The 42398-nt window shown below is 51.3% G+C and carries 38 protein-coding genes (1 of these 38 only partly in view); 20 read left to right on the forward strand and 18 right to left on the reverse strand.

What is annotated here, in order from left to right; genetic code table 11:
- Window positions 1–613, forward strand: the 3' portion of a protein-coding gene (gene ttcA / locus ACJY2G_RS16295) for a tRNA 2-thiocytidine(32) synthetase TtcA (protein ID WP_430320556.1). It extends 323 nt beyond the left edge of the window; the window shows 613 of its 936 coding nt (coding positions 324–936); the start codon falls outside the window, past its left edge; it ends in the stop codon at window positions 611–613.
- A gap of 86 nt (window positions 614–699) precedes the next feature.
- On the opposite strand, the gene ACJY2G_RS16300 is transcribed toward ttcA, so the two are convergent.
- The 3 genes from ACJY2G_RS16300 to ACJY2G_RS16310 all read right to left on the reverse strand — a co-directional run bounded on the left by ACJY2G_RS16300 (window position 700) and on the right by ACJY2G_RS16310 (window position 3768).
- Window positions 700–1377: a hypothetical protein gene (locus ACJY2G_RS16300; protein ID WP_430320557.1), complete on the reverse strand. Its 678-nt coding sequence runs from the start codon at window positions 1375–1377 to the stop codon at window positions 700–702.
- A gap of 283 nt (window positions 1378–1660) precedes the next feature.
- Window positions 1661–2644, reverse strand: coding sequence for a zinc transporter ZntB (gene zntB / locus ACJY2G_RS16305; protein WP_120162866.1), 984 nt, complete (start codon window positions 2642–2644; stop codon window positions 1661–1663).
- A gap of 176 nt (window positions 2645–2820) precedes the next feature.
- Window positions 2821–3768: a LysR family transcriptional regulator gene (locus ACJY2G_RS16310; protein ID WP_430320558.1), complete on the reverse strand. Its 948-nt coding sequence runs from the start codon at window positions 3766–3768 to the stop codon at window positions 2821–2823.
- A 114-nt stretch (window positions 3769–3882) separates the two neighbouring features.
- Between ACJY2G_RS16310 and ACJY2G_RS16315 the strand changes: the two genes are divergently transcribed.
- The gene (locus tag ACJY2G_RS16315; RefSeq protein WP_120162864.1) at window positions 3883–5085 is read left to right on the forward strand and encodes an MFS transporter; all 1203 of its coding nucleotides are present in this window, start codon (window positions 3883–3885) and stop codon (window positions 5083–5085) included.
- A 102-nt stretch (window positions 5086–5187) separates the two neighbouring features.
- Here ACJY2G_RS16315 and ACJY2G_RS16320 read toward each other — a convergent pair whose 3' ends face one another.
- On the reverse strand, window positions 5188–6822 hold the full coding sequence (locus ACJY2G_RS16320) for an ABC transporter substrate-binding protein (protein WP_430320559.1): 1635 nt from the start codon (window positions 6820–6822) through the stop codon (window positions 5188–5190).
- A gap of 133 nt (window positions 6823–6955) precedes the next feature.
- Window positions 6956–7933 (reverse strand): L-Ala-D/L-Glu epimerase, encoded by a 978-nt coding sequence (gene ycjG, locus ACJY2G_RS16325; protein ID WP_112288480.1) that lies wholly within the window; start codon window positions 7931–7933, stop codon window positions 6956–6958.
- Between the two features lie 136 nt (window positions 7934–8069).
- On the opposite strand from ycjG, the gene tpx reads away from it, so the two are divergent.
- Complete coding sequence (gene tpx, locus ACJY2G_RS16330; protein WP_430320560.1) at window positions 8070–8573, forward strand: thiol peroxidase; 504 nt, start codon at window positions 8070–8072, stop codon at window positions 8571–8573.
- A gap of 85 nt (window positions 8574–8658) precedes the next feature.
- Here the strand turns inward: tpx and tyrR are convergent, their stop codons facing one another.
- The gene (gene tyrR, locus ACJY2G_RS16335) at window positions 8659–10233 is read right to left on the reverse strand and encodes a transcriptional regulator TyrR (RefSeq protein ID WP_430320561.1); all 1575 of its coding nucleotides are present in this window, start codon (window positions 10231–10233) and stop codon (window positions 8659–8661) included.
- A 266-nt stretch (window positions 10234–10499) separates the two neighbouring features.
- On the opposite strand from tyrR, the gene xthA reads away from it, so the two are divergent.
- Both xthA and ACJY2G_RS16345 read left to right on the forward strand, forming a co-directional pair.
- Window positions 10500–11309 carry an exodeoxyribonuclease III gene (gene xthA, locus ACJY2G_RS16340; protein ID WP_120162860.1) on the forward strand — a complete coding sequence of 270 codons (810 nt, stop codon included), beginning with the start codon at window positions 10500–10502 and terminating at the stop codon, window positions 11307–11309.
- Window positions 11309–11710, forward strand: a complete 402-nt coding sequence (locus tag ACJY2G_RS16345) for a pyrimidine (deoxy)nucleoside triphosphate diphosphatase (RefSeq protein WP_430320562.1) — start codon at window positions 11309–11311, stop codon at window positions 11708–11710. Before xthA ends, ACJY2G_RS16345 begins: the two co-directional genes overlap by 1 nt.
- A gap of 133 nt (window positions 11711–11843) precedes the next feature.
- Here ACJY2G_RS16345 and ACJY2G_RS16350 read toward each other — a convergent pair whose 3' ends face one another.
- The 3 genes from ACJY2G_RS16350 to ACJY2G_RS16360 form a co-directional block, all read right to left on the reverse strand.
- Window positions 11844–12161 (reverse strand): DUF1496 domain-containing protein, encoded by a 318-nt coding sequence (locus tag ACJY2G_RS16350; protein WP_120162858.1) that lies wholly within the window; start codon window positions 12159–12161, stop codon window positions 11844–11846.
- On the reverse strand, window positions 12154–14103 hold the full coding sequence (locus ACJY2G_RS16355) for a DNA topoisomerase III (RefSeq protein WP_430320563.1): 1950 nt from the start codon (window positions 14101–14103) through the stop codon (window positions 12154–12156). The genes ACJY2G_RS16350 and ACJY2G_RS16355 overlap by 8 nt, the downstream gene beginning before the upstream one ends.
- A 224-nt stretch (window positions 14104–14327) precedes the next feature.
- Complete coding sequence (locus tag ACJY2G_RS16360) at window positions 14328–14879, reverse strand: NAD(P)H nitroreductase (protein WP_120162857.1); 552 nt, start codon at window positions 14877–14879, stop codon at window positions 14328–14330.
- 179 nt (window positions 14880–15058) lie between these two features.
- Between ACJY2G_RS16360 and sppA the strand changes: the two genes are divergently transcribed.
- The 3 genes from sppA to pncA all read left to right on the forward strand — a co-directional run bounded on the left by sppA (window position 15059) and on the right by pncA (window position 18734).
- A complete protein-coding gene (gene sppA / locus ACJY2G_RS16365) occupies window positions 15059–16912 on the forward strand; it encodes a signal peptide peptidase SppA (RefSeq protein ID WP_439291935.1) in 1854 nt (617 codons plus the stop codon).
- Between the two features lie 166 nt (window positions 16913–17078).
- Complete coding sequence (ansA, locus tag ACJY2G_RS16370) at window positions 17079–18092, forward strand: asparaginase (protein ID WP_120162855.1); 1014 nt, start codon at window positions 17079–17081, stop codon at window positions 18090–18092.
- Window positions 18093–18104: 12 nt separating this feature from the next.
- Window positions 18105–18734, forward strand: a complete 630-nt coding sequence (gene pncA / locus ACJY2G_RS16375; protein ID WP_120162854.1) for a bifunctional nicotinamidase/pyrazinamidase — start codon at window positions 18105–18107, stop codon at window positions 18732–18734.
- A gap of 69 nt (window positions 18735–18803) precedes the next feature.
- Here the strand turns inward: pncA and ACJY2G_RS16380 are convergent, their stop codons facing one another.
- From ACJY2G_RS16380 to msrB, 3 genes are all read right to left on the reverse strand, one after another.
- Window positions 18804–19406 (reverse strand): LysE family translocator, encoded by a 603-nt coding sequence (locus ACJY2G_RS16380; RefSeq protein ID WP_430320565.1) that lies wholly within the window; start codon window positions 19404–19406, stop codon window positions 18804–18806.
- Between the two features lie 99 nt (window positions 19407–19505).
- On the reverse strand, window positions 19506–19778 hold the full coding sequence (locus ACJY2G_RS16385; protein ID WP_430320566.1) for a YeaC family protein: 273 nt from the start codon (window positions 19776–19778) through the stop codon (window positions 19506–19508).
- A 97-nt stretch (window positions 19779–19875) separates the two neighbouring features.
- Window positions 19876–20289, reverse strand: coding sequence for a peptide-methionine (R)-S-oxide reductase MsrB (msrB, locus tag ACJY2G_RS16390; RefSeq protein WP_112288467.1), 414 nt, complete (start codon window positions 20287–20289; stop codon window positions 19876–19878).
- 350 nt (window positions 20290–20639) lie between these two features.
- On the opposite strand from msrB, the gene gapA reads away from it, so the two are divergent.
- Window positions 20640–21638 (forward strand): glyceraldehyde-3-phosphate dehydrogenase, encoded by a 999-nt coding sequence (gapA, locus tag ACJY2G_RS16395; protein ID WP_165353128.1) that lies wholly within the window; start codon window positions 20640–20642, stop codon window positions 21636–21638.
- Window positions 21639–21805: 167 nt separating this feature from the next.
- Window positions 21806–22675, forward strand: a complete 870-nt coding sequence (locus ACJY2G_RS16400) for a D-hexose-6-phosphate mutarotase (RefSeq protein ID WP_439291936.1) — start codon at window positions 21806–21808, stop codon at window positions 22673–22675.
- Between the two features lie 85 nt (window positions 22676–22760).
- Here the strand turns inward: ACJY2G_RS16400 and ACJY2G_RS16405 are convergent, their stop codons facing one another.
- Both ACJY2G_RS16405 and ACJY2G_RS16410 read right to left on the reverse strand, forming a co-directional pair.
- Window positions 22761–23615, reverse strand: a complete 855-nt coding sequence (locus ACJY2G_RS16405; protein WP_430320568.1) for an aldo/keto reductase — start codon at window positions 23613–23615, stop codon at window positions 22761–22763.
- A 119-nt stretch (window positions 23616–23734) separates the two neighbouring features.
- Window positions 23735–24484, reverse strand: coding sequence for a MipA/OmpV family protein (locus ACJY2G_RS16410; RefSeq protein WP_112288463.1), 750 nt, complete (start codon window positions 24482–24484; stop codon window positions 23735–23737).
- 544 nt (window positions 24485–25028) lie between these two features.
- Here ACJY2G_RS16410 and yeaG point away from each other — a divergent pair.
- The 3 genes from yeaG (at window position 25029) to ACJY2G_RS16425 (ending at window position 28724) form a co-directional block, all read left to right on the forward strand.
- Window positions 25029–26963: a protein kinase YeaG gene (gene yeaG / locus ACJY2G_RS16415; RefSeq protein WP_015697208.1), complete on the forward strand. Its 1935-nt coding sequence runs from the start codon at window positions 25029–25031 to the stop codon at window positions 26961–26963.
- Between the two features lie 34 nt (window positions 26964–26997).
- A complete protein-coding gene (locus ACJY2G_RS16420; protein WP_120162849.1) occupies window positions 26998–28272 on the forward strand; it encodes a YeaH/YhbH family protein in 1275 nt (424 codons plus the stop codon).
- 152 nt (window positions 28273–28424) lie between these two features.
- A complete protein-coding gene (locus ACJY2G_RS16425) occupies window positions 28425–28724 on the forward strand; it encodes a DUF1471 domain-containing protein (protein ID WP_120162848.1) in 300 nt (99 codons plus the stop codon).
- Window positions 28725–28868: 144 nt separating this feature from the next.
- Here the strand turns inward: ACJY2G_RS16425 and ACJY2G_RS16430 are convergent, their stop codons facing one another.
- On the reverse strand, window positions 28869–29633 hold the full coding sequence (locus ACJY2G_RS16430; RefSeq protein WP_112288460.1) for a DUF481 domain-containing protein: 765 nt from the start codon (window positions 29631–29633) through the stop codon (window positions 28869–28871).
- Window positions 29634–30102: 469 nt separating this feature from the next.
- Here ACJY2G_RS16430 and nadE point away from each other — a divergent pair, with 469 nt between their 5' ends.
- On the forward strand, window positions 30103–30933 hold the full coding sequence (nadE, locus tag ACJY2G_RS16435; protein WP_112288459.1) for an ammonia-dependent NAD(+) synthetase: 831 nt from the start codon (window positions 30103–30105) through the stop codon (window positions 30931–30933).
- Window positions 30934–31083: 150 nt separating this feature from the next.
- The gene (locus tag ACJY2G_RS16440; protein WP_430320569.1) at window positions 31084–32280 is read left to right on the forward strand and encodes a multidrug effflux MFS transporter; all 1197 of its coding nucleotides are present in this window, start codon (window positions 31084–31086) and stop codon (window positions 32278–32280) included.
- A gap of 9 nt (window positions 32281–32289) precedes the next feature.
- Here ACJY2G_RS16440 and dadX read toward each other — a convergent pair whose 3' ends face one another.
- Both dadX and ACJY2G_RS16450 read right to left on the reverse strand, forming a co-directional pair.
- Window positions 32290–33363 carry a catabolic alanine racemase DadX gene (dadX, locus tag ACJY2G_RS16445; RefSeq protein ID WP_430320570.1) on the reverse strand — a complete coding sequence of 358 codons (1074 nt, stop codon included), beginning with the start codon at window positions 33361–33363 and terminating at the stop codon, window positions 32290–32292.
- Window positions 33364–33435: 72 nt separating this feature from the next.
- The gene (locus ACJY2G_RS16450; protein ID WP_430320571.1) at window positions 33436–34737 is read right to left on the reverse strand and encodes a D-amino acid dehydrogenase; all 1302 of its coding nucleotides are present in this window, start codon (window positions 34735–34737) and stop codon (window positions 33436–33438) included.
- Between the two features lie 646 nt (window positions 34738–35383).
- On the opposite strand from ACJY2G_RS16450, the gene ACJY2G_RS16455 reads away from it, so the two are divergent.
- The gene (locus ACJY2G_RS16455) at window positions 35384–36919 is read left to right on the forward strand and encodes a SpoVR family protein (protein WP_112288456.1); all 1536 of its coding nucleotides are present in this window, start codon (window positions 35384–35386) and stop codon (window positions 36917–36919) included.
- A gap of 179 nt (window positions 36920–37098) precedes the next feature.
- Here ACJY2G_RS16455 and fadR read toward each other — a convergent pair whose 3' ends face one another.
- Window positions 37099–37821: a fatty acid metabolism transcriptional regulator FadR gene (fadR, locus tag ACJY2G_RS16460; protein WP_120162844.1), complete on the reverse strand. Its 723-nt coding sequence runs from the start codon at window positions 37819–37821 to the stop codon at window positions 37099–37101.
- Window positions 37822–38065: 244 nt separating this feature from the next.
- On the opposite strand from fadR, the gene nhaB reads away from it, so the two are divergent.
- From nhaB to iraP, 4 genes are all read left to right on the forward strand, one after another.
- Window positions 38066–39643 carry a sodium/proton antiporter NhaB gene (gene nhaB / locus ACJY2G_RS16465; protein ID WP_430320572.1) on the forward strand — a complete coding sequence of 526 codons (1578 nt, stop codon included), beginning with the start codon at window positions 38066–38068 and terminating at the stop codon, window positions 39641–39643.
- A 179-nt stretch (window positions 39644–39822) separates the two neighbouring features.
- Window positions 39823–40353, forward strand: a complete 531-nt coding sequence (gene dsbB, locus ACJY2G_RS16470; RefSeq protein WP_120162842.1) for a disulfide bond formation protein DsbB — start codon at window positions 39823–39825, stop codon at window positions 40351–40353.
- A gap of 362 nt (window positions 40354–40715) precedes the next feature.
- On the forward strand, window positions 40716–41825 hold the full coding sequence (locus tag ACJY2G_RS16475; RefSeq protein WP_112288452.1) for an AI-2E family transporter: 1110 nt from the start codon (window positions 40716–40718) through the stop codon (window positions 41823–41825).
- A 170-nt stretch (window positions 41826–41995) separates the two neighbouring features.
- Window positions 41996–42337, forward strand: coding sequence for an anti-adapter protein IraP (gene iraP / locus ACJY2G_RS16480; protein ID WP_112288451.1), 342 nt, complete (start codon window positions 41996–41998; stop codon window positions 42335–42337).
- Window positions 42338–42398: the final 61 nt, after the last annotated feature.

Genomic DNA, 42398 nt, shown 5'->3' on the forward strand with positions numbered 1-42398 from the left:
TTCCATCGTTAAGGATAAAATTCCGGAAGGCAAAACGACCTGTTCTCTGTGCTCACGTCTGCGTCGCGGGATTTTGTACCGCACCGCCACCGAACTGGGCTGTACCAAAATTGCACTCGGCCATCACCGCGATGACATTCTGCAAACCCTGTTCCTCAATATGTTCTATGGCGGCAAGCTGAAAGGCATGCCACCAAAACTGATGAGTGATGACGGCAAACACATCGTGATCCGCCCGCTGTCGTACTGCCGCGAGAAAGATATCGAGCGTTTCGCGATTGCGCGCGAGTACCCGATCATCCCATGTAACTTGTGCGGTTCGCAGCCAAACCTGCAACGTCAGGTTATCGGCGACATGCTCAAAGACTGGGATAAAAAATATCCGGGACGCATCGAAACCATGTTCAGCGCGATGCAAAACGTGGTGCCTTCCCATCTTAATGACATGAATCTTTTTGATTTCAAAGGAATTAAACACGGTGGTGAAGTGATTTACGGCGGGGATCTGGCCTTTGATCGCGAAGATATTCCGATGCAGCCTGTCGGCTGGCAGCCGGAGGACGATGAAACCGTTGCGCCGGTTGAACGTCTGAATGTGTTAGAAATTAAATAATTTCCTCGTCTGCGCTTTGCATCTCGTAAGCCCGCTTAAAAGCGGGCTTTTCTATTTTCAGGTTCTAAGACCAGAGCTTCAGGTTTTCAGGCCAGCGTAAAAGTATCAGTCCAGTTGTAGTTGGTCATGACCAGTTTCACCGGCAGACTGAGTGAACCAAAGTTTTTGTTCTGGTTCTGCAGGAAGAATTCCCGCAAAGACGACGGTAAATATTGCGCACCGTATCGCATCAGCGTGCTGTGCCAGAAGATTTGGGGGATCTCGGTATTTGGGAACCGCTCACGTATTTTACCCGCCCATTGCGTGCTGAGAAGGTGTTCCACCAGTGCCAGACGGACTCGCAAACTTTCCTCATCCGGAAATCCCGCCAGCAGCAACTGATCCGGCAATGCAATCAGTCGCAAATCGCTGATACGCATAATATGTCCACGACAATACTGATTGAAAATCTCAGTCAGTTCGCCAGCATTTTCCGCATCTTCAGGGCGGTCGTACAGCGCCTGCGTCACAGCAAAGAAAGTAAAATGCATACCGTCCGGCGGTGCAACATCCGCCAACACATCGCCCTGCGCCGCCGCTGTGATATCCGCCAGTAATCCGCTCATCGACGGGCCTGAGCGGTTGCCGCTGGTGATAGCCAGACGGTGCGGATGATAAAAAGGTTTCGTTCTCACCGCGCCCGTTTCCGGATGCTCGCTCCATATAGTCAGCGTTTTACTGTTGGTATTTTGATATGCCTGATGGATCATTTCCCGGGTATGCAAAGCAAATTCCTGTTTTGTCCCAAAGTGAGCGCAATACGGCGAAAGTGCCTGATGATGCCCTTCACAGAGGAGAAACCTCAAAAAGATTGAGCGAAATCAACATTAGAATCGCGGAATCGGTGCAATATCTATTTCGCAGGTGAATGCAACGTCAAGCGATGGGCGTTGTGCTCCATATTGTCTTATTTCCAAATTTTTAGAATTAATGCATAGCACAATTTAATTCGAACGACGCCGGTCTTATGACCGGCTTTTTTTTGCTTTTTTTCAGCCAGTTAGCGCTTTATAACCAGCGACTTTTCTTCATCCACAACGCTACGCCACCGCCCAATGCCACCAGACAGGCGCAGAAAATCCCGAAACCAAAGGGTGACGTGTTTCCCGGAATGCCGCCTAAGTTAACGCCAAACAGGCCGGTCAGGAATGTCGCGGGCAGGAAAACCATCGCCAGCAAAGACATGGTGTAGGTGCGGCGGTTCAGGGAGTCAGCCATCAGTGAGCTGATTTCATCCGACAACACCGCCGTGCGCGCAATGCTGGCATCAAGATCATCCAGCCCGCGCCCCAGACGGTCGGAGATTTCCTGCATCAGACGGCGGTCATCGTCATTCATCCACGGCAGACGTTCACTGGCAAGACGGGAAAACACATCGCGTTGCGGCGCCATATAGCGTCGCAAAACGATCAGTTGTTTACGCAGCAGCGCCATCTGACCGCGCTCCGGCACCTGCTGTTCCATCAGGTCATCTTCGATATCGATGATTTTATCGTGCAAATCTTCGATAAAATTACTGGTCTGATCGGTCAGCGCATCGCAAATCTCAACCAGCCAGCGTCCGGTATTCTTAGGCCCGCTGCCGGATTTCATATCACCAATCATTTCCTCCATCGAAAACACCTTACGGTGACGGGTGGAGACGATCATTTTATCGGTGAGATAAACGCGAATAGTGACCAGCTGATCGGGGCGCGAATCCGCATTGAGATTGATGCTGCGCAAGGTGATTAGCGTCCCTTCGCCCACGCGCACTACTTTTGGACGCACGCTGTCACCGGCCAGCGCCTGACGGACGGTATCGGGCAGCACCGGCGTGTTATTAATCCACTGTTCACTGGCGGGCAGCGTGTAATCCAGATGCAGCCAGCAGGGTTTTTCTTCGCTGGCGACGCACTGCGGGCTGATATTATTCACCCCGCCCTGACCGTCCATCTGCAAAGCGTAGACCGCATCTGAAACCTGTAATTCTTTTCCCTTAATAACTTCCACGACATTCCTCGCTTTTTCTGCGTTATCTTTTTAAGTCTAGCGTTAAGTGACTGAAATTCAAAAAGTCAGTTCAGGTGAAATTCACTCTCCTGAAACATTGCAAGATCATGCCACCGGATTTGGAAAAAAGTGTTAAGGCTAATAGGTTTAGTGTTTCGTGATATAGCAGAATATTTCTATCCGCCCGGCGCCTGCATTTCTGCCAGTTCCGGCATCACACTGCGCATCATTTCAAGAAATTTACGTAACCGGGCCGGATAATAGCTGGAATACGGATACACCAGATACACAGGCAATGGCAATGCGTTCCAGCCGGGCAATACGCGCTGCAAACGCCCTGCTTCAAGGTCTTCTTTCACCACCCATGCGGAGACAATACCCGCCCCCAGTCCGGATAGCGCGGCCTTACGCACCGCGTATAAACTGTCCGTCGCCAGACGCGGCACGATGGGACAACTTTCCATATGTCCGTCATTATCACGACGCAGCGTAACGTCGTTACGATAAAAAGTACTCAGGGAAATCCAGGGTAAGTCTTTTAGCTCACTGAACTGTCTGACCGGATGTTGCTGCAATAATTCCGGAGTCGCGACCACAATGCGCGGAACTTCCGCCAGCAGGATGGCCACCATAGAAGGATCCGGCACATTCCCGACCTGGATCGCACAATCAATATCTTCAGCGATAAAATCCGGCGTGCGGTCGTTGAGCATCCAGTCCACCGAAAGATTCGGATAACGCTGCAAATAACGGGTTAACGGTGCGATAAGCTGATCCTGTCCGAACGCGTGCGGCGCACGTACCCGCAAAATGCCGACCGGTTCATCCCCTGCACCGCTCAGTTGATCTTCCAGCGCTGCCCAGCGCTCCAGCACGAGTTTTGCCTGTTCATAGCAGCGCTCACCGTCGTCGGTAAGTTTCATGGCGTGCGTGGTGCGCAGAATAAGCTTCGCGCCAAGCAGGCGTTCGAGTGATTGCAAACGGCGGCTGACCGTCGGCTGGCTGGTGCTCAGTTGTACGGCGGCGGCGGAAAGGCTGCCGCTTTCGACAATGCGCACAAAAGTTTGCATCAGGTCGATACGATCAATGCCGCTGGTGACGGTCGCCGGAATAGATGTGTTCATACGCCTCACGTATAACTGTTTTACCTTTATGCAGGCTACCACTTATAACCAGTTCCGTGAAGAATGCTTTCAGCGCGCACCACCTCACAAACTCATTCATCAGGAAATTACGTTATGTCAGAACTCACCAGTACATCAGACGTTAGCGGCTCAGCACTTTCCGGCAAGATCATATTTACTCTGGCTGCCGGTGCCGGACTGAGCGTCGCTTCGATTTATTACAGTCAGCCGATGCTGGGGATCATGGGTGGCAATCTGAACGCCAGCACCACATCAGTCGGTTTGATCCCGACGCTGACACAGGCCGGTTATGCGCTGGGCATTTTGTTTCTCATTCCCCTGGGCGACCGTCATGACCGCCGCACGATTATCCTGCTGAAAAGTATTTTACTGGCTGTCGCCCTGCTGCTTTGCGGGTTTGTGCCGGGTATTCACGGGCTGCTGGTGGCGAGTCTGGTCACCGGCATTGGCGCAACCATGGCGCAGGATATCGTCCCCGCCTCAGCGCACCTTGCGCCACCCGCGCAGCGCGGTAAAACCGTCGGTACGGTGATGACCGGTCTGCTGGTCGGGATCCTGCTCTCGCGGGTATTGAGCGGTTTTGTCGCCGAGTATTTTGGCTGGCGGGTGATGTATCAGCTGGCGGCACTCAGCGTGGCACTGATTGGCGTGGCACTGTGGCGGGTTCTGCCGCGTTTCACACCGGATACGCGCATCAGTTATGCCGGTCTGTTGCATTCGATGTTTGGCCTGTGGAAGAACTACAAAACGCTGCGCCATGCGGCACTGGCTCAGGGTTTGCTATCGGTGGCATTCAGTGCCTTCTGGTCCACGCTGGCGATTATGCTGAATGAACAGTTCCATCTGGGCAGCGCAGTAGCCGGTGCGTTCGGACTGGCGGGCGCTGCCGGTGCATTAGCGGCGCCACTGGCCGGTGCGTTAGCTGATAAGAAAGGCCCTGCACGTGTGACTCAGATGGGTTCCGCGCTGGTGATGATGTCTTTCGCAGCGATGTTCCTGCTGCCACTGTTGTCGCCACACGCTCAGCTGGCGCTGATTGTGCTGAGCGCTGTCGGTTTTGACTTAGGTATTCAGGCCACGCTGGTTGCGCATCAGACACTGGTCTACGGCCTTGAACCGGCGGCACGTGGCAGACTGAACGCCCTGCTGTTCACCGTAGTGTTTATCGGTATGTCAGCGGGCGCGGCGCTCGGCAGTAAAGCGCTGGAAGCCGGCGGCTGGTCAGGCGTGGTGCTGCTGGCGACCGTCGCCGCGGGTGCCGCGTTACTGGTTCGTCTGATCAGCCGCAAAAGCTGAGCAGTGAGATAAAATAAAAGCGCCCGCTGTTATGTGCAGCGGGCGCTTTTTATGACGGAAATTTACCCTGACTTTAACCCTGACTTTTACCCCGGAAATCTGTCAGTGCTTCAGGATGTACATTTCCTGACTGTAAGCGACGTCTTCCGGATTGGTGATCGGGTATCCTTTCACCCACGGTTTAATCAGGCGCCCGTTGGTGTACTGATAAATCGGCGCAATCGGCGCTTCTGTGGCGATGATCTGCTCGGCTTTATTGTAATCGTCATTTCGGCGTGCTTCGCTGGTTTCACGACTGGCATCGGCAATGACTTTGTCGTAATCCGCACTGCTGAATTTGCTGATATTGCCGTTGTGCGTGGAGGTCAGCAGTGACAGAAACGTCGAGGCTTCGTTGTAATCTCCGACCCATGAAGCGCGAATGACATCAAAATTGCCGGTATTACGGCTGTCGATATACGTTTTCCATTCCTGATTCACCAGCTTCACGTCCGCACCCAGCGTCTTTTTCCACATTGATGCGACGGCGATGGCAATCTTCTGATGGCTTTCAGACGTGTTGTACAGCAGCGTCAGATGCAACGGTTTTGACGGGCCATAACCTGCCGCCGCCAGCAGGCTTTTTGCCTGTGCATTCAGCTCATCCTGCGAATACTGTTGCAGCTCACTTTCGGCCGGTTTGAAACCACTGGTGACGTCGGGGGTAAAACGCCACGCCGGTTTTTCGCCGGTGCCCAGTACTTTTTCCGCGATGATTTTACGGTCAATACTCAGGGAAAGCGCCTTGCGAACACGCGCGTCGTCTGTCGGTGCGCGCTTCGTGTTGAAAGCGTAATAGTAAGTGCCAAGCTGATATGGCGTGTAAACCTGGCCCGGTAAATCATGCATCAGCTTTTTGTACTGGTCTTTTGGGAAGGATTCGGTGATATCAATATCGTTGGCCAGATAACGCTTGGTCGCGTTGGATTCTTTGTTGATCGGCACGAAAGTGACTTTGGTCAGCACGGTGTGCGCGTGATCCCAGTAATGCGGATTGGGCTCCAGCACCAGTTTTTCGTTCACCACGCGGTCTTTCAGCACATACGCGCCGTTACCGACCAGATTGCCCGGTTTGGTCCAGTCATCGCCAAACTTTTCTACCGTAGCTTTATGCACAGGGAACAGGCTGAAGTTCGCCAGCAGGCTGACAAAATACGGTACGGGTTTATCCAGCGTGACACGTAAAAGCGTCGGGCTGACGGCGGTCACGCCCAGTTTATCCACCGGCATTTTTCCGGCGATGATGGCATCGGCGTTAGAAATTCCGGCCAGCGCAGCGAACCAGGCACCGGTCGCTGAACCTTTAGGATCGACCAGACGCTGCCAGCTGTAGACGAAATCCTGCGCCGTGACCGGATCACCGTTCGACCATTTGGCATCTTTGCGCAGGGTGAAAAGGAAGACCTGGTTGTTCTGGTTTTGCCAGCTTTCGGCGACGCCCGGAATACTTTTACCGGTTGCGTCCTGATTTACCAGCCCTTCGAACAAATCGCGGGCGACCTGCGCCTCAGGTAAACCCACCACTTTGGCAGGATCAAGCGACGCGGGTTCGTCTTTAATGTGACGGACAATTTCCTGTTTTGCGGCGAGTTGGGTACCGGCGGGAACCTGAGCGGCGTTAGCTTGACCGAAAGTCAGCGCCACCAGCGCAGCGCATACGGAATAAGATAAAAGCGGAAATGATTTTCCCTGCGGCATAAATTCTCCTGAACGGACAAAGGGCTGCGCCCTGAAACATTCAGGAGTTTTATCATTACCTGCCGTAATCCCCTATAAGAAATCATTACAGATTTGCCTTCGCGCACAAAACCGCATCATCTGGGGATAAAATTCAGGCAGAACCAGCAATATCAATGCCGCCGCAATGAAATTTCAGTGCGGGTTCGACATCCTGCGCCAGCCAGGTCGGGCCATCGAGATCGACAAATTTTGCACCAGCGGTCAGCGGAAGTGCCGCGCGAATCGCGCGCGAAGTGCACAACATGCAGCCAAGCATGATATCGAATCCCGTTTCACGCGCCGCCTGCGCCAGCTGAAGTGCGCCAGTCAGACCGCCCGTTTTGTCCAGCTTAATGTTGATCATGTCATAACGATTTTTCAGGGCAGGCAAACCCTCCACGGTATGACAGCTTTCATCAGCACAAATCGGCAGAGGATGGATGAAGTTTTCCAGCGCGGAATCTTCACCTGCCGGAAGTGGCTGTTCGAGCATCAGAATGCCCAGATCGGCCAGCAACTGACAACGTGCCGCGAGTCCGTCGCTTTGCCAGGCTTCGTTAGCATCGACAATTAACGAAGCATTCGGAACGGCGGCGCGAACAGCCACCAGACGTTCGGCGATCAGACGATCGTCGAGTTTTATTTTCAGCAAAGTTGCGCCCTGCTTTTGCAGCGCCAGCGCGGCTTGTGCCATTGCTTCCGGCGTGCCAATGCTCACAGTCTGCGCCATGCTGATTGAAGCCAGGGGTTCTGTAGCAGTCAGTTGCCATAAATTCAGGCCGCGGGTCTGAGATTCCAGATTCCACAGCGCGCAGTCGAGCGCGTTTCTCGCAGCGCCTGCTGGCAGCAAATGTTGCAGCTGTTCGCGACTGGCGCCCCGCTCAATGGCTGTTATCACGCTGGCGATTTGTGCCATCACGGAGCTTTCGCTTTCGTCATAACGCGGATACGGCGTGCATTCGCCAATGCCGCGAATACCATTTTCTTCGATTTCAACTGCCACAACGCGGGCTTCGGTGCGGGTTCCGCGGGAGATCACAAACGGCGTATGTAACGGCCAGGCTTCCGGATAAAAGCGAACACTTCTCATAGCGTCTCCAATAGTGAAATGCGCCTTGCGGGATACAATCAATAGATACAAGTAATTAACAAATATTCTATATCCAACATAGCATTGTTACCCTAAACTGAAAGCCGTTTGACTCCAATGGACATAGGAAATAATCATGACCCAGACAGTACACTTTCAGAGCAACCCGGTAACCGTTGCGGGCAAAACCCCACAAAAAGGCGACGTCGCCAAGCCTTTCAGCCTGGTCGCAAAAGACCTTTCTGATGTCAGCCTGAGCAGCTTCGCAGGCAAACGTAAAGTCCTGAACATTTTCCCGAGCATTGATACCGGCGTCTGCGCCACCTCCGTGCGTAAATTCAACCAGCTGGCGGGTGAAATCGAGAACACAGTCGTGCTGTGCATCTCTTCTGATCTGCCATTCGCGCAGTCGCGTTTCTGCGGTGCGGAAGGCCTGTCTAACGTTGTTACGCTGTCTACACTGCGTGGCGGTGATTTCAAATCTGACTACGGCGTGGGTATCACCGATGGCGCATTGTCTGGTCTGACTGCCCGTGCGGTTGTGGTTCTGGATGGTCAGGACAACGTGCTGTACAGCGAACTGGTGAACGAAATCACCACTGAACCTGATTATGAATCTGCGCTGGCTGTGCTGAAGTAATTTCTGCTTTCACAGGCAACCGATGAAAAAAAAGCAACGGCGCTATCCGTTGCTTTTTTATTGGGCGCAGTTTCTGAGAAGAAAATTACTCTTCGCTTTCGCCCGTTTCACCGCGACGGCTGCTGAGCCCGTATTCCCGCAGTTTATTAGCGATGGCCGTATGCGATACGCCCAGACGCTTCGCCAGTTTACGCGTACTCGGATAAGTGCGGTAAAGACGGGTCAGCACGGAACGTTCGAAACGTTTGCTGATATCGTCGAGTGAACCGTTCAGCGCTTCTTCACCAATCGTCACTTCTGCGTCAAAGTCCGGCAGAACGATATCCTGCGGTCGCAGTTCGCCGCCTTCCAGCTGCGTCAGTGCGCGGTAAATCGCATTTTTGAGCTGACGGACGTTGCCCGGCCAGCCGTAATGCGTCAGGTAATTCCCCAGCTGGGACGACAGTTTTGGCCGCGGCATTCCCTGCTCATCGGAGAAACGCGCCACAAACAGTTCGGTCAGCGGCATCACATCAGCAGGACGCTCGCGCAGCGGCGGCAGCGTCAGGCTCAGCACGTTCAGGCGGTAATACAAATCTTCCCTGAACTCGCCACGCTGCACCAGTTCCACCAGGTTTTTCTGGGTGGCGCACATTACGCGAACATCTACTTTCACTTCATGCTCTTCGCCCACACGGCGGAACGTGCCGTCATTGAGGAAGCGCAGCAGTTTAATCTGCATTCTCGGTGACATTTCACCAATTTCATCCAGCAGCACCGAACCGCCATTAGCCTGTTCGAAGAAGCCTTTTTTACCTTCCAGTGCATTCGGATAGGCACCGGCGGCATAGCCAAACAATTCGCTTTCCACCACGTCATCTGGCAGCGACGCACAGTTAAGGCCAAGGAATGGCTTTTTACCGCGTGCGCTGCGCACATGACAGGCGTGAGCCAGCAAATCTTTACCGGTGCCGGTATCGCCGACAATCAGCAGCGGCGCGTCCAGCATCGCGAGTTTGCGCGCCTGATCCAGTACATGACGCATTTTGGTGCTGACCGCGACGATGTGGTCGAATTCACTGTCGTCGTTAACCGTTAAGTCCTGCAACTGACGGCCCATGCGGGCAGCTGATTTGAGCATCACCACTGCTCCGGCAATTCCGCCTTTACCATCCTCATCGTCTATATGGATAGGCGTGAGATCCATCAGGAAATCCTGGCTGCGGATCACAATACGTTCTGAGTGCGGCTGTGCATTTTCGCTTTCCAGCCAGCGCGTGACGTTGTAACCGGTGATCAGGTTCGCCGCCGTCACGTTGCGGATTTTATCTTCATCGAGTTCAAATAAAGCCATCGCAGCCGGGTTGGCCTGCTCGACTTTGCCCTTCATATCAATAGAAAAAACCGGTTCAGGCATGGAAACCAGTAAAGCGCGTAATGCCCGATGTTCGCGTTCGGAAGGCATGAACGTGACGGTGCGGACATCCGTCACGCCTTCGATACGGCGAATTTCAGCCATCAGGGCGCGAAAAGTGTCAAAATCCAGTTGGGAAAAATTCAGGTAAATGCGGCCAATCGAGGCAATCTCGATACCACGTAAATCAATACTGCGTAAAACCAGTAAATCGAGGAGTTCACGGGTGAGACCCAGGCGGTCTTCGCAAAAAACTTCCAGACGCATCAGTGTTGACCTTTTTCTGCCGGTGCGGAAATCGCTACAGGCATAATACTCTTTCATGTACACGGGAAGAAGAGACTGTCACGAAAAGTTGACAAAATAATTCTCCGAATGAAATCCATTTGCCATAAATTTCAGGCAGACGTTGTGCTTTTACAGACGTTTATTCTGGCTGTTGAAACCTGATTGTGATTCATCGCGATTTCGCCATTACGCCCTTTTTCTGCTACTATCGCGCTTCTGATTTCATCGCCAAATGGTTCCCGACTATGAAGTTCGTCTCCTTTAATATCAATGGATTACGCGCCCGCCCGCATCAGCTTGCGGCAATTATCGAACAACACCAGCCTGACGTGATCGGTTTGCAGGAAACCAAAGTCCATGACGACATGTTCCCGCTGGAGGATGTCAGTCAGTACGGTTATCACGTGTTTTATCACGGCCAGAAAGGCCATTACGGCGTTGCCATGCTCACGAAGCAGGAACCGGTGGCTGTACGCCGTGGTTTCCCGGGTGATGACGAAGAGTCTCAGCGCCGTATCATCATGACCGACATCCAAACGCCACAGGGCATTCTGACCGTGATCAACGGTTACTTCCCGCAGGGCGAAAGTCGCGACCATCCGACCAAGTTCCCGGCCAAAGAGAAGTTTTATCGCGATTTGCAGGATTACCTGACCACCAGTTTGTCCGTGAATAATCCGGTAGTGGTGATGGGTGACGTGAATATCAGCCCGACCGATCTGGATATCGGTATCGGTGAAGACAGCCGTAAACGCTGGTTGCGCACCGGCAAATGTTCTTTCCTGCCGGAAGAGCGTGAATGGATGGAACGCCTGAAAGGCTGGGGTCTGATTGACACTTTCCGCGCCGCGAACCCTGAAACTGCCGATAAATTCTCATGGTTTGATTACCGTTCACGCGGCTTCGATGAGAACCGTGGTCTGCGTATAGATCTTATCATGGCGAGTACGCCGCTGGCGGCACGTTGCACTGAGACTGGCATCGATTACGACATTCGCGGCATGGAAAAGCCGTCTGACCATGCGCCAATCTGGGCGACGTTTGACCTGAAATAATGACCATGAAGATGATTGACGTGGTCGCCGCCCTGATTGAGTGCGAGGGCAAATTGCTGCTCGCCCGTCGGGATGCGTCCAGCGATCAGGCTGGTTTATGGGAATTCCCCGGCGGGAAAGTGGAAACCGGAGAAAGTCAGCCCTCTGCTCTAGTGCGCGAGTTGCAGGAAGAATTGGGTATCAAGGCCACGGTGGAAGAATTCATCGCCACCAGCGAATCACAGCAACCCGCCAGGCTGATTCGTTTGCACGGCTGGCGGGTCAGCGGATTTACTGGGACGATTACGTTACAGTGTCACTCTAAAATTCATTGGGTCGCGCCCGACGACGTGCTGTCGTTTGATCTGGCACCTGCGGATATTCCGTTGATCGAGGCGTATCTGGCGAAATTCGCCGTGTAGCTGTATCAACCCTTCAAACAAAAAGGCGCGAAACTGGAAACAGTCCGCGCCTTTTCTTTGTCAGAAGTATCGAGAAATCAGAAGCCTTGAGAAAATCAGAGGTCTTGAGAAAATCAAAAGCTTTAAGAAAGTCTTATTTCTTCAACACTTCCCATTTGAGTGCATTGGTACCAACCACATTCGGGTCGCGTGAACATTGCAACACTACGCTGTCCGCCGTCACTACCGCGCCTTCGCTGTAACTCTGGTTATTGTAGATGCAGCAGTTATGGCAGGTCGGCGCACTGTTATTGTTGCTGCTGCCGCTGTTTTCCCAGATTTGCGGCGGCAACGGCACCACGATATCTGCGCCGTTACCGATATTACTGCGGTTTGCCATCGCCGGTGCAGACAGCAGCGCGGAACCGGCCAGTAACACCATCAGCACATTTCTCACCAGTACATTATTCATCACTGTTTGCTTCCTTCCCTTTAGTGCTCGCTTTACGGCGTTTGGGGGCGCTTTTGCCTTTCGCCGCAGCGACCGCCGGTTTGGAAGGCAGACTGCGGAATGCAGAAGACACCCGGTTCGTTTTGGCCTGCATGATAAGATTCTGCAACGTCGCGACCAGCGGTTGCATGAAATCCTGATAACGGCAGCTCTTTTCACTGATACGCGTCAGCGTTGATTCCCAGTCGGCGGTCATATCTGGCCGCCCTGCAATATCCGGCAGCGAGTGGATCAGTGCGCGCCCGGTATCACTGGAATGAATATAGCGCCCTTTCTTGTATAAAAATTCACGACGGAACAGCAGCTCGATAATCCCGGCACGCGTGGCTTCTGTGCCCAAACCGTCCGTCGCACGCAGGATTTTTTTCAGTTCTTTATCCTGCACAAAACGCGCGATCCCGGTCATGGCAGAAAGCAGTGTGGCATCGGTAAACGGTCGTGGTGGCTGAGTTTGTCGCTCAACCACTTCCCCGCGCTCGCATAACAGTTCGTCACCTTTGGCGACCACCGGCAGCGGCGTGCCTTCGTTTTCTTCGTCGCGTTCTTTACTGCCCAGCAAAGTACGCCAGCCCGCCTCCGCCAGGAAACGCGCCTTGGCGATAAATTTTCCGCCCGCGATATCCAGATCGATAACGCATTTGCGATACACCGCATCCGGGCAAAACTGCATCAGATACTGACGTGCCACCAGACCGTAAATTTTGCGTTCGTCTTCGGTCAGATTCACGTTACTGCTGCGCGCAGTCGGGATAATCGCATGGTGAGCATCAACCTTTTTGTCGTCCCAGCACCGGTTGCGTATATCGGTATCCACCACCGGTTGCGGCATCAGATCCGGCCGGTGAACGCCGATGGCGTTGATGACAGAATGACGACCGGCAAAATGCTCCTCTGGTAGATATCGGCTATCCGAACGAGGATACGTAATCAATTTGTGCGTTTCATACAATTTCTGACAGATATCAAGAATTTGCTGAGCACTCAGACCAAAGGCTTTCGAACCTTCAATCTGCAATGTCGAAAGCGAAAACGGCAGCGGAGCAATATCATTCTCACGTTTATCATTATAGCCGGTGACCATCGCCGGTTGTCCGGCAATACGCGCCACCACGTGGTCGGCCAGCGGACGATGCAACAAACGCCCTTCTTCATCCTGATACGGCTCGCAGGAATCGCTCGGCTGCCACAGCGCTATAAAACGCTCGTCGGCAGGCGTGACGATATGCGCTTTCACTTCAAAGAAATCTTTCGGCACGAAGTTTTCGATGTCTTCGTCGCGGCGCACCACCAGCCCGAGAACCGGGGTTTGCACACGCCCGACGGACAGCACGCCGTTATAGCCCGCGTTGCGGCCAAGAATGGTATATGCGCGGGTCATGTTGATGCCGTAAAGCCAGTCCGCACGGGCACGGGCCAGCGCAGAAACGCACAGCGGAATAAAATCGCGGTTGTCACGCAGGCGGTCAATGGCACGTTCGACGGCTTGCGGGTTGAGATCGTTTATCAGACAGCGCTGGGTCGCGTGACGTTTTTCCGGCGTCAGTTCCAGATAATCCAGCACTTCATCCACCAGTAACTGCCCTTCACGATCCGGGTCACCGGCATGGACGACCTGCGTCGCCTCCAGCAACAGGCGTTTAATGACATTGAGTTGTTTGGCGACGGAAGAACGCGGCTGAAGCTGCCACTTTTCAGGAATAATAGGTAAATCTGCCAGCGACCAGCGCGCAAAGCGGCTGTCGTAAGCGTCGGGCTGAGCCTGTTCGAGTAAGTGGCCGACGCACCAGGTAACGACCTGATCGTTGCCGCAGGCAATATACCCGTCGCCGCGGCGATGAGGTTTTGGCAGGACATCCGCAATGGCGCGGGCAAGGCTGGGTTTTTCCGCAATGAACAAACGCATCAGGCCGTACCTGCCTGCGGGGTGATCGCTGTAAAGATTTCCATTATCCCATCCTTCATTTCACTACGTCCTCATCATGCAGAGGTGGCTATGTTAGCCGCTGGCGGCGCAATTAGTAAGACGGATAGAAGGATCCGCAGCGATGGTCGCTCAAATAGGCAGCAAAAACCGGTTTTATCGGAAAAGGCCGATGTAAACCGGTTAATTTACGAACGGATGAATTTTTAAAAATGGCTCACAAAAGGTGTGCTGTCAGCCGGGATGACCTGCAAATTCGCTTTCAGTTGCGGTGTGCCGAGATACAGGAAACCGACAATTTTATCGTTTTCAACGCACTTGAAAGCCTTGCGCACATCCGCATGTTCAGTCCATGCGCCGGTACGCCAGATGCCGTTGAAACCCTGCGCCAGCGCCGCCATCTGCATGGCGTGAACAGCGCAACCGGCGGAAAGCAACTGTTCCCACTGCGGCACTTTCGGGCTTTCTTTACAGGCCGCGATAACGGTAATGATTTGCGGCGCACGCAATGGCGCCTGCGTGGCTTTCTCGATGGCTTTTTCATCCGCACCATCTTTAATGGCGGCAGCACGCAACACTTCACTAAAACGGGTCAGCCCGTCGTTCTCTGCAATCACGAAACGCCAAGGTTGCAAGGCACCGTGGTCTGGCGCGCGCATACCGGCGTTGATGATGTTTTGCAGCGCCTCGCCAGCCGGCGCAGGAGCAGCCAGACGGGAAGCGGAACGGCGGTTAAGTAACAAGTCCAAAGCGTCCATTTTAATCTCCTGAGAATAATTGCTATTTACCTTACGTTAACATAGCCGCTACGCCTTTTTCCAACGCATCAGGCGCTTTCAAATAATGCGTCGTTGCCAAATCCTGACATGATTTAAAGCTGACTTTTTTCCGGCGTGTCATTAGGATAGCGATACTTAACTGTCTTGTTGGAGAGACCATGCGCACATTGTGGCGAATTATCGCCGGTTTTTTTAAGTGGACCTGGCGTCTTCTTAATTTCGTCAGAGAATTCATTCTCAACGTTTTCCTTATTCTGATCATTCTGGCTGGCGTGGGCATCTGGTACGCCGTGCAGGACAAACCCGTCGACACCACCAAAGGCGCGCTGCTGGTTGACCTGAGTGGTTCCGTGGTGGATAAGCCTTCGGTGAATAATAAAGTCCGTCAGTGGGGCCGCGAATTACTGGGCACGTCGAGCAGCCGTTTGCAGGAGAATTCCCTGTTTGATCTGGTCGATACCCTTCGCGCCGCAAAAGATGACAAAAACGTCACCGGCATTGTTTTGCAGCTGACCGATTTCACCGGCACTGACCAGGCTTCTATGCAATATATTGGCAAGGCGCTGCGTGAGTTCCGTGACGCGGGCAAACCGGTTTACGCCATCGGCGACAGCTATAACCAGTCGCAATATTATCTGGCGAGCTACGCCAACAAAATCTACATGTCGCCACAAGGCGCGGTGGACTTGCACGGTTTTGCGACCAACAATCTGTATTACAAATCCCTGCTTGAGAAGCTGAAAGTCACGACCAACATTTTCCGCGTCGGAACCTATAAATCCGCCGTTGAACCGCTGATCCGTGACGATATGTCCCCTGCAGCACGCGAAGCAGACAGTCGCTGGGTGGGTGGATTGTGGACCAACTATCTCAATACCGTGTCGGCAAACCGTCAGATCACACCTGAGCAATTGTTCCCTGGCGCAGCAGGTGTATTAGCGGGTATGCAGGCAACCGGCGGCGATATGGCGCAATACGCGCTGAAAGCAAAACTGGTGGATGCGCTGGCTTCCCGTACCGAAGCGGATAACGAGATGGTGAAAGCCTTTGGCTGGAATAAAGACACCAAAGACTTTAACTACACCAGCATCTACGATTATTCGCCGAAACCAAAACCGGACAATAACGAGCCACAAATCGCGGTAATCTTCGCGACCGGTGCGATCAATGACGGTGAAGAACAACCGGGTGCAGTCGGTGGCGACACGACCGCGCAGCAAATTCGTGATGCCCGTCTGGATCCGAAAGTGAAAGCGATTGTCTTACGCGTTAACAGCCCGGGCGGCAGCGTCAGTACCTCTGAAGTGATCCGCTCTGAACTGGCTGCTGCGAAAGCCGCAGGCAAACCAGTGGTGGTTTCCATGGGCGGTATGGCGGCATCCGGCGGTTACTGGATTTCAACGCCAGCGAACTACATCATCGCCAGCCCGAGCACCCTCACCGGTTCCATCGGTATCTTTGGCGTGATCAACACCTATCAGAACACGCTGGACTACGCCGGCGTTCACACTGACGGCGTGGCAACATCGCCGCTGGCGGATATTGCCTCCACCAAAGCGCTGCCACCTGAGTTCTCGCAGATGATGCAGCTGAACATCGAGAATGGTTATAAAACCTTCCTAGGTCTGGTTGCCGACTCACGCCACAAAACGCCTGAAGAAATCGACCAGATTGCGCAAGGCCACGTTTGGATTGGTTCTGACGCCAAGGCCAACGGCCTGGTGGATGAGCTGGGTGATTTCGATGACGCCGTGAAAAAAGCCGCTGATCTGGCGAAGCTGCCGAAATGGCAACTGAACTGGTATGTCAGCGAGCCAAGCCTGAGCGACCTGGTGTTCTCACAAGTGAGTGCATCCGTTCATGCCATGCTGCCAGCAGCGATTCAGGCTTATCTGCCTGCGCCGGTGGGCAAAATGGCGATGGAGCTGAAATCCCAGGCTGACCTGTTTAGCAACATGAATGACCCGCAAAACCGTTACGCACTTTGCCTGACCTGTGGTGATGTGAAGTAACGTTCCGTTTTGGGATTAAGCGGAATAAAGTCGGATAAAGATCCACCCTAATTCACTGCCCGGAGTGCTCACTGAGAACTCCGGGCTTTTTTATGGTGGGACACCCGTCGCGAAGCCTTTATACTTAGCGCAGTTGCTTTCACCTTTCTAAAAAAGAACATCGTCGATGACTAAAAAATCTATTTACGTTGCCTACACCGGCGGCACAATCGGTATGCAGCGTTCTGAACAAGGTTACATTCCGGTTTCCGGACATTTACAGCGTCAGCTGGCACTAATGCCTGAATTCCATCGTCCTGAAATGCCTGAATTCACCATTCAGGAATATGCGCCACTGATGGATTCTTCCGACATGACGCCGGAAGACTGGCAGCATATCGCCGATGATATTCAGGCGCATTACGACGAGTACGACGGTTTCGTCATCCTGCATGGCACGGATACCATGGCGTTCACCGCTTCTGCGCTGTCTTTCATGCTGGAAAATCTCAGCAAGCCGGTGATTGTGACAGGGTCACAAATCCCGCTAGAAGCGTTGCGTTCCGACGGGCAGATCAACCTGCTGAACTCGCTTTACATCGCGGCGAACCATCCGGTCAACGAAGTCACCCTGTTCTTCAACAACCGTCTGTATCGCGGGAACCGCAGCACCAAAGCACACGCAGATGGTTTTGATGCCTTTGCCTCACCGAACCTTTCGCCGCTGCTGGAAGCCGGGATCCACATCCGCCGCCTTTCTACGCCGTCGCTGCCTGTTGCTCCCGCCGCAAAGCTGAAAGTTCATCACATCACCCCGCAGCCTATCGGCGTGGTAACGATTTATCCGGGCATTTCCGCAGAAGTTGTGCAGAACTTCCTGATGCAACCGGTGAAAGCCCTGATCCTGCGCTCTTACGGTGTCGGTAACGCGCCTCAAAAAGGCGATTTGCTGAAAGTGCTGAAAGACGCGTCTGAACGCGGCATCGTGGTGGTTAATCTGACGCAATGCATCTCAGGGCGCGTCAATATGGGCGGCTATGCGACCGGTAATGCGCTGGCGCATTCCGGCGTGATCAGCGGGTTTGATATGACCGTCGAAGCGGCGCTGACCAAATTGCATTATCTGCTCAGCCAGACACACACTCCGGAAGAAATCCGCGAACTGATGCAGCAGAACCTGCGTGGCGAACTGACCGAATAAATAAGGGACGATATGAAATCTGCTTTATTGCTGGTCGATCTGCAAAATGACTTTTGTCGCGGCGGCGCGCTGGCGGTCACGGACGGCGATGATACGGTGGCGGTGGCTAATCAGATGATGGCGTGGTGTAAAAGCCATGGCATCCCGGTGCTGGCATCACAGGACTGGCATCCTGCCGGCCATCGCAGTTTTGCCACTAACTCGCACGCAGAGGCCTGGACATCGGGCGAACTGAACGGGCTGCCGCAAGTCTGGTGGCCGGTTCACTGTGTTCAGCAGGAACCCGGGGCTGAGTTTCATCCTGCCCTGAACCTGCCGCTGGTAGACTTCGTCGTACAAAAAGGCACAAATCCGGACATCGACAGTTACAGCGCCTTTTACGATAACGGGCACCGCGCAGCAACTGTGCTAAACGACTGGCTGAAAGCGGCGCATGTAACGCATCTGTACGTGATGGGACTGGCCACCGATTACTGCGTAAAATTCACTGTGCTCGACGCACTGGAACTGGGCTATCAGGTGACGTTGCTGACCGATGGTTGTCGTGGCGTGAACTTACAGCCGGAAGACAGCGCACAAGCGGTTGAAGCGATGCGGGCTGCAGGGGTGAAGGTCAGTACGTCCGTAGCGGTAACGGCGTGAATTTTGTCGTCCTGCTAAAGGATTAGCAGGACGATAAAGAACAGCGAAATCTTTAACCCGCCCGCCACTTCAAAGCAGAAAACTACTCAGCGCAAAAATAACCAGTAATCCCCCACCTGCTATATTCACGACCTTTTTCAGGGTAACGGTGTTTATCTTATTCGCAGAGAAAATAAGAGCCCTGCTGACAGCGATAAGCCAGACGGACATCACCGCAATATGCACGGTCGCCAGAATCATATAATGACTGATTTCACCCTGGCTGCCGGCAAATTGCGACACCACGGTGAGATAAAACATGATGGCTTTTGGGTTGAGTACATTCGCGAGCCAGGCATCTTTTAATGTTACCGCTGACCCGCTACTGTCGAACACCATTTCACGCGCATTGAGGCCACTGCGGATAAGCTGGATCCCCAGCCAGAGCAGATAGGCCGTGCCTGCAATTTTCAGCATTGTGAATAGCATCGGGGATGCCACCAGCAAAGAGGTAATGCCCAGCCCGATAAGAATTGCATGGGTATAAATGCCGAGAGCGGTTCCGGTGAGCGTCTTAAAAAGCCCTTTCCGTCCGCCTGACAACGCACTGTTCATGGCAAGCGTAAAACTTGCGCCGGGAGACAGTGCAACGGGAAGTAGTGCGGGGATAAAACCAGCTAAATTGATGTCCATATTGGGATAAAATTGAGCGTTTATTCCTTTATTATCTGAAGGTAACATCAATTTCAAAAGGCGCTTTGTTGCGCCCTTTTTATTCTGCTGAAGCAGTCATTACTCAGGTTTCAGCTTTATCAGCGTTTCCTGCGCGAACTGCTGTTTCAGTTCCTGCTTACTTTTGGTGACGATCTGCCCGTCAGTGCCGATGCTCATGTGCTGGGCATCGACGTTGTGACGTGACTGATACAACATCACGGCCTGCAGGCTGTGGTCTTTCTGTTCCGGCGTCAGCGCCACGCCATCTGGCCACTTTCCGAGTTCAACGGCCTGCACCAGGCGTGCATAGATTTCCGGTGTCACTACATCAATGAGTTGATTAATTTCCATCTGACTGAGCCCTCAGCTCCACGCTATTATTCAAACGGTTTTGAATAATAGCTGAATCGATTTTGTCGGGTAAATTACATCGTACTTATAAGGCATTCTACCCGGCGGTTATGTCACCACTCTGACCATCAGTGAAACGCATTGAGGCCGAATTCACACAGTAGCGTTCGCCTGTTGGCTTTGGACCATCCGGGAAAACGTGCCCCAGATGCGCTTCACACCCTGAGCAGCGTATCTCAACGCGCTGCATATTATGAGCTTTATCAGTGAGATATTTAATGGCATCGGGTTGTACTGGCTGATAAAAACTTGGCCAGCCGCAGCCGGAATCATATTTAGTATCGGAATAGAACAACGCAGTTCCACAGACTACGCAATGATAAATGCCTTCACGACGGTTGTGCAGTAACTTTCCGGAGAAAGGAGGTTCTGTTCCGTGATCTTGCGTGACATAACGTTGAATTTCAGTGAGTTGCTCGGGTGCAGGGGAAGATTTGGTTATGATGCTCATGTTTATCGTTCTCTGACGAATATAAAAATCAACTAAAATAACAGTTTATAATAACAAAAAATTAACAACAGGTCTGCCCCTTTTGGCCTAAACTGTATGGCATCAGCGTTACCTGACTCGCAACTTGTGATGGCGATCACACTCCTGATCTTCCGGTACTTTATATTCAGTTTTTCGCCCCCATGTGGTTGTAAGCCGATTAAGAAAACGGAACGTGCAATAAGCGAGCAATAGTAGGTCGTCGCTTTGACTTACAGCAATAATTGACACGATTCCGCTTGACGCTCAGCAAGGTTTTTGTAATTTTACAACCAACCTTTTATTCACTAAAAAAATAGCTGGTGGAATATATGACTATCAAAGTAGGTATCAACGGTTTTGGCCGTATCGGTCGCATTGTTTTCCGTGCTGCTCAAGAACGTTCTGACATCGAGATCGTAGCAATCAACGATCTGTTAGACGCGGACTACATGGCATACATGCTGAAGTACGACTCAACTCATGGTCGTTTCAACGGTACTGTTGAAGTTAAAGACGGTCACCTGGTTGTTAACGGCAAAACCATCCGTGTTACCGCTGAGCGTGACCCAGCTAACCTGAAATGGAACGAAGTTAACGTTGACGTTGTAGCTGAAGCTACTGGTCTGTTCCTGGATGATGCGACTGCTCGTAAGCACATCACTGCAGGCGCTAAGAAAGTTGTTCTGACTGGTCCTTCTAAAGACAACACCCCAATGTTCGTTATGGGCGTTAACCATAAAGAATACGCAGGTCAGGAAATCGTTTCTAACGCATCTTGCACCACTAACTGCCTGGCACCACTGGCTAAAGTTATCAACGACAACTTCGGTATCGTTGAAGCGCTGATGACCACTGTGCATGCAACTACCGCAACTCAGAAAACTGTTGATGGCCCGTCTCACAAAGACTGGCGCGGCGGCCGCGGCGCATCCCAGAACATCATCCCTTCTTCTACCGGTGCTGCTAAAGCAGTAGGTAAAGTAATCCCAGCTCTGAACGGTAAACTGACTGGTATGGCGTTCCGCGTTCCTACCCCTAACGTTTCTGTTGTTGACCTGACTGCACGTCTGGAAAAACCAGCGTCTTACAAAGAAATCTGCGCAGTAATCAAAGCAGCTTCTGAATCAGGCGACCTGAAAGGCGTTCTGGGTTACACCGAAGACGACGTAGTATCTACCGACTTCAATGGCGAAAAACTGACTTCCGTATTCGATGCGAAAGCAGGTATCGCTCTGAACGACAACTTTGTGAAACTGGTTTCCTGGTACGACAACGAAACTGGCTACTCCAACAAAGTATTGGATCTGATCGCTCACGTTTCCAAATAATTGGCAATGTGAATGAACTGATTGAAGGGCGACGCAAGTCGCCCTTTTGCTTTCTGTCGGATGCACTTTTTTATCAGCACATGAGTGCGATCAAACAGAGGGATTGGGTTCATGTGTAGTCTTGGTTCAAAATCTTAGAAGTTTTAACCCTGACAGGACTTTAGATAATGACAGAACAACTCTTTTCTCTTCCAGTCGTAAACCAGATCACTACCTCCGTCAGCCAGCATCTTATCGACGAACTGCCGGTGCTCGTTGTTACCCATCCAAAAGTTCGTGCTGCAATTGCCCTGCAAGGCGCGCATCTGCTGTCATGGCAGCCTGAAGGTGAAGAACCTGTGCTTTGGATGAGCAGCGCCAGTGCGTTTAAAGAAGGCGTCGCTATTCGTGGCGGTATTCCAATTTGCTGGCCATGGTTCGGTCCGGCAGGTAAACCCTCACACGGTTTCGCCCGTAACATGGCATGGGAACTGACGGATCATCAGGAAACTGACGAAGGCGTTGTTCTGACCTTAACGCTGAAAAGTTCTCCTGAGACACTGGCTCTGTGGCCGCACGAATTTACGCTGACCGCACGCTTCACGCTCGGCGCAACCTGCCATATCGAACTGGAATCTACCGGTGATTTCGACGCTAACAGCGCCCTTCACACTTATTTCAATATCGGTGATATTGCCAGTGTGTCTGTCAAAGGTCTTGGCAACAGCTTTATCGATAAAGTCGATGGCGCAAAAGCTAAGCAGACCGAAGGTGATTTGACCTTCACTGGCCAGACTGACCGTATCTATACCCAGCCGCAGGCTACCAGTGAAATCGTCGATCCGGTGCTGAAACGCACGCTGGTTGTTGCACACGAAAACAACTCTGACGTTGTTGCCTGGAACCCAGGTTCTGAATTGTCTGTCAGCATGGCGGATATGCCAGACGACGGCTACAAAACCATGGTCTGCGTCGAAACCGCGCAGGTTTCAGACAAACACATTTCTACACATGCTACACCAGCGCACCTGGCGGTGACGTTCTCCATCCGCAAATAATCGCTTTGAGATTGCAGCATAGATGACAAAGGGGCCAAAAGGCCCCTTTTTGCTGTCCGATGCAGGATGATAGGAATGGGAGATTTCAGACCATATCCAGCGGCGTTTTATGATCAGGGGCGGGGAAAGCGGCGTCAATTTGCGCTATTTCCTCCTGAGACAAATCGAGCGTCATCGCTGCGGCATTCTGTTTTACATGCTGCGGTTGCACGGCCTTTGGGATCGCAATCACGTTACCCGAGCGGATCACCCAGGCCAGCGCAATCTGTGAACTGCTGACGCCACGCTCTTGCGCGATGTTCTGCATCACAGTTGCGGTCAGGATATCGTGACGCAGTTTTCCGGCCTGCGCCAGCGGACAATAGGCCATCACCGGCACGCCGTGTTCTTCGCACCACGGCAGCAAATCGAATTCAATACCGCGCGCAGCCGCGTGATACAGCACCTGATTCGTCATACATTGTTCGCTACCGGGAATTTTCCACAGCGCCTGCATGTCGTCAGTATCAAGATTGGAGACGCCCCAGCGACGGATTTTGCCTGATTGTTGTAATTTCTCCATCGCGGCAACCGTGTCATGTAGCGGGATCGAACCACGCCAGTGCAACAGGTAAAGGTCTATACAATCGGTTTGCAATCTTTTGAGGCTTTGCTCACAAGCTGTTATAGCTTTCGCGCCACCGGCGTTGTGCGGATAGACTTTGGATACCAGAAACACATCATCCCGCCGCCCTGCTATGGCTTCGCCGACCACTCTTTCCGCGCCACCGTCTGCATACATTTCTGCGGTGTCGATCAGCGTCATACCGGCATCCAGCCCTTGTCTTAACGCATTCACTTCAGCGCGAATATCACTGTTTCGCTCCCCCATATACCAGGTGCCTTGTCCGATTGCGGGTACAGTTTTCCCGTCTGGGAATTGCACGGTTTTCGCTTTCATCTGTTTCCTCCGGTCGGGTCGTGAGTCTTTTTGTCGATAAAGTTAATGAGCCATAAATGTGCAAATGGGGCGAAACGCCCCATTGATGTGCAATGTCAGCACCGTAGCGGTGCATTGCATCAGAAGGTGTAAGTGACACCTGTCCAGACAATCGCCGAATATGACTTATCGACCATCGGGCTGTCTTTAACTTCATCCGCTAAACGAATATAGCGACCAGTGAAGAATGCCTGCCAGTCACGGGTGAAATTATAACGAGCAGAAAGCTCAGCGTATGGGCTAAAACTATCATCAGCAGAATAGCTGCTCAGACCGCTGCGACGTGATTCACCTTTAGTCACACCATAGTAATAGTCATTCTGATTGCTGCTGTTGAACATCACACCGAACCCAGGCACCAGCGCCCAGTTATCCTGATGGATTGGATACAGATAAGCAGCGTCCGCGACCAGACCATTACTGTTGTTCAGTACATCACCATTGAAGGTCGCGCGCAGCGTACCCCAGTCTTCAATATGTGAATACGCAAGACCAGCGTATAACGTGCCGCGACGTTTGTTCAGATGTTTCATCTGATGATCATCGCTGTCATCCGGGTCAAACCCAAATGGAACGTATGTCGTCGTAACACTGAACTTATTCCTGTCGTCTTTCCACAGGTAGTAACCCGCAGTCAGTGATTTGAAATAGAAATCATCACCCTCATAAGACACCAGCGGTACCGGATAAACTTTGTTGTCATATCCACGATACGGGTTGACGTCACCCAATGCTGATGCGCCAAGTGACCAGGTGCCAGCCACGGCTGCATGGCTGCAAAGCACTGCCGCGCCCACGATGGACAGTGTTTTAAGGTTTGAAATTTTCATTGTCTTAATTCCATTAAGTAAAAAATCGTCGCTAGTGTAAATGAACGTTAAACATTGCGCTTAGCATTTACAGTTTTTCAGAATGTCCTGAACCGGTTTCATTACGTAAAACAGAGGCGATCGCATAATTTATCTGCAAAATATGAAATAAAAATGACTAAAGAAACAACATCCGCGCTGCAAAGCACGCCCTGTAAGGCTTTCCAAAGCACTGCCGACAACTGAGTCATTGATATGGCTTAAAAAACGCCCAACCCATAGAGGAAATTTTCTTAATGCCAAACTACGCTTATAAATAGATGAAAGACTTAGCCTGAACGGTTGCCCGTCCCACCGGGTCTGACAGTAAACAAATCATCGTGACTGTCGGCTTTGAAGGGTTCTGCAAGTTGGCATAAGGGTTGCTGTATTTCAGGTGGGAGATCTTTCTTCCGGGAGCGCTGAAAAAAGCTCTCATTAACCTGTGCTATATCCAACTCATTGGAATTGCGGTCAAACAGCGGTTCCAAGGACGAAGGGTAAAATAACGAAGGACGGGCATCGTATGAACATATTTGACCACTATCGCCAGCGCTATGAGGCTGCCAAGGACGAAGAGTTCACACTGCAGGAATTTCTTACCATTGCACGGCAAGATCGCAGTGCTTATGTCAATGCGGCGGAACGTCTGTTGATGGCAATCGGTGAACCAGTGATGGTAGATACCGCGCTTGAACCACGCCTGTCGCGTTTATTCTCGAACCGTGTTGTTGCACGTTACCCTGCATTTGAAGAGTTTTACGGCATGGAAGAGGCTATCGAACAGATTGTCTCCTACCTGAAACACGCCGCGCAGGGCCTGGAAGAAAAGAAACAAATCCTCTATTTACTGGGCCCGGTGGGTGGCGGTAAATCATCACTGGCCGAACGGCTGAAATCCCTGATGCAACGTGTACCGATTTATGTGCTGAGCGCTAATGGCGAACGCAGCCCGGTAAACGATCATCCTTTGTGCTTGTTTAACCCGCAGGAAGATGCGCATATTCTCGAAAAAGAATACAACATTCCTCCGCGCTATCTCGGCACCATCATGTCGCCATGGGCGGCAAAACGTCTGCATGAATTTGGCGGTGACATCACCAAGTTTAAAGTGGTGAAAGTCTGGCCGTCTATTCTTGAACAAATTGCCATCGCCAAAACGGAACCGGGCGATGAAAACAATCAGGATATCTCTGCGCTGGTCGGGAAAGTGGATATTCGTAAACTGGAAAACCACGCCCAAAACGATCCTGACGCTTATGGTTATTCCGGTGCGCTGTGCCGTGCAAACCAGGGTGTGATGGAATTCGTGGAGATGTTCAAAGCCCCGATAAAAGTGCTGCACCCGTTACTGACTGCGACGCAGGAAGGTAACTATAACGGTACCGAAGGGATCTCCGCCCTGCCGTTCAACGGCATTATTCTGGCGCACTCCAATGAATCTGAGTGGGTGACGTTCCGTAACAATAAGAATAATGAAGCGTTCCTTGACCGTGTGTACATCGTGAAAGTGCCTTACTGCCTGCGCGTGTCTGAAGAGATGAAAATCTACGACAAACTGCTCAGCAACAGTGAACTTTCCCATGCTCCGTGCGCGCCGGGAACTCTGGAAACGCTCGCGCGCTTCTCGATTTTGTCGCGGCTGAAAACACCCGAAAACTCCAGCAGCTATTCCAAAATGCGTGTTTACGACGGTGAAAGCCTGAAAGATACCGATCCGAAAGCCAAGTCCTATCAGGAATACCGCGACTATGCGGGTGTGGACGAAGGTATGAACGGGCTGTCGACGCGTTTCGCGTTTAAAATTCTGTCCCGCGTTTTCAACTTTGACCATGCAGAAGTGGCCGCCAACCCGGTTCATCTGTTCTATGTTCTGGAACAGCAAATCGAGCGCGAACAGTTCCCGCAGGACATCGCCGAAAAATACCTGGAGCACCTGAAAGGCTATCTGATCCCGAAATACGCTGAGTTCATCGGCAAAGAGATCCAGACGGCTTATCTGGAATCCTATTCAGAATACGGACAAAACATTTTCGACCGTTATGTGACGTACGCTGATTTCTGGATACAGGATCAGGAATATCGCGACCCGGATACCGGACAACTGTTCGACCGTGAATCGCTGAATGCTGAGCTGGAGAAAATTGAAAAACCGGCCGGAATCAGCAATCCAAAAGATTTCCGCAACGAAATTGTCAACTTCGTGCTGCGTGCCCGCGCTAACAATAGCGGCCGCAATCCAAACTGGACCAGTTACGAAAAACTGCGCACGGTCATTGAGAAAAAAATGTTCTCAAATACCGAGGAATTACTGCCAGTTATCTCGTTTAACGCCAAGACGTCGACCGATGAACAGAAGAAACATGATGATTTTGTCGACAGAATGATGGAGAAAGGATATACACGCAAACAAGTTCGCTTGCTGTGTGAATGGTACCTGCGCGTAAGAAAATCCTCGTAACAGAGGATCGTTGGCAACGTCGTCTGGGGGAAATATGACGTATTTCATTGACCGTCGGCTGAATGGCAAAAACAAAAGCGCGGTGAACCGCCAGCGCTTTTTGCGCCGCTATAAGTCGCAAATCAAACAGTCGATTGCCGAGGCCATCAACAAGCGTTCGGTTACCGACGTGGACAGCGGGGAGTCGGTTTCGATCCCCAATGCTGATATCAACGAACCCATGTTCCATCAGGGTCGCGGTGGCTTACGCCACCGTGTTCACCCCGGCAATGACCACTTTGTGCAGAATGACCGCATCGAACGACCGCAAGGGGGCGGTGGCGGCGGCAGTGGTCAGGGAGAAGCCAGTCAGGACGGTGAAGGCGAAGATGAGTTTTCATTCCAGATCTCCAAAGACGAGTATCTCGATCTGCTGTTTGAGGATCTGGCGCTGCCAAACCTGCGTAAAAACCAGCATAAACAGCTGAACGAATTCAAAACCCACCGCTCCGGTTATACGTCTAATGGCGTACCGGCGAATATCAGTGTGGTGCGCTCTTTGCAAAACTCGCTGGCCCGCCGCACGGCGATGACCGCGGGTAAAAAACGGGAGCTGCGTGAGCTGGAATCGACGCTGACCGAGGTCGAGCACAGCGAACCGGCACAGTTACTCGAAGAAGAACGGTTGCGTAAAGAAATCGCCGAGTTGCGGGCGAAAATCGCCAAAACACCGTTCATTGATACCTTCGATTTACGCTATCGCAACTATGAGCGTCGCCCCGAGCCATCAAGCCAGGCGGTGATGTTTTGTCTGATGGATGTCTCCGGTTCGATGGATCAGGCGACCAAAGACATGGCCAAACGCTTCTATATCCTGCTCTATTTGTTCCTGAGCAGAACCTATAAAAACGTCGATGTGGTCTATATCCGTCACCATACACAAGCCAAAGAAGTGGATGAACAGGAGTTCTTCTACTCACAGGAAACCGGCGGGACTATCGTTTCAAGCGCACTGAAACTGATGGATGACGTCATAAAGGAACGTTACGATCCGGCGCAGTGGAACATTTATGCGGCGCAGGCTTCCGATGGTGATAACTGGGCTGACGACTCCCCTCTGTGCCACCAGCTTCTGGCACAGAAGATTTTACCGCTGGTGCGTTATTACAGTTATATCGAAATCACCCGCCGCGCCCACCAGACGCTGTGGCGTGAATACGAAGTGTTGCAGGAGAAATTCGATAATTTTGCCATGCAGCATATCCGCGAACAGGAAGATATTTATCCGGTGTTCAGGGAGCTGTTCCATAAGCAGGTTCAGGATCACTAATCTTTAGCTTTTTAAAACAGCGGATTGTTTATTAATGACCCGCTGTTTTTTATCTCTTATAAAATCTCATCAGACTTGGGGTATTTTTTGAAATACCGTCTAAACTTCAGAAGAGCAAAGCAATTACTTACCTCTACAAAAGGACGCTGTATATGAAAAAAATTACTTTAGCTACTACCCTGCTGATCTCTGCGTTTTCTTTCAGTACTTTCAGTGCATTGGCTGCCGATCAGGTATCCAAAGAAGAAGTCGCCCACTATAAACTGGTAAAAATCGGCAACATCCAGGTAGCTGAATCAGGCGGGAAAGTCGGTTCTCCAAGCGAGTTGCACGAAGAGTTATCAAAGTTAGCGGATGAGAAAGGCGGTAAATATTACCATATCATCGCTGCCGGCCAGAAAGGCCCGAACTTTGAAGCGATAGCCACAGTATATAAAGACGCAGAGAAATAATAACTGCTCAGAAATAACGAAACCACGCCAGAGTGCGTGGTTTTTTTTTGGGCAAAATCCTGCACGTCACACAGAAAATATTCCATAAAAAAAGCCAGAGGAATAATCCCTCTGGCTTTCTTGCATTATTTCCCAAAGGGGAAATTACATGCCGTACACCAGGTTTACAGACGTCACGGTATCGGTTTTATCCGGCGCGCTGGCTGGTGGTTTGGTGTTATAGGTTACGTCATACGCCACTTTCAGGGAGAAGTGGGAGTTGATCGCAACGGTCAGCGCAGTTTCAGAGTTCAGCGTGGTTTCATCGTTCGCTAAAACTGAAACGCCCTGCGTGAAGCGCGCAGTGTCGCTGATCTGATAACCGTAAGTGCCTGAAGCATAAGCCAGGGCACGGGTGGTGTTACCGCCCTGCTGAAATTCATCATGACGAACACCCGGACCCGCTTCCAGGTTCAGCGTGTGAACCGGACCGCTCCAGATCTGACGACCATAACCCAATGTACCGACAGTACGTGAACGATAACCGTTATAACGGTCGCTCAGCCAGCTACCCTGACCGAAAACATAGTTCGCGTTATCAAGGTTATAACGGGTACGGCCACCGGCCTGGTACTTCTCGGATGAACGCACACCGGAAGAAGAAGTATTACGCGCAGAACCCCACAGGCTGTAAGCCGTGTTGGTATCAAACCAGGTCATGGTGGTATCAGCATTCAGCGTGGAGTTGCTGGTGTTACCAGTTTGCGCACTGTAACCCGCCTGAACGTTACCCTCGAAAGGCTTTTTCGCCTGAGCAGGGTCATCTAACGCAGTGAAGATGGTGGTGTCTGCAAGGCTTGAGATACTGAACAGCGCTGCACCACAGACGATGGCACAAGCTGGTAGACGACGTACAACCCGAAAAAACATTTTGTTTCCCCAATAAGACTTAAGGCAAATAACGACATTAAAACCACACGATGTATGCCATTAATTAGGATCCGTTAATCAAGCCTGGCAACTCCATTTCGATGGCACATGCATACACATATTTCTACCGCAACAAATATAACGCACTCAGCCCAGGATATCTTAATAAAGCGGCTTTTTTAGATAGTTCCGAATGACATATATTTCCTGCAATAGAAATATACGGAATCATTACATTTCCCTTCATTGATCTCTTATTTTCAACGCCGGTCAGTAATTACTCATCGTGTGCCACACTTTACTTCTTTCCTGCCGCTTTGGTTCGAAATGTTGCGAGCCGGCAGCGTACAGATTTCCGCCGAACTCTTCGCTGAATCTTGTCCTTTTGAGCGATGCGGGGTAGTTTTATCCTGATAACGTCTTATTTTTGCCTCGGGTTCCTCGAAGGCAGCCTTCAGGAGGAGTGGTCATGGCTTTACAAAAAGAGATTATTCAGGCTCTGCACGTTAAACCGCATATCGATGCCGCACAGGAAATCCGTGTCAGCGTCGATTTTCTCAAAAGTTATCTGCTGGCCCATCCGTTCATCAGGACACTGGTGTTGGGTATCAGCGGCGGGCAGGATTCTACTCTCACCGGCAAACTTTGCCAAATGGCAATTAGCGAATTACGCGCAGAAACTCACGAAGCCGATTATCAGTTCATCGCTGTCCGTTTGCCGTATGGCGTGCAGGCTGATGAATCCGACTGTCAGGATGCCATCGCGTTCATCCAGCCTGATCAGGTTCTGACCGTCAATATTAAGAATGCCGTACTGGCAAGCGAAGCGACATTGCGCGAAATTGGTATTGAGCTAAGTGATTTCATTAAAGGTAATGAAAAAGCCCGCGAACGCATGAAAGCGCAGTACAGCATTGCCGGAATGAAAAAAGGTGTGGTGGTTGGAACTGACCATGCGGCAGAAGCCGTGACCGGATTCTTCACCAAATACGGCGATGGCGGTACTGACATTAACCCGATTTTCCGTCTGAACAAACGTCAGGGTAAAGCGTTGCTTAAAGAGCTCGGTTGCCCGGAACATTTGTATACCAAAGCCCCGACGGCGGATCTGGAAGAGAACCGCCCTGCTTTGCCGGATGAAGTTGCTCTTGGCGTGACCTACGAGCTGATCGACGATTATCTCGAAGGCAAAAAAGTCGACGATAAATATGCCACGATTATCGAAGGCTGGTATCTGCGTACAGAACACAAACGCCAGCCACCGGTCACGGTGTTTGATGATTTCTGGAAGAAAAAATAATCTTTCCGGTATCTCTGCGTTAACGGACACTGACAGGTGTCCGTTTTTTTTCACAAGTCCTTGCCGCACGATTATCACAAGCTACTTTCCATTCTTTAACTAAATCATTACCCTTAGCCTCCCTTCGGATGACTGACAGTGATGTTTTCAATGCAAAAATTCCTTTTCCTGCTGCTGAGCCTGGTACTGCTTGGCCCTCTGGGTATCGACCTTTACCTTCCGGCGATCCCGGCGATTTCTCTGGGTCTGAACAGCACCGAGGCGGTCATTCAGTCCTCAATTTCACTTTTCATTCTGGTGATGGGCCTCGGCCAGCTGGTTGCCGGGCCGCTGGTTGATAAATTCGGACGCCGTCCCATCGCCATCATCGGCGTGGTGATTTATCTGGCAGGCGCGATCGTTGCCGCTACAGCCATCGCACCGTGGATGTTTCTGCTCTCGCGCGTCATTCAGGGGCTGGCAGTCTGTTGTACATCGGTGGTGATTTTCAGCGGGGTTCGTGACCGGATGAGCGGCAACGATGCCGCCCGCGCGTACGGTTTTCTCAACGGCACGCTCAACATCATCCCTGCTCTGGCGCCGCTGATTGGCGGACTGATTGCCCAATATTATGGCTGGCGTGCGCCGTTCTGGGCGCTGGCGGGGTATACGCTGGCAGTTATGCTGCTGGTCATTTTCAAATTGCCAGAAACCCGTCCCGAAGGAACGCAAAACAATACCGGACTGCCGTTCCGTCAGTACGCTCGTATCTTGTTTAATGCCCGCTTTATCACTTTCGCACTGGTTAATGCCGGCGCAATGGGTATGGCACTGACGTACGTTTCGCTGGCACCGACGGTACTGATGAATATTGCCGGCCTGACCCCACTGGAATTCTCCCTGGTGTTCGGCGCAAACGGATTCTGGATCATGGGGATGAGTTTTATCGCTAACCGGATTATCCGCAAAGTGGGACGTCCGGTATGCCTGAAAACGGGTGGGATTCTGATGTTTATCGGCTGTCTCGGACTGATTGCCGGGATAACGCTGGTTCCGCCTGCTGAACAGACCGCAACCTGGTTGTATATGTTGCCGGTGGCCAGCGCCTGCGCCGGTCTGGCGTTCCTGATGGGGCCTGCAACCAGCTATGCGCTGGAACCGTTCTCTGCCGAAGCAGGTGTGGCTTCCGCACTGGTCGGTTCGGTGCAGATGGCCGGTGGCGCGTTGCTGGGCTTTATTGCGATGGCGTTGCCGTTGCAGCCAAAGCTGAGTCTGGCGCTGGTGATGCTGGCGGGAGGATGTCTGGCGATGCTGGCACGTCGCGCCAGTAAGAAATCGACGGGCCGTCTGACCCGTCTGGAACAATAAACGGTCTCTTTAATCGATTGTCGTCACCGGTACGCGGGGTGCCAGCGCACTCAGCAGCTCATAGCCCAGCGTACCGCATGCCGTCGCCACATCATCTACCGGCAAATGATTGCCCCATAACTCGACCGGTGAACCGATTTTCGCCTGCGGACACGGCGTAAGATCAACAGCCAGCATATCCATGGATACCGTCCCCACAGTCGTTGTGCGCACGCCATCCACCCACACAGGCGTTCCGGACGGCGCATGGCGCGGATAACCATCAGCATAGCCACAGGCGACCACCCCTACGCGCTGCGGGCCGCTCACGTGATAACGGCCGCCATAGCCCACGCGGTCACCCGCTTTAAGTTCCTGCACGGCAATCAACTCGCTTTTTAACGTCATCACCGGTTGCAGACCGGTATCAGCGATATCTTTCCACTCACCGCTTGGCGACGCACCATAAATAATAATGCCAGGGCGCACCCAGTCATAATGGGTTTGAGGATGCCACAAGGTCGCCGCCGAGTTCGCCAGACACCGTGCCCCGTAGATATTTTGCCCGGCCAGATTAATCGCCGCCATCTGGGCATCAACACCTTCAACGCTGTCGGCGGTGGCAAAATGGCTCATCAGGGTGAGTTCGCCTGCGTGTTTCAGTTCACGCAGTTGTTGCCACACAGCACCCGCCCGCTCAGGGGAAAATCCCAGACGGTTCATGCCGCTGTTCACTTTCAGGTAGATATCAACCGGCTGAGTCAGTTGTGCTTCAGCCAGTGCTTTAATTTGCCAGTCGCTGTGTACGGCCGTCGTCAGGCGATATTTATCAACGATCATTAAATCCTGAGGAGTGAAAAACCCTTCAAGCAGCAAAATCGGCCCCTGCCAGCCGGCTTCACGCAGCAAAATAGCTTCGTTGAAATCAAGTAATGCAAAGCCATCGGTGGAGGACAAACTGCGCCAGATGCGCGAAATTCCGTGGCCGTAACCATTGGCTTTGACAACAGTCCAGACCTTGCTGTCAGGAGCAAAGGCACGAATGATGTTCAGATTTTGGGTTAATGCAGAAAGAGATAATGTGGCAGAAATCGGGCGAGGCATACCGGCTCCGGTAATAAGCAAAGTAATGCCCATGCAGCGTCAGGCACTGCATGGGAAATAATGTCAGCGGACTCAGCCTACCGGATGCATTTTATGCGGCCCCGCAGGACGCGCGATAAAATCCGGGCTGTAACGCTCAACCGATAAATCATCAGACGGAATGGCCGGCGTCACGCCCGACATAATATCTGAAAGCAATTGCCCTGAGCCACAGGCCATCGTCCAGCCCAGTGTGCCGTGGCCGGTGTTCAGATACAGATTTTTGATGCGCGTGCGTCCGACAATCGGCGTACCGTCCGGCGTCATCGGGCGAAGACCGGTCCAGAACGTCGCCTGTCCGACATTTCCGCCATTCGGATAGAGATCTCTTACAACCATTTCCAGCGTTTCACGTCGCGCCTGTGCCAGTTTCAGATTGAAGCCGACTATTTCCGCCATGCCACCGACACGAATACGGTTATCAAAACGGGTGATGGCAATTTTGTAGGTTTCATCGAGTACAGTTGAAACCGGCGCGGAAGCAGGATCGGTAATCGGGATGGTCAGGGAATATCCCTTCAGCGGATAGACCGGGATGGACACAAGGTCGCGCAACAACGCTGTGGAATAGGATCCAAATGCCACCACATAAGCATCGGCTTTCACCACCTGATCGCCGCATTGCACGCCAGTGATTTCGCCGTTTTCTACATGCAGCTTATCCACCGTGCGGTTAAATTCGAAGACAACGCCCGCCTGACGCGCCATGTCCGCCAGCTTGCGGGTAAACATCTGGCAGTCGCCGGTTTCATCATTCGGCAAACGCAGACCGCCGGTCAGCTTGTGTGCGACCTGCGCCAGCGCAGGTTCTGCGGTGGCCAGCTGACTGGACTCCAGCAACTGATACGGCACACCCGCATCATCCAGAACAGCTATATCTTTCGATGCACTTTCAAACTGCTGCGCGGTACGGAAAAGTTGTAACGTTCCGCCCTGACGACCTTCATACTGAATGCCGGTATCGTCACGCAGTGCCTTCATGCAGTCACGACTGTATTCCGCCAGACGCACCATACGACTTTTGTTGGTCTGATAATGGTTCATGTCGCAGTTGCGCAACATCTGCCACATCCATTTGAGCTGGAACTGCGTGCCGTCCAGACGGATTGCCAGCGGTGCATGTTTCTGGAACATCCATTTTACCGCTTTCACCGGAACACCCGGAGCCGCCCACGGTGCGGCATAACCCGGAGAGATCTGGCCTGCATTTCCCGCGCTGGTTTCCTCAGCCGGACCGGACTGACGATCAATGACCGTAACCTGATGACCCGCCTTTGCCAGATACCATGCACTGGCGACACCGACCACACCACTGCCTAAAATGACCACACGCATATCAACTCCACTCCACACCCAAACAAAGCATAATATTCTGATGACAGGAAATTAACCTGACTGAGAAAAATCACCAACACAGTCACTCATAACCGTGAGGTCTTTCACAATTATTTATCGTTCATGACGGCATTTATTTCAATAGGGTGAAATAAATAACGATATCTCGCAACATTTCATCCATCGGGAAAGAAAATTATGGTCTTATGATAGCAATGACTGCACTGATGTCACGAATCAGGGGGCGCATCAAAGCCGGTTTATGGAAAGGTTTTTATTCTTCAATAAAGCCATTAAACCAGAATAAAAAACCACAAACATTCACAGTAGTGATATTACCTCACGGATTGAGAATTTTTGCGATTCAGGGCGAGTGGGTTTTTATAAAGGGGTGAAAAACGAGACATGGGACTGATAACACGGATGCCACTCTCATCAGCGGCATTTTATGACACAAACCTGGCTGATAAGGGAAATTGACAGCCATCAGCCATGAGGATATAGAGTTAATCAGGAAGGGATCCATGGTGTTTATCTAACAGCACACTCAGATTGAGCTACGATTATCAATGGACGTGCGAAATCTTAAGAAAAGGTTGTGAATCAAACACTCTGTAGCGTCCATAACTGAATGAGGGTGCGGCTTATGACAACAGTGACCCAGAAGCAAAAAACTGAGGACAAACGTCTCAGCGACGGACCGGACTGGACGTTTGAGTTATTGCAGACCTATCTTGCGGAGATCGACCGGGTGGCCAAGTCTTACCGGCTTGAAACCTATCCCCATCAGATCGAAATCATCACCTCCGAACAAATGATGGATGCCTACTCCAGCATCGGCATGCCGATTAATTACACTCACTGGTCGTTCGGTAAGAAATTCATTGAAACCGAGCAACTTTATAAACACGGACAACAGGGTCTGGCGTACGAAATCGTCATCAACTCTAATCCGTGTATCGCCTATCTGATGGAAGAAAACACCATCACGATGCAGGCGCTGGTCATGGCTCATGCCTGTTACGGCCACAACTCTTTCTTTAAAAATAACTACCTGTTTAAAAGCTGGACTGACGCCAGTTCGATCGTCGATTACCTGTTATTCGCCAAACGTTATATCAGCGAATGTGAAGAACGCTACGGGGTCGATGAGGTTGAACGGTTGCTCGATTCCTGTCATGCGTTGATGAATTACGGCGTCGATCGCTACAAACGTCCGCAAAAAATCTCCTTGCAGGAGGAACTGGCGCGGCAGAAAAGCCGTGAGGAATATCTGCAAAGCCAGGTAAACACGCTGTGGAAAACGTTGCCGCGCAAGGACAGCGTTGATGCACCTGAACAGGCGCGACGCTTCCCTTCTGAGCCGCAGGAAAACCTGCTGTATTTCATGGAAAAAAATGCGCCTTTGCTTGAGTCCTGGCAGCGGGAGATTTTGCGTATCGTGCGTAAAATCAGCCAGTACTTTTATCCGCAGAAACAGACTCAGGTGATGAATGAAGGCTGGGCGACGTTCTGGCATTACACCATTCTTAATCATCTTTATGATGAAGGAAAAGTCACCGACCGTTTCATTCTGGAGTTTCTGCACAGCCACACCAATGTGGTGTATCAGCCGCCTTATAACAGCCCGTACTACAGCGGCATCAACCCGTATGCGCTGGGCTTTGCGATGATGCAAGATATCAAACGTATCTGTCAGGAACCGACGGAGGAAGATCGTTACTGGTTCCCGGATATCGCGGGTTCAGACTGGCTGGAAACACTGCATTTTGCGATGCGGGATTTCAAAGATGAAAGCTTTATCAGCCAGTTCCTGTCGCCGAAAGTGATGCGTGATTTCCGGTTATTTACCGTGCTGGATGACGACCATAATAACTATCTGGAAATCGCGGCGATTCATAATGAGGAAGGTTATCGTGCCATTCGTCAGGAGTTATCGGCGCAGTATAACCTGAGTAATCACGAGCCCAACATTCAGGTCTGGAATGTCGATTTGCGCGGTGACCGCTCGCTCACGCTTCGTTATATCCCGCAAGATCGCGCACCGCTCGATAAGAGCCGCCGTGAAGTGATGAAACATGTTCATCGTCTGTGGGGCTTCGATGTCTTTATCGAGCAGCTCAACGAAGACGGCAGCGTTGAATTACTCGAACGCTGCCCGCCGCGTCCGACTCCGCTATAAACCTCCCATATTCAGACATTAAAAAAGGGCGCTAAGCGCCCTGTATTTATTGTTGCTTCCCGAAATCATTCGAATTGTATCATGGCGGCAACTGAGTGCGTCCCCGGGAGCATACATTAGTATGTGACCGGGGTTCATGAAGGCAGTCAACTATGAGACAGTTTGAAGGATGAAGGGAATTAACGGTGTTTTTGTTCGGTCAGATCACCCGGCATCGCGCTCTGCATGCTGTGCCAGATTTCACCACTCTGACGGCCATAATTACGCACGCAATCGACAATCTGCTCGTAGCTTTTCTCGTGGCAGATATCAGACAGCTTTTTATAGAAAGTGATCGCCAGTTTACGCGCTTCAGGATTGGAGAAGTAATAACGTCCGACGCGGGTATAAAGACCTCGCAGTCCGTTGATAATCAGTCCGTAAATCGGGTTGCCGGAGGCAAATGCCAGACCACGGAAAATGCCGTAATCGAGCGCCGTAAAGGCTTCGGCATGATCTTCTACTTCCGCCGCTTTAGCCAGTACCTGCTGGGTTTCTTCAGGATTGGTTCGCATCGCTTTACGGATAAAGATTGTTGCGATGTTGGTACGCACGGACAGCAAATTATCAATGAGCTGTGGAACACTGTCGTGATCGAGACGCGCCAGAGTTTCCAGAATATTCAGACCCGACGTTTCCCAAAAATTGTTCACCTTGGTCGGTTTTCCATGCTGAATTGTCAACCAGCCATCCCGGGCAAGCCGCTGTAACACCTCACGCAATGTGGTTCGGGTCACGCCAATGAGTTCGGAAAGTTCTCTCTCTGCAGGCAAAATTGAGCCCGGAGGGAAGCGGCTGTTCCAGATACTTTCGATGATATACTCTTCGGCAAAACCGGCAGGACTTTGTGCCTTAATAACCATGTGTTTGTCGTTCCGTGTGAGGCTTTTATCAGGGATATAGTTCAGCTCATCATACCAGATGAAAAACGCCTGTTATAGCCGTCAGTCAGAACAAATGTTGAAACTGTGCAGGGGTTTGCAGAATTTCACATTTCTTAATGGCTTATAGGATTGTTCGTTCCGGTGAAAAATTTCTGTCAGACAATTACACTGACCTATGCTTTTGATACCACTATAAATTACAGATAAAGGAGAACTGGGGAATATGGAAACAAGCTACAGTCGCGCATTTATAAAAAACTTTTTAGGGCAGTCCCCTAACTGGTACAAAATTACCATTCTGGCCTTTCTGATTATTAACCCGTTGATTTTCTTTTTGGTCAGTCCGTTTTTAGCCGGATGGTTGCTGGTCATCGAGTTCATTTTTACCCTGGGCATGGCGCTCAAATGTTATCCACTTCAGCCTGGCGGTTTGCTGGCTATTGAAGCGGTCATGATTGGCATGACCAGCGCAGACCGTATCCGTGAAGAGATTTCGGCCAATCTGGAAGTGCTCCTGCTGCTGATTTTTATGGTGGCGGGCATCTATTTTATGAAGCAACTGCTGCTGACCGTATTTACCAAGTTGCTGCTGAATCTCAGAAATAAAATTGCGCTGTCACTGGCCTTTTGTTTTGCTGCCGCTTTCCTTTCTGCCTTCCTCGATGCCCTGACCGTTATTGCTGTGGTGATCAGCGTTTCAGTCGGTTTCTATTCGATTTACCACAACGTCGCCTCTAATCAGAGTGAAAACACGGATGTAACCGACGACAGCTCGTTTACAGGCAATCAGCAACATCAGGCCGTTCTGGAGCAGTTTCGGTCCTTCTTACGCAGCCTGATGATGCATGCCGGCGTGGGTACCGCGCTCGGCGGCGTGATGACCATGGTGGGCGAGCCGCAGAACCTGATCATCGCTAAAAGTGCAGACTGGCAGTTTGTCGACTTTCTGATCCGCATGTCTCCGGTCACCGTCCCGGTGTTCATCTGCGGTTTCATTGTCTGCGCGCTCGTGGAACGTTTCCGTTTGTTTGGTTATGGCGCAAAACTGCCGCATCCGGTTTATGAAGTTCTTAAAAAGTACGATCAGAAAAACAGTGAAAACATTACGAAACAAGACCGCATTAAGCTGGCGGTACAGGTCGTCATTGGTGTATGGCTGATTATTGCCCTGGCTTTCCATCTGGCAGAAGTCGGACTGATCGGTCTTTCAGTGATTATCTTTGCCACCGCATTTTGTGGCGTCACTGATGAACATGCGATTGGTAAAGCATTCCAGGATTCTCTGCCCTTCACCGCCCTGCTGACCGTCTTTTTTGCTATCGTTGCCGTGATTGTCGAACAGCATCTGTTCACTCCAATCATTCACTTTGTGCTTCAGTCAGCGCCGTCAAACCAGCTGTCATTATTTTATCTTTTCAATGGATTGCTGTCTTCTGTGTCTGATAATGTTTTTGTAGGCACTGTTTATATCAATGAAGCAAAATCGGCACTGGTTAATGGTGTGATTGACCTGAAGCAATTCGAACTGCTGGCGGTCGCGATTAATACCGGCACAAACCTGCCATCGGTTGCCACGCCAAATGGTCAGGCGGCGTTCCTGTTCCTGCTGACTTCCGCCCTCGCCCCGCTTATCCGTCTTTCATACGGCAGAATGGTGTGGATGGCGCTACCTTACACGGTGGTCATGACGCTGGTGGGTTTGCTGTGCGTGCAATATCTGCTGCCGGATATGACGCAGTGGTTTACGGATATGGGATGGCTGAGCATGCCACCCGTCAGTGAAGTTCTCATGCCTCACTGAGACACCGACTTCGTGTAGGTCATTCTCTGGCTGCTCCATAGTCCAGAAAATTATCGAAATTAAAGTCGAATTGTCCGGTTTATATTAATTATTTACCTATTATTTATTCTGACAGGCTGGCAGCAGGGAGCAATTGGTTTACACTGCGTATCAGTAGCTAACTGCAGGGAAAATTTTCTATGTTGCAATATCTTAACCGCTGTTCACAAGGCCGCGGTGCATGGCTTCTGATGGCTCTGACAGCTCTGATTCTTGAGCTGGTTGCGTTGTATTTTCAGCACGTGATGCTTCTTAAACCTTGCGTCATGTGTATTTATGAACGCTGTGCGTTGATGGGTATTTTGGCTGCCGGGCTGGTCGGGGCGATTGCACCTTCCACCTGGTTACGTTATGCCGGTATACTTATCTGGATTTACAGTGCTTACGAAGGGATCCGTTTGTCATGGGAACACACCATGATCCAGCTGCATCCTTCTCCGTTCGCGACCTGTGATTTTGCTGCCCGCTTCCCGACCTGGCTGCCACTGGACAAATGGTTCCCGTGGATGTTTATTGCCAGCGGTGATTGCGCGGAAAAACAGTGGGAATTCCTGTCACTCGGTATGCCGCAGTGGCTGGTGGTCATTTTCAGCGTGTTTATGGTCATTGCGATTCTGGTGCTGCTGGCACAGTTCGTAAAACCTAAACGACGTGACTTGTTCGGTCGTTAATTTCAGTAAACTGAATTCATAAAGGCGCCTCCCGGCGCCTTTTCTATGACCTTCAGTATCATCATGCAGGGAATGCAGACTTTTTAATCAGAATGATTTACATGACTAATTTGGAATCTGCAATGAAAAATCTCCCTGTCGGGCTGGTCTGGATAATCTCCGTCGGAGCCTGTCTCCTTTTCTGGGTCGTAGTCGGTTTTATTTTTTATGGCTTGTTCAGATAAAGCTACGCTGACGGCCTGTCCTGGCGAGTATCAGCTGGCAGGTTCGCTCAATACACTGTGCAAAAAAAGACCTGGATTTGTAAAAACCTCAATGAGTTCTATGCTACGAGGGCAAAAAGGTTCATCAGAGGAACAGATATGGTTGTAAAAGGGTTTTCAAAAGGGTTTTTCATCGCGATTCTTTTAATCGTTACTTTGGCTTTTTTTGATGTATTGAGGCCTTATTATTCTTCCGTACTATGGGCAATTATTCTTGCGGTGATTTTCAATCCGCTGAAAAACCGGCTTAAACAATTTGTCGGTGATCGCAACGGTGTCGTTTCTTTATTAACCGTCTTGATTATTTGTCTGATTGTATTCACACCGCTGGCAATTATTACTTCTTCGCTGGCGATCGAATTCAATGCGGTATACACCAAGCTTCAGGCTAATGATTCCCAGTTGCCGGCAATGCTGACCGATACCATCCACCATTTACCACGATGGGCCAGACATTTTCTTGCAGAGCATAATCTGGACAGCACAACTGAAATTCAGAAAAAGCTTTCTGATGTCGCGCTGCAAGGCAGCCAGTATCTGGCAGGTAGTGTTTTTGTCATTGGTAAGAGCACGTTCGGCTTTGTTGTCGGTTTCGGCATCATGCTGTACATCCTGTTCTTCCTGCTGAAAGATGGCGCTTATCTGGTCAATCTGACGCTGGAAGCCCTGCCGCTTTCCCGCCACGTTAAACATCATTTGTTTATGAAGTTTGCGGCGGTATCCCGTGCGACAGTTAAAGGTACGGTGGTGGTGGCAATCGTTCAGGGTGCACTGGGCGGGCTGGCATTTTACATCGCGGGTGTGGATGGCAGCCTTCTTTGGGGTGCGCTGATGGCCTTCCTGTCAATCATCCCTGCGGTTGGATCAGCCATTATTTGGGTACCGGCTGCCATCTATTTCTTCGCTTCAGGAATGTTGTGGCAGGGGATCTTTATCGTGGTCTTCTTCGTGGTGGTTATCGGTATCGTGGATAACGTTTTACGCCCGCTGCTGGTTGGCAAAGATACCAAAATGCCGGATTACCTGATCCTTATCACCACGCTGGGTGGCATGGAAGTTTATGGCATTAATGGCTTTGTGATTGGTCCGTTGATTGCGGCATTGTTTATCGCCTGCTGGAACATCCTTTCCGGGCGTGACCATCGTAACAATACCGATGAGATTGACGAAGATTTCATTGAGGAAGGTAAAAATCACCCGGAGACATGATACGCAGGGCATTTTCTCTAAGTGCCCGATCCGCGCATCGTTATCGTCGGTCTGAGTTTAACGGGCGGTTGCTACAAACCGCCCAGTTTTACCAAATATGATTATGCAGTTTTCAGAACCTGGCGTAGAAATAAATGGCAACTTACACTATCGATCTGCAGGGGTAATAAATGAAAAATATCATTTTAGGTATGATCGCAAAAATCTCCCGTATGGAAGCAGACACTAAACAGCTTACCGCTCAGGTTGAGGCGCAGTCACTCCTTCTCGGGGCTATTTTCATCACTGTTGGGAAAAATGGCGGGCCGCAGGAAATCATCGAAAGCGTCAATAAAGCCATTAACTCCGTGCTCGACTCCGATGACGAAGTCCTTAAATCCGACGCCAAAATTTTGTTTGAACAGTTTCAGGCACTGATTGAAATGACGCGATTTATCGACAAGGCCGATCCGGAGCTGGATTCCGAAGCGCTGAATGCGCTGGGTGCTGTCCGGCCTGATTCAGAGATCTGATTCAGAGATCTGATTCAGAGATCTGATATCAAATCCTGGAATAAAAAAAGCCCCGGCAATT

The sequence above is a fragment of the Rahnella sp. ATs2 genome, from assembly GCF_051851855.1.
Lineage (GTDB): Bacteria > Pseudomonadota > Gammaproteobacteria > Enterobacterales > Enterobacteriaceae > Rahnella > Rahnella variigena.

Excerpts from the sequence above, each read along its gene's own strand:
- ACJY2G_RS16400 (WP_439291936.1), top strand. The coding sequence starts at position 21,806 with ATGACAGAACAACTCTTTTCTCTTCCAGTCGTAAACCAGATCACTACC.
- ACJY2G_RS16350 (WP_120162858.1), bottom strand. The coding sequence starts at position 12,161 with ATGAATAATGTACTGGTGAGAAATGTGCTGATGGTGTTACTGGCCGGT.
- msrB (WP_112288467.1), bottom strand. The coding sequence starts at position 20,289 with ATGAGCATCATAACCAAATCTTCCCCTGCACCCGAGCAACTCACTGAA.
- ACJY2G_RS16475 (WP_112288452.1), top strand. The coding sequence starts at position 40,716 with ATGGTTGTAAAAGGGTTTTCAAAAGGGTTTTTCATCGCGATTCTTTTA.
- tpx (WP_430320560.1), top strand. The coding sequence starts at position 8,070 with ATGACCCAGACAGTACACTTTCAGAGCAACCCGGTAACCGTTGCGGGC.
- ansA (WP_120162855.1), top strand. The coding sequence starts at position 17,079 with ATGACTAAAAAATCTATTTACGTTGCCTACACCGGCGGCACAATCGGT.
- ACJY2G_RS16410 (WP_112288463.1), bottom strand. The coding sequence starts at position 24,484 with ATGAAAATTTCAAACCTTAAAACACTGTCCATCGTGGGCGCGGCAGTG.
- ACJY2G_RS16440 (WP_430320569.1), top strand. The coding sequence starts at position 31,084 with ATGCAAAAATTCCTTTTCCTGCTGCTGAGCCTGGTACTGCTTGGCCCT.
- ACJY2G_RS16385 (WP_430320566.1), bottom strand. The coding sequence starts at position 19,778 with ATGGAAATTAATCAACTCATTGATGTAGTGACACCGGAAATCTATGCA.
- pncA (WP_120162854.1), top strand. The coding sequence starts at position 18,105 with ATGAAATCTGCTTTATTGCTGGTCGATCTGCAAAATGACTTTTGTCGC.
- ACJY2G_RS16355 (WP_430320563.1), bottom strand. The coding sequence starts at position 14,103 with ATGCGTTTGTTCATTGCGGAAAAACCCAGCCTTGCCCGCGCCATTGCG.
- nhaB (WP_430320572.1), top strand. The coding sequence starts at position 38,066 with ATGGAAACAAGCTACAGTCGCGCATTTATAAAAAACTTTTTAGGGCAG.
- ACJY2G_RS16425 (WP_120162848.1), top strand. The coding sequence starts at position 28,425 with ATGAAAAAAATTACTTTAGCTACTACCCTGCTGATCTCTGCGTTTTCT.
- gapA (WP_165353128.1), top strand. The coding sequence starts at position 20,640 with ATGACTATCAAAGTAGGTATCAACGGTTTTGGCCGTATCGGTCGCATT.
- yeaG (WP_015697208.1), top strand. The coding sequence starts at position 25,029 with ATGAACATATTTGACCACTATCGCCAGCGCTATGAGGCTGCCAAGGAC.
- ACJY2G_RS16320 (WP_430320559.1), bottom strand. The coding sequence starts at position 6,822 with ATGCCGCAGGGAAAATCATTTCCGCTTTTATCTTATTCCGTATGCGCT.
- ACJY2G_RS16345 (WP_430320562.1), top strand. The coding sequence starts at position 11,309 with ATGACCATGAAGATGATTGACGTGGTCGCCGCCCTGATTGAGTGCGAG.
- ACJY2G_RS16405 (WP_430320568.1), bottom strand. The coding sequence starts at position 23,615 with ATGAAAGCGAAAACCGTGCAATTCCCAGACGGGAAAACTGTACCCGCA.
- nadE (WP_112288459.1), top strand. The coding sequence starts at position 30,103 with ATGGCTTTACAAAAAGAGATTATTCAGGCTCTGCACGTTAAACCGCAT.
- ACJY2G_RS16455 (WP_112288456.1), top strand. The coding sequence starts at position 35,384 with ATGACAACAGTGACCCAGAAGCAAAAAACTGAGGACAAACGTCTCAGC.
- dadX (WP_430320570.1), bottom strand. The coding sequence starts at position 33,363 with ATGCCTCGCCCGATTTCTGCCACATTATCTCTTTCTGCATTAACCCAA.
- ACJY2G_RS16360 (WP_120162857.1), bottom strand. The coding sequence starts at position 14,879 with ATGGACGCTTTGGACTTGTTACTTAACCGCCGTTCCGCTTCCCGTCTG.
- dsbB (WP_120162842.1), top strand. The coding sequence starts at position 39,823 with ATGTTGCAATATCTTAACCGCTGTTCACAAGGCCGCGGTGCATGGCTT.
- ACJY2G_RS16450 (WP_430320571.1), bottom strand. The coding sequence starts at position 34,737 with ATGCGTGTGGTCATTTTAGGCAGTGGTGTGGTCGGTGTCGCCAGTGCA.
- iraP (WP_112288451.1), top strand. The coding sequence starts at position 41,996 with ATGAAAAATATCATTTTAGGTATGATCGCAAAAATCTCCCGTATGGAA.
- ACJY2G_RS16310 (WP_430320558.1), bottom strand. The coding sequence starts at position 3,768 with ATGAACACATCTATTCCGGCGACCGTCACCAGCGGCATTGATCGTATC.
- sppA (WP_439291935.1), top strand. The coding sequence starts at position 15,059 with ATGCGCACATTGTGGCGAATTATCGCCGGTTTTTTTAAGTGGACCTGG.
- ycjG (WP_112288480.1), bottom strand. The coding sequence starts at position 7,933 with ATGAGAAGTGTTCGCTTTTATCCGGAAGCCTGGCCGTTACATACGCCG.
- ACJY2G_RS16420 (WP_120162849.1), top strand. The coding sequence starts at position 26,998 with ATGACGTATTTCATTGACCGTCGGCTGAATGGCAAAAACAAAAGCGCG.
- ACJY2G_RS16430 (WP_112288460.1), bottom strand. The coding sequence starts at position 29,633 with ATGTTTTTTCGGGTTGTACGTCGTCTACCAGCTTGTGCCATCGTCTGT.
- ACJY2G_RS16380 (WP_430320565.1), bottom strand. The coding sequence starts at position 19,406 with ATGGACATCAATTTAGCTGGTTTTATCCCCGCACTACTTCCCGTTGCA.
- tyrR (WP_430320561.1), bottom strand. The coding sequence starts at position 10,233 with ATGCGTCTGGAAGTTTTTTGCGAAGACCGCCTGGGTCTCACCCGTGAA.
- ACJY2G_RS16315 (WP_120162864.1), top strand. The coding sequence starts at position 3,883 with ATGTCAGAACTCACCAGTACATCAGACGTTAGCGGCTCAGCACTTTCC.
- xthA (WP_120162860.1), top strand. The coding sequence starts at position 10,500 with ATGAAGTTCGTCTCCTTTAATATCAATGGATTACGCGCCCGCCCGCAT.
- fadR (WP_120162844.1), bottom strand. The coding sequence starts at position 37,821 with ATGGTTATTAAGGCACAAAGTCCTGCCGGTTTTGCCGAAGAGTATATC.